This is a genomic window from Sinorhizobium americanum (assembly GCF_001651855.1).
Lineage (GTDB): Bacteria > Pseudomonadota > Alphaproteobacteria > Rhizobiales > Rhizobiaceae > Sinorhizobium > Sinorhizobium americanum.
This window is the reverse complement of sequence record NZ_LNQC01000071.1, coordinates 113,353-170,269: the sequence shown is the minus strand read 5'-3', so window position 1 is coordinate 170,269 and position 56,917 is coordinate 113,353. Positions and strand designations below refer to the sequence as shown.

General features: G+C 63.0%; 48 protein-coding genes (2 of these 48 running past the window's edge). 14 read left to right on the top strand and 34 right to left on the bottom strand.

Translation table 11 applies throughout. The annotated features are described in order from the left end of the window. The 6 genes from ATC00_RS21385 to pobA all read right to left on the bottom strand — a co-directional run. On the bottom strand, positions 1–330 hold the start of the coding sequence (locus ATC00_RS21385) for a branched-chain amino acid ABC transporter ATP-binding protein (protein ID WP_064254307.1). It extends 387 nt beyond the left edge of the window; only the first 330 of its 717 coding nucleotides appear in the window; the start codon lies at positions 328–330; its stop codon lies off the left edge, out of view. Then, a complete protein-coding gene (locus ATC00_RS21380) occupies positions 311–1,075 on the bottom strand; it encodes an ABC transporter ATP-binding protein (protein ID WP_064254306.1) in 765 nt (254 codons plus the stop codon). Before ATC00_RS21380 ends, ATC00_RS21385 begins: the two co-directional genes overlap by 20 nt. Further along, positions 1,072–2,073 carry a branched-chain amino acid ABC transporter permease gene (locus tag ATC00_RS21375; protein WP_064254374.1) on the bottom strand — a complete coding sequence of 334 codons (1,002 nt, stop codon included), beginning with the start codon at positions 2,071–2,073 and terminating at the stop codon, positions 1,072–1,074. Before ATC00_RS21375 ends, ATC00_RS21380 begins: the two co-directional genes overlap by 4 nt. A gap of 5 nt (positions 2,074–2,078) precedes the next feature. Continuing rightward, entirely contained in the window at positions 2,079–2,942 is an 864-nt protein-coding gene (locus tag ATC00_RS21370; protein ID WP_064254373.1) for a branched-chain amino acid ABC transporter permease, read from the bottom strand. Between the two features lie 61 nt (positions 2,943–3,003). Then, positions 3,004–4,176 (bottom strand): ABC transporter substrate-binding protein, encoded by a 1,173-nt coding sequence (locus tag ATC00_RS21365; RefSeq protein ID WP_064254305.1) that lies wholly within the window; start codon positions 4,174–4,176, stop codon positions 3,004–3,006. 183 nt (positions 4,177–4,359) lie between these two features. Beyond that, positions 4,360–5,532 carry a 4-hydroxybenzoate 3-monooxygenase gene (gene pobA, locus ATC00_RS21360; protein ID WP_064254304.1) on the bottom strand — a complete coding sequence of 391 codons (1,173 nt, stop codon included), beginning with the start codon at positions 5,530–5,532 and terminating at the stop codon, positions 4,360–4,362. 153 nt (positions 5,533–5,685) lie between these two features. Here pobA and ATC00_RS21355 point away from each other — a divergent pair, with 153 nt between their 5' ends. After that, positions 5,686–6,573, top strand: a complete 888-nt coding sequence (locus ATC00_RS21355) for a helix-turn-helix domain-containing protein (protein ID WP_064254303.1) — start codon at positions 5,686–5,688, stop codon at positions 6,571–6,573. Positions 6,574–6,629: 56 nt separating this feature from the next. On the opposite strand, the gene katG is transcribed toward ATC00_RS21355, so the two are convergent. After that, the gene (gene katG / locus ATC00_RS21350) at positions 6,630–8,828 is read right to left on the bottom strand and encodes a catalase/peroxidase HPI (protein ID WP_064254302.1); all 2,199 of its coding nucleotides are present in this window, start codon (positions 8,826–8,828) and stop codon (positions 6,630–6,632) included. Between the two features lie 1,007 nt (positions 8,829–9,835). Then, positions 9,836–11,305, bottom strand: coding sequence for an FAD-dependent oxidoreductase (locus tag ATC00_RS21340; protein WP_082912478.1), 1,470 nt, complete (start codon positions 11,303–11,305; stop codon positions 9,836–9,838). A 280-nt stretch (positions 11,306–11,585) separates the two neighbouring features. Between ATC00_RS21340 and ATC00_RS21335 the strand changes: the two genes are divergently transcribed. Together ATC00_RS21335 and ATC00_RS21330 are read left to right on the top strand one after the other, a co-directional pair. Further along, positions 11,586–12,266 carry a redoxin family protein gene (locus ATC00_RS21335; protein WP_064254300.1) on the top strand — a complete coding sequence of 227 codons (681 nt, stop codon included), beginning with the start codon at positions 11,586–11,588 and terminating at the stop codon, positions 12,264–12,266. A gap of 172 nt (positions 12,267–12,438) precedes the next feature. Next, positions 12,439–13,323, top strand: coding sequence for a LysR family transcriptional regulator (locus ATC00_RS21330; RefSeq protein WP_064254299.1), 885 nt, complete (start codon positions 12,439–12,441; stop codon positions 13,321–13,323). Between the two features lie 15 nt (positions 13,324–13,338). On the opposite strand, the gene panD is transcribed toward ATC00_RS21330, so the two are convergent. After that, a complete protein-coding gene (panD, locus tag ATC00_RS21325; protein WP_064254298.1) occupies positions 13,339–13,791 on the bottom strand; it encodes an aspartate 1-decarboxylase in 453 nt (150 codons plus the stop codon). Positions 13,792–13,934: 143 nt separating this feature from the next. On the opposite strand from panD, the gene ATC00_RS21320 reads away from it, so the two are divergent. Further along, positions 13,935–14,381, top strand: a complete 447-nt coding sequence (locus ATC00_RS21320) for a thiol-disulfide oxidoreductase DCC family protein (RefSeq protein ID WP_064254297.1) — start codon at positions 13,935–13,937, stop codon at positions 14,379–14,381. Between the two features lie 24 nt (positions 14,382–14,405). On the opposite strand, the gene ATC00_RS21315 is transcribed toward ATC00_RS21320, so the two are convergent. Genes ATC00_RS21315 through kdpB form a run of 4 tightly spaced genes read right to left on the bottom strand, consistent with a single transcriptional unit; the run spans position 14,406 to position 20,529 of the window. Then, positions 14,406–15,104, bottom strand: coding sequence for a response regulator transcription factor (locus ATC00_RS21315; RefSeq protein WP_064254296.1), 699 nt, complete (start codon positions 15,102–15,104; stop codon positions 14,406–14,408). Continuing rightward, a complete protein-coding gene (locus ATC00_RS21310; RefSeq protein ID WP_064254295.1) occupies positions 15,101–17,806 on the bottom strand; it encodes a sensor histidine kinase in 2,706 nt (901 codons plus the stop codon). Before ATC00_RS21310 ends, ATC00_RS21315 begins: the two co-directional genes overlap by 4 nt. A gap of 54 nt (positions 17,807–17,860) precedes the next feature. Continuing rightward, positions 17,861–18,430 carry a potassium-transporting ATPase subunit KdpC gene (gene kdpC / locus ATC00_RS21305; RefSeq protein ID WP_064254294.1) on the bottom strand — a complete coding sequence of 190 codons (570 nt, stop codon included), beginning with the start codon at positions 18,428–18,430 and terminating at the stop codon, positions 17,861–17,863. 11 nt (positions 18,431–18,441) lie between these two features. After that, positions 18,442–20,529 carry a potassium-transporting ATPase subunit KdpB gene (kdpB, locus tag ATC00_RS21300; protein WP_064254293.1) on the bottom strand — a complete coding sequence of 696 codons (2,088 nt, stop codon included), beginning with the start codon at positions 20,527–20,529 and terminating at the stop codon, positions 18,442–18,444. Here kdpB and ATC00_RS32650 point away from each other — a divergent pair. Next, positions 20,528–20,719 carry a hypothetical protein gene (locus ATC00_RS32650; protein ID WP_156911514.1) on the top strand — a complete coding sequence of 64 codons (192 nt, stop codon included), beginning with the start codon at positions 20,528–20,530 and terminating at the stop codon, positions 20,717–20,719. The two genes, kdpB and ATC00_RS32650, sit on opposite strands and share 2 nt — an antisense overlap. 27 nt (positions 20,720–20,746) lie before the next feature. On the opposite strand, the gene kdpA is transcribed toward ATC00_RS32650, so the two are convergent. The 3 genes from kdpA to ATC00_RS21280 all read right to left on the bottom strand — a co-directional run bounded on the left by kdpA (position 20,747) and on the right by ATC00_RS21280 (position 23,450). Next, positions 20,747–22,450 (bottom strand): potassium-transporting ATPase subunit KdpA, encoded by a 1,704-nt coding sequence (gene kdpA / locus ATC00_RS21290; protein ID WP_064254291.1) that lies wholly within the window; start codon positions 22,448–22,450, stop codon positions 20,747–20,749. Between the two features lie 31 nt (positions 22,451–22,481). Next, a complete protein-coding gene (locus tag ATC00_RS21285) occupies positions 22,482–22,571 on the bottom strand; it encodes a K(+)-transporting ATPase subunit F (protein WP_064254290.1) in 90 nt (29 codons plus the stop codon). 411 nt (positions 22,572–22,982) lie between these two features. After that, a complete protein-coding gene (locus ATC00_RS21280) occupies positions 22,983–23,450 on the bottom strand; it encodes an SRPBCC family protein (RefSeq protein ID WP_064254289.1) in 468 nt (155 codons plus the stop codon). Positions 23,451–23,941: 491 nt separating this feature from the next. Between ATC00_RS21280 and ATC00_RS21275 the strand changes: the two genes are divergently transcribed. The 4 genes from ATC00_RS21275 to ATC00_RS21260 all read left to right on the top strand — a co-directional run bounded on the left by ATC00_RS21275 (position 23,942) and on the right by ATC00_RS21260 (position 27,288). Further along, positions 23,942–25,234 (top strand): CmpA/NrtA family ABC transporter substrate-binding protein, encoded by a 1,293-nt coding sequence (locus ATC00_RS21275; protein WP_064254288.1) that lies wholly within the window; start codon positions 23,942–23,944, stop codon positions 25,232–25,234. 62 nt (positions 25,235–25,296) lie between these two features. Further along, on the top strand, positions 25,297–26,190 hold the full coding sequence (gene ntrB, locus ATC00_RS21270) for a nitrate ABC transporter permease (protein WP_064254287.1): 894 nt from the start codon (positions 25,297–25,299) through the stop codon (positions 26,188–26,190). A 17-nt stretch (positions 26,191–26,207) separates the two neighbouring features. After that, positions 26,208–27,008 (top strand): ABC transporter ATP-binding protein, encoded by an 801-nt coding sequence (locus tag ATC00_RS21265; RefSeq protein WP_064254286.1) that lies wholly within the window; start codon positions 26,208–26,210, stop codon positions 27,006–27,008. A gap of 82 nt (positions 27,009–27,090) precedes the next feature. Further along, complete coding sequence (locus ATC00_RS21260) at positions 27,091–27,288, top strand: heavy-metal-associated domain-containing protein (protein WP_064254285.1); 198 nt, start codon at positions 27,091–27,093, stop codon at positions 27,286–27,288. A gap of 285 nt (positions 27,289–27,573) precedes the next feature. Here the strand turns inward: ATC00_RS21260 and ATC00_RS21255 are convergent, their stop codons facing one another. Both ATC00_RS21255 and ATC00_RS21250 read right to left on the bottom strand, forming a co-directional pair. Then, positions 27,574–28,317 (bottom strand): SDR family oxidoreductase, encoded by a 744-nt coding sequence (locus ATC00_RS21255; RefSeq protein WP_064254284.1) that lies wholly within the window; start codon positions 28,315–28,317, stop codon positions 27,574–27,576. Next, positions 28,310–29,059, bottom strand: coding sequence for an SDR family NAD(P)-dependent oxidoreductase (locus tag ATC00_RS21250; RefSeq protein WP_064254283.1), 750 nt, complete (start codon positions 29,057–29,059; stop codon positions 28,310–28,312). The genes ATC00_RS21255 and ATC00_RS21250 overlap by 8 nt, the downstream gene beginning before the upstream one ends. A gap of 212 nt (positions 29,060–29,271) precedes the next feature. On the opposite strand from ATC00_RS21250, the gene ATC00_RS21245 reads away from it, so the two are divergent. After that, a complete protein-coding gene (locus tag ATC00_RS21245; protein ID WP_064254282.1) occupies positions 29,272–30,003 on the top strand; it encodes a FadR/GntR family transcriptional regulator in 732 nt (243 codons plus the stop codon). A 138-nt stretch (positions 30,004–30,141) separates the two neighbouring features. Here the strand turns inward: ATC00_RS21245 and ATC00_RS21240 are convergent, their stop codons facing one another. Genes ATC00_RS21240 through ATC00_RS21215 form a run of 6 tightly spaced genes read right to left on the bottom strand, consistent with a single transcriptional unit; the run spans position 30,142 to position 38,827 of the window. Further along, complete coding sequence (locus tag ATC00_RS21240; RefSeq protein ID WP_064254281.1) at positions 30,142–31,827, bottom strand: thiamine pyrophosphate-binding protein; 1,686 nt, start codon at positions 31,825–31,827, stop codon at positions 30,142–30,144. A gap of 19 nt (positions 31,828–31,846) precedes the next feature. Then, positions 31,847–33,040 (bottom strand): NAD(P)/FAD-dependent oxidoreductase, encoded by a 1,194-nt coding sequence (locus ATC00_RS21235; protein WP_064254280.1) that lies wholly within the window; start codon positions 33,038–33,040, stop codon positions 31,847–31,849. Next, complete coding sequence (locus ATC00_RS21230) at positions 33,040–33,852, bottom strand: NAD-dependent epimerase/dehydratase family protein (protein WP_064254279.1); 813 nt, start codon at positions 33,850–33,852, stop codon at positions 33,040–33,042. The genes ATC00_RS21235 and ATC00_RS21230 overlap by 1 nt, the downstream gene beginning before the upstream one ends. A gap of 15 nt (positions 33,853–33,867) precedes the next feature. Next, entirely contained in the window at positions 33,868–35,079 is a 1,212-nt protein-coding gene (locus tag ATC00_RS21225) for a pyridoxal phosphate-dependent aminotransferase (RefSeq protein WP_064254278.1), read from the bottom strand. After that, positions 35,076–36,734, bottom strand: a complete 1,659-nt coding sequence (locus tag ATC00_RS21220; RefSeq protein WP_064254277.1) for a hydantoinase B/oxoprolinase family protein — start codon at positions 36,732–36,734, stop codon at positions 35,076–35,078. The genes ATC00_RS21225 and ATC00_RS21220 overlap by 4 nt, the downstream gene beginning before the upstream one ends. An 11-nt stretch (positions 36,735–36,745) precedes the next feature. Beyond that, positions 36,746–38,827, bottom strand: a complete 2,082-nt coding sequence (locus ATC00_RS21215; RefSeq protein WP_064254276.1) for a hydantoinase/oxoprolinase family protein — start codon at positions 38,825–38,827, stop codon at positions 36,746–36,748. Between the two features lie 456 nt (positions 38,828–39,283). On the opposite strand from ATC00_RS21215, the gene ATC00_RS21210 reads away from it, so the two are divergent. The 3 genes from ATC00_RS21210 to ATC00_RS21200 all read left to right on the top strand — a co-directional run bounded on the left by ATC00_RS21210 (position 39,284) and on the right by ATC00_RS21200 (position 42,892). Further along, the gene (locus ATC00_RS21210) at positions 39,284–41,782 is read left to right on the top strand and encodes a heavy metal translocating P-type ATPase (RefSeq protein ID WP_064254275.1); all 2,499 of its coding nucleotides are present in this window, start codon (positions 39,284–39,286) and stop codon (positions 41,780–41,782) included. Between the two features lie 81 nt (positions 41,783–41,863). Next, positions 41,864–42,346 carry a Cu(I)-responsive transcriptional regulator gene (gene cueR, locus ATC00_RS21205; protein ID WP_064254274.1) on the top strand — a complete coding sequence of 161 codons (483 nt, stop codon included), beginning with the start codon at positions 41,864–41,866 and terminating at the stop codon, positions 42,344–42,346. A 72-nt stretch (positions 42,347–42,418) separates the two neighbouring features. Beyond that, positions 42,419–42,892, top strand: coding sequence for a DUF411 domain-containing protein (locus ATC00_RS21200; protein ID WP_082912475.1), 474 nt, complete (start codon positions 42,419–42,421; stop codon positions 42,890–42,892). Between the two features lie 15 nt (positions 42,893–42,907). On the opposite strand, the gene ATC00_RS21195 is transcribed toward ATC00_RS21200, so the two are convergent. The 3 genes from ATC00_RS21195 to ATC00_RS21185 all read right to left on the bottom strand — a co-directional run bounded on the left by ATC00_RS21195 (position 42,908) and on the right by ATC00_RS21185 (position 47,025). Then, positions 42,908–43,657 (bottom strand): FkbM family methyltransferase, encoded by a 750-nt coding sequence (locus ATC00_RS21195; RefSeq protein ID WP_064254273.1) that lies wholly within the window; start codon positions 43,655–43,657, stop codon positions 42,908–42,910. A gap of 99 nt (positions 43,658–43,756) precedes the next feature. After that, positions 43,757–44,221, bottom strand: a complete 465-nt coding sequence (locus ATC00_RS21190; RefSeq protein ID WP_037384613.1) for a cyclic nucleotide-binding domain-containing protein — start codon at positions 44,219–44,221, stop codon at positions 43,757–43,759. Positions 44,222–44,313: 92 nt separating this feature from the next. Next, the gene (locus ATC00_RS21185; protein ID WP_064254272.1) at positions 44,314–47,025 is read right to left on the bottom strand and encodes an ABC transporter ATP-binding protein; all 2,712 of its coding nucleotides are present in this window, start codon (positions 47,023–47,025) and stop codon (positions 44,314–44,316) included. Between the two features lie 306 nt (positions 47,026–47,331). Between ATC00_RS21185 and ATC00_RS21180 the strand changes: the two genes are divergently transcribed. After that, positions 47,332–48,006, top strand: a complete 675-nt coding sequence (locus tag ATC00_RS21180; protein WP_064254271.1) for a hypothetical protein — start codon at positions 47,332–47,334, stop codon at positions 48,004–48,006. Here ATC00_RS21180 and ATC00_RS21175 read toward each other — a convergent pair. From ATC00_RS21175 to ATC00_RS21145, 7 genes are all read right to left on the bottom strand, one after another. Then, entirely contained in the window at positions 47,984–49,165 is a 1,182-nt protein-coding gene (locus ATC00_RS21175) for a glycosyltransferase family protein (RefSeq protein WP_064254270.1), read from the bottom strand. The two genes, ATC00_RS21180 and ATC00_RS21175, sit on opposite strands and share 23 nt — an antisense overlap. Next, on the bottom strand, positions 49,147–50,394 hold the full coding sequence (locus ATC00_RS21170) for a glycosyltransferase family 4 protein (RefSeq protein WP_064254269.1): 1,248 nt from the start codon (positions 50,392–50,394) through the stop codon (positions 49,147–49,149). The genes ATC00_RS21175 and ATC00_RS21170 overlap by 19 nt, the downstream gene beginning before the upstream one ends. Positions 50,395–50,401: 7 nt before the next feature. Continuing rightward, positions 50,402–51,616 carry a glycosyltransferase family protein gene (locus tag ATC00_RS21165; RefSeq protein WP_064254268.1) on the bottom strand — a complete coding sequence of 405 codons (1,215 nt, stop codon included), beginning with the start codon at positions 51,614–51,616 and terminating at the stop codon, positions 50,402–50,404. Positions 51,617–51,695: 79 nt separating this feature from the next. Continuing rightward, positions 51,696–52,871 (bottom strand): ABC transporter permease, encoded by a 1,176-nt coding sequence (locus ATC00_RS21160; protein WP_064254267.1) that lies wholly within the window; start codon positions 52,869–52,871, stop codon positions 51,696–51,698. Then, positions 52,868–53,866: an ABC transporter permease gene (locus ATC00_RS21155; RefSeq protein WP_037384592.1), complete on the bottom strand. Its 999-nt coding sequence runs from the start codon at positions 53,864–53,866 to the stop codon at positions 52,868–52,870. The genes ATC00_RS21160 and ATC00_RS21155 overlap by 4 nt, the downstream gene beginning before the upstream one ends. Before the next feature lies 1 nt (position 53,867). Further along, entirely contained in the window at positions 53,868–55,769 is a 1,902-nt protein-coding gene (locus tag ATC00_RS21150; protein WP_064254266.1) for an ABC transporter substrate-binding protein, read from the bottom strand. Beyond that, on the bottom strand, positions 55,766–56,917 hold the 3' portion of the coding sequence (locus ATC00_RS21145) for an ABC transporter ATP-binding protein (protein WP_064254265.1). Its footprint extends 741 nt past the window's final position; only the last 1,152 of its 1,893 coding nucleotides appear in the window; the start codon falls outside the window, past its right edge — the gene reads right to left on this strand; its stop codon occupies positions 55,766–55,768. The genes ATC00_RS21150 and ATC00_RS21145 overlap by 4 nt, the downstream gene beginning before the upstream one ends.

The window sequence follows — 56,917 nt, the reverse complement described above, 5'->3', positions numbered from 1 at the left end:
TTTGGGGCGTCCCTTGAGGCCGACGAAGAGGTTTTCTTCAACCGTTAGCGTCGGAAAGACACAGCGTGCCTGCGGCACGAAACCGAGGCCCTTCAACGCGCGTGAGGCGCTCGGCAGCGCCGTGACGTCCGTATCGCCGATGCGGATGCGTCCGCCGTAACGGCGCGTCTGGCCGGCGAGAGTGGCAAGCAGCGTCGTCTTGCCCATTCCGTTGCGGCCGAGCACGGCAAGCCGCGCCCCGGCGGGCACCGAAAAGGAGATCTCCTCCAGCACCCGCGTCGGCCCGTAACCGGCCGACAAGTTCTCGACGTCAAGCGGCGTGGCCGGCATTGGCATAGCTCCCAAGATAGGCTTCGCGCACGCGCGGGTTCTTGGTGACCTCCGACGGCGAACCGTCGAAGATGATCGTGCCGGCGGCAAGCACGATGACGCGCCTCGCAAAGCGGAAGACGAGGTCCATGTCGTGTTCGATCATCAGCACGGCGAGATCGGCCGGAAGGTCTGCGAGCGCCTGCTCGATGCGGCCGGTGTCGCTCTGCGGCACCCCGGCCGCCGGCTCGTCGAGGAGCAGCACCTTCGGCTTCAGCGCCAGCGCCACGGCGATTTCCAGCAGCCGCTGCTGGCCATAGGCGATTTCGCTGACACGCCGGTGCATCAACTCGCGCAAGCCAAGCTTGCCGAGCAATTCGGCGACCTCCGCCATGACTTCCGGCATCGCGAGGAAATGGCCGAACAGGCGGCCCGACCGCCCGTCGCGCTGCAACACCGCCAGGGCCACGTGCTCGGCAGGCGTCATCTCCTGAAAGAGGCGCGTCACCTGGAACGAACGCACCAGACCGCGCCGCACCCGACCGATCGCATCGATGCGCGTGACGCTGTCGCCGCCGATCAGGACATCGCCGGAATCGGGCGCCAGATTGCCGGTTACGAGATTGACGAAGGTCGTCTTGCCGGCGCCGTTCGGGCCGATCAGCGCGACGCGGTCGCCCGGCGCCATGGCAAGACTGATGTCGTTGGTGACGGCAAGGCCGCCGAAGGAGCGCTTCAAGTTCCTGACTTCGAATATCGCGCTCATCGGAACGTTCCCCACCATCTGGACACCAGACCGGCAACCGTGCCGTAAAGACCCTTCGGCGCGAAGAGCACGACGGCGATCAGCAACGCCCCCACCATCGTCAGCCAGTGAAACGGGTTGGCGGCGGAGACGAGGTCCTCGAAGAACATAAAGACGATCGTGCCGGTGAGCGCGCCGAAAAGCGAGCCGGTGCCGCCAAGGACGAGCATGACGAGGCTCTCGGCCGAGAGCGTGAAGGACAGGCTGTCGAGACCGACGACCTGCGTCGAAATGGCATTGAGCGCGCCGCCCGTGCCGGCAACGGCGCCGGAAATCACATACATCTTCATCAAGGCAAGCTTCGGCGAGGCGCCCATGGCGCGGATGCGGATCGGGTCTTCCTTGATGCCTCGGCAAAGCATGCCGAAGGGCGATCGGACAATGAGCCGCAAGATCGTAAAGACGACTGCAAGGAGGACGATGCCGAAGACATAGGCGGTGCGGCCCCAGAGATCGAATTCGAAGTGACCGAGGAGCGGATCGGGCGCGATACCCGCCAGGCCGTCGCTGCCGCCTGTCCAGGAAGAGGCCTTGTTGGCAAACTCATGGAACAGATGGATGAGCGCGATCGACAGGACGAGCTGCGGTAGACCATGAGCCCGGAGAATGACGACGCCGCAGACAAGGCCCGCTAGAGAGCCGCCGAGAATGCCGCAGGCGAGCATCAGCAGCGGATCGGTGATGCCGAAGTGCACCGCCGCAATGCCGGCCGCATAGGCGCCGCTGCCGAAGAGCGCGGCATGGCCGAGCGTCGCCACGCCGCAATAGCCCGTGACGAGGTCGAGCGACAGGACCAGGAGCGCGATCGCGGTGATGCGCGTCAGCAGCGCCAGATTGTTCGGAAACAGGAAATAGCCGAGCACGGCCAAGGCCAGAATTGCCGCAAGGCCGGCAAGGTCGCGGCCGAGCTTGCGCCCTTTACCGGGTGCACTCGTCATCGCATCGTTCATCGCTGCCATGGTCACTATCTTGTCCTTCCGGCAAGGCCGCGGGGAAAGACGCAGACGATGGCTATGACCGCAAGGTAGAAGAAGAATTCGCCGAACTCCGGCATCAGATAGCGGCCGGCCGTGTCGATGCCGCCAAGCAACAGGCACGCGACGAGCGCGCCCGGTATCGACCCCGCCCCGCCGACGGACACGACGACGAGGAAGGTCACCATGTAGCGTAGCGCGTAGTAGGGTTCGACCGGCAGCAGTTCGGCACCGACGACGCCTCCGAGCGCGGCAAGCCCGACGGCCACGGCGAAGCTCACTGCATAGACGATCTCGGTGCGGACGCCGAGCGCCGCGGCCATCGCCGCATTGTCGACGGCCGCCCGAAGCTTCACTCCAAAGGCGGTCTTCTCGATCAGGTACCAAAGGGCGACGGCAACGGAGAGGCCGCAAAGGATGGCGAAAATCCTGTGCGTGGCAATCGAGCGGAAGCCGAGATCGACCGACCCCTGAAGGGCCGCAGGCAGGGGAACCGTCTTCAGCGTCGGGCCGAAGACGTAATTGGCGATGCCGATGATGCAGAAGGTGATGCCGATCGTCATCAGCACTTGCGTGAGTTCCGGAGCCCCGTAGATGCGCCGGTAAAGCAGGCGCTCGATCGGAACGGCGATAGCGATCGTTCCGAATACGGCAAAGAGCACCGCGAAACCGAAGCCGAGCCCCAGATCACGAGCGGCATAGGAGGCGATGTATCCGCCGATCATGGCGAAGGCGCCGTGGGCGAGGTTGACCACACGCATCAGGCCCATGGTGACGGAAAGTCCGATCGAGATCACGAACAGCACCATGCCGTAAGCGAGCGCGTCGACCGCTATGCTGAAGACGGTTTGCATGAACCCCATCCTGTTTCGGTAGAGCGGGACCCGCGGCCCCGCATCCCTTTCCCGGAACGGCCTACTTCAGCGCCGCCAGACCGGGATCGCCCTGCTTCTCGAAGGTCGCGATCTCCTTGTTGTAATAGGTGCCGTCTTCGGCCTTGGCGACCTCGCGCAGGTAGATGTTCTGGGTGATGTGGCGCGACTCCGGATCGATCGACACCGGTCCGCGCGGGCTCGTCCAGGAAAGCCCCTTGACGGCATCGACCCCCTTCTGCGCGTCCTGCTCGCCGCCCGTCGCCTCGATCATCTTGTAGATGACGTGCATGCCGTCATAGGCACCGACCGAGGGGAAGGAGAGCTCGGCCGGATTGCCGATCGCCTTGCCGGCCGCCTCGACGAACGCCTTGTTTTCCGGTGAATCGTGCGAGACCGCGTAGTGGAAGGTGGTCTGAATACCGAGTGCAGCTTCACCAAGTGCCGGCAGGTCCGATTCCTGCGTCAGGTCGCCCGGTGCGAAGAACTTGATGCCGGCCCCCTTCAGGCCGTTTTCGTTGAAGGACTTGACGAAACCCAGCGTCGTCGGGCCGGAGGGCAGGAAGGCAAAGACCCCTTCGGCCCCCGAATCCTTGATCCGCTGCATGATCGGCGAGAAGTCATTCGTGGCGAGCGGCATGCGGATCGCCTCGACGATCTGCCCGCCGACCGCCTCGAACCCCTTCTTGAAGGCGTTCTCGGCGTCGACGCCCGGACCGTAGTCGCTGACCACCGAGATGATTTTCGAGACGCCGGCGTCCTTCGCCACCTTGGCGATCGGCGTCGAGGTCTGCCAGAGCGAGAACGAGGTACGCACGACCAGCGGGCTTTTGGTGACGATCGCCGATGTGGCGGCATTCATGATGACGAGCGGCACGTTGCCCTGCTCGAGCAGCGGCGTTACCGCCATCGCGTCGGGCGTGAAGTAGAAGCCGGCGAGATACTGCACGCCTTCCTTGACGACGAGCTCCTGCGCCAGCGCCTTGGATTGGGCGGGATCGGGCTGCGGCACGTCCCGGTAGATGATTTCGATGTTGTCGTCGCCGACCTTGCTGCCGTTCAGCGCCATATAGGCGTCGATGCCGGCCTTGAAATTCTTGCCCTGCAGCGCGAACGGGCCGGAAAACGGCCCGATGACACCGATCTTGATCGTGTCGGCATGCGCTGCACCCGCAATCGTAAGTGCCGTCAGTGCGGCGAGAATAGTGCGTTTCATTTTTCCTCCCCACGACACCCGGCTCACTCCCGTCCGGTGCCATCCAAGATCAATTGCGAATTGATCGCCGTCAGTTTGCCACTTGGGACGGCGGTGAATAATGAAAGATAGGCCGCCCCAGATAACTGCACAGTTATGAATACTCCTTATCAAACCCTCCCTCCGGTATGCGTCCGCACGGGATCAAAACGGCAACCCGACATAATTTTCGGCGAGCGCCGTCGCCGCGGCCCGCGAATGGGTGAGATAGTCGAGCTCGGCCTCCTGGATCTTCTGGTCGAATTCGCCGGTGTCGGGAAAGCGGTGCATCATCGTCGTCATCCACCAGGAAAAGCGAACCGCCTTCCATACACGCGCGAGCGCCCGGGCCGAATAGGCGTCGATGGCTGCATTGGAGCGGTCCTGATAGTGCTCGAGCAGGCCTTCGAACAGGTAGTGCACGTCGCTCGCCGCAAGGTTCAGCCCCTTGGCACCGGTCGGCGGCACGATATGGGCGGCATCGCCCACCAGGAATAGCCGATTGAACCGCATCGGCTCGGCGACGAAGGATCGAAGCGGAGCAATCGATTTCTCGAAGGAAGGACCGGTCACCACCCGCTCAGCATGATGGGCCGGCAGTCGCCGTCGCAACTCATCCCAGAAACGCTCGTCGTCCCATTCCTCGAGCTTCTCGTCGAGCGGGCATTGGATGTAGTAACGACTGCGGCGCAAGGACCGCATCGAACAAAGCGCGAAGCCGCGCGGGTGATTGGCATAGACCAGTTCGTGATCGACCGGCGGCACGTCGGCGAGGATGCCGAGCCAGCCGAAGGGATAAACCTTCTCATAGGCGCGGATCGCGAGCTCCGGCACGGACCTTCGGCTCACCCCGTGGAAGCCGTCGCAGCCGGCAATGAACTCGCAGTCAATCCGATGCGTGACGCCGCCCTTTTCGTAGGAGACGTAAGGCGCATGGCTCTCAAAGTCATACGGCTTCACATTTACCGCCTCGTAGATCGACGGCGCGCCCGACTGCTCGCGATGATCCATCAGGTCGCGGGTGAGCTCCGTCTGGCCATAGATCAGCACGCGTTTGCCGCCTGTCAGACCGTGGAGGTCGATGCGATGATCACGGCCGTCGAAGGCCAGCGAAAAACCATCATGCGGAAGGCCCTCGGCACGCATCCGGGCCCCCGATTGCGCCTCGTCCATAAGCCGGACGGTACCTTCCTCCAAGACGCCGGCGCGCACCCGGCCGAGGATATGTTCCTTGCCGGCGCGGTCGAGAACAAGATTGTCGATCCCCGCCAGCGTCAGCAATTGCCCCAGCAGCAGACCGGACGGCCCGGAACCGATAAGGACGACTTGGGTTCGCATGTACCTCCTCACCTCGCGCTGCGGGCGAAGCCGCTTTCATGGCCGCTCAAAAATTGGCTTTCGTCAGGAAGTTTGCGCGCCGAGAGACCTTGCCTCAATGGACATTTGTGCCAAGTTATTGGACTTTTCGAACATCGGTGCCGCGTGAGCCAAATGAAGCGACCCGTCCCTACCTATGAGCTCTACGGCGAAGAATCCAGCGACCGGCCGGACTTCTGGCTGCATTGCGAGACAATCCCTTCGCGCAGCCGCCTGCACCATTGGGAAATCGGCCTTCATCGCCACGAGAGCTTCTTTCAGATCCTCTACATCGCCAAGGGCTCGGGCGATGCCCTGCTCGACGGCACGCCGCGGCCGATTTCGCCGCCGGCGGTGATCACCATCCCGCCCGCCGTCAGCCACGGCTTCCGCTTTTCGCCAGATATCGATGGTTTCGTCTTCACGGTGCTCGCATCGCATCTGCCGGTCGCGCCGGGTGGCCGCAACAGGCTCGGCAGCTGGCTGGCGACACCTCGCCTGACGCCGCTCGGCGAGAGCGACGACGGCCGCTACGTCGCCGAGACATTGCAGCGCCTGGCCGAGGAATGGGAGGCATGCCGCAGTCACCGCACCGGGCTGCTCGATGCCTACCTGACGACGGTTCTGGGATTGACGGCGCGGCTGGCGGAAGAGCCCGGCGCCAGCGAACCAGCCGGGGAGAGCGAAAACGAGCGGCGCATGGAGCGCTTCGATGCCCTGCTCCGACAGCACTATCTGGACCACCGTCCGACCGCTTTCTATGCGCGCGAGCTCGGGCTGTCGCCGACCCATCTCAATCGCGTGGTCCGCGCCGTCGCCGGGCAGAGCGTGCACGAGATGATCGCCAGACGGCTGCTGGACGCCGCGCGGCGCCAGCTCGTCTTCACCCGGGCGAGCGTACAGGAGATCAGCTTCCGCCTCGGCTTCTCGGACGCAGCCTATTTCTCACGCTTCTTCGTGCGCCACATCGGCCGGACACCGCGCGCCTGGCGGATCGCCGAGCGGCTAAGGCTGGGTGTTTGAGACCGCATGCGGGCGCAGCCACGACGGCCGCGCCCGCATGACTTTCGGTTTCCCGATCAGAGGAGATCGAAGCGGTCGGCGTTCATCACCTTCGTCCAGGCCGCCACGAAGTCGCGGACGAACTTTTCCTGCGAGTCGCTCTGGCCATAGACCTCGGCAATAGCCCTCAGTTGCGAGTTCGAACCGAAGACGAGATCGACGCGGGTGCCGGTCCACTTGATTTCGTCTGTCTTGCGGTCGCGTCCCTCGAAGACGTATTTCGAGTCCGCAGAGACCTTCCACGCCGTGCCCATGTCGAGCAGGTTGACGAAGAAATCATTGGTGAGCGTCTCGGGCCGCGTCGTGAACACGCCGTGCTGGGATTGCCCGGTGTTGGCATTCAGGACGCGCATGCCGCCGACGAGAACCGTCATTTCCGGCGCGGTCAGCGTCAGAAGTTGTGCCCTGTCGATCAGCAGTTCCTCGGGCGAAATCAGATAATCGCCCTTCTGATAGTTGCGGAAGCCGTCGGAGATCGGCTCCAAAACACCGAAGGAGTCGACATCCGTCTGCTCCTCCGTCGCATCCGTGCGGCCGGGCGCGAAGGGAACCTCGATGTCGTGACCGGCGTTCTTCGCCGCCTTCTCGACGGCCGCCGCGCCGCCGAGCACGATCAGGTCTGCGAGCGACACCTTCTTGCCGCCGGACTGGGCGTTGTTGAACGCCTTGCGGATGCCTTCGAGCGTTTCGAGCACGGTCGCGAGCTGGGCCGGCTGGTTGACTTCCCAATCCTTCTGCGGTGCGAGGCGGATGCGTGCACCGTTCGCCCCGCCACGCTTGTCGGAACCGCGGAAGGTCGATGCCGACGCCCAGGCGGTCGATACCAGTTGGGAGACCGACAGGCCGGATGCAAGAATCCGCTCCTTGAGATCGGCGATGTCCTGTGCGTCGACGAGCGCGTGGTCGACGGCAGGAAGCGGATCCTGCCAGATCAGTTCCTCTGCCGGAACTTCCGGGCCGAGATAGCGCACGCGCGGACCCATGTCGCGGTGCGTCAGCTTGAACCAGGCACGGGCAAACGCATCCGCGAACTGGTCCGGGTTCTCGAAGAAGCGCCGCGCGATCTTCTCGTAGACGGGGTCGAAGCGCAGGGCAAGGTCGGTCGTCAGCATGGCCGGCGCGTGGCGCTTTGCCGGGTCATGCGCATCCGGGACGGTTGCGGCGCCGGCGCCATGCTTCGGCTTCCACTGATGTGCGCCGGCCGGGCTCTTCGTCAGCTCCCATTCGTAGCCGAACAGGTTCCAAAAGAAGTTGTTGCTCCACTTCGTCGGCGTCGTCGTCCAGGTGACTTCGAGGCCGCTGCCGATCGTGTCGCCGCCCTTGCCGGTTCCGAAGCTGCTGGTCCAGCCGAAGCCCTGTTCGGCGATGTCCGCGCCTTCGGGCTCGACGCCGACATGGGAAGCGTCGCCGGCGCCGTGCGTCTTGCCGAAAGTGTGGCCGCCGGCGATGAGCGCTACGGTTTCCTCGTCGTTCATCGCCATGCGCGCGAAGGTCTCGCGGATGTCCTTTGCGGCGGCAAGCGGATCCGGATTGCCGTTCGGCCCTTCCGGATTCACGTAGATCAAGCCCATCTGCACGGCGGCCAGCGGCTTTTCAAGCTCCCGCTCTTCCGTATAGCGCTTATCGGCAAGCCAGGTATCCTCGGCACCCCAATAGACGTCTTCCTCGGGCTCCCAGACATCCGGGCGGCCGCCGGCAAAGCCGAAGGTCTTGAAGCCCATCGATTCGAGCGCGACGTTGCCGGTGAGGATCATCAGGTCGGCCCAGGAGATGCTGTTGCCGTATTTCTGCTTGATTGGCCAAAGCAGCCGGCGCGCCTTGTCGAGATTGACATTGTCCGGCCAGCTGTTGAGCGGCGCAAAACGCTGCTGACCCGCACCCGCACCACCACGGCCGTCGCCGGTGCGGTAGGTGCCGGCGCTATGCCATGCCATGCGGATGAAGAGTGGCCCGTAGTGGCCGAAGTCGGCCGGCCACCAGTCCTGCGAATCCGTCATCAGCGCGTGGAGGTCCTTCTTCAAGCCCTCCAAGTCGAGCTTCTTGAATTCCTCGGCATAATCGAAGGCCTGACCCATCGGATCGGACAGGGACGAGTGCTGGTGAAGGATTCTTACATTCAGCTGGTTCGGCCACCAGTCCCGGTTCGACCTCCCGCCATGGGCCGTGTGGGTGTGTGCCACCGGACACTTGCCCGCACTCTCGACCTTGGAATCCATAATTCTCTCCATTGTGTTTGCTTCACTTGGCCATCCAGAGGACATCGGTCTTCAACGTCGGTCATCTGCTTGGCGACGTCAGAGCTGACCGCTGCACCGAAGGGGTGCAGCAGCTGCATCTCGTTTGCACCATACCGAAGAGGTTCCATTTGTTTAAGTTGGATTTTCCGATTGCGGCGATAGGATCAACTTATTGTCCGATCGCCCGCGCAACTTCCATCTCACTTGTACCGAATCTCGCCGGATGCGTGCATCGGCACTCGCTTTCAGGCATGCAGGCGCGCCTAGGACCTTAGTCCGGGGTAGCGGGTCCAAAGGTCTTAGGCCCGTTGCCGAGTGCTGCTCGGCAATACATACTCGTTAGTGAGCACCTGCGGAACAACGGCCAGCCCCCCGCCGCCGCGGCCGTGCGATGATCCTGGAGCGGTGTGCAGATGCCCTTCCGCGCCGCTCCAGGACCTCAACTACAGCGCGCGTCTTGTTTGGCGCACCTGTCGCTTCGCCTTTGAATCTCTGCATGGTCTAATTCCTACTCGCCAGGGATTTTGGGAACATGCAGTAGCGAGCGTTCCTATTGAGGTGTCCGATGAACTCCGAAAAAATGAGAAAGCTCATAGAGGACTGCCAAAGGGACCTATGGGAATATCTATCTTCCGACTGTGGCATCAGCGACAGGGAGATCATTATCGCGCTGCTCAATCGGTTGAATGGACCACAAGCCAAGGATGCACTGGGGGAGGATTGCGATTGGCGACCGCGACTTGAGGAGCAACGGGTCGGGGAGCGGACTGGAACCGACCAGAATGAAGCAAGACTCAGAATAATTTTTAATCGTCTTGCAAATGGATCAACGCGCGCCTGACAGCCATGGACGAAGGCGTACGACAGGCCCATCCTCCCGTCCCGGGCGCGTTATCGATGATGATGCCGGTTATCCGGCAACGACGGCTGGGCCCTGTTGCGGGGATCTTCACGCGTCAGCCGCTGTGACCTGCCCGCAGCCTTCGCTACAGCTGCGCCGGAGCAAGCGGCTTGCGGGCCGGACCGTGGATTACCGATCCGTCAGCTGCGAAGATCGAGCCGTGGCAGGGACAATCCCAGGTGCGATCGGCATTGTTCCAGGTGACCGTGCAGCCCTTGTGGGTGCAGGAGGCGGAAACGGCACGGAGGGTTCCGTCATCGTCCCGGCAGACGGCGAGCTTCTCGTCGCCGCGCAGAACGACGCCGCCTTCACCCGGTCGGATATCCCGCGTGCTGCCGACGATCGACTGGCTGTCGCCATTTTTGTGAAAGTCCTCGGGGTAAGGCCGGGTCGGGTCATAAAGGCTTCGCCAGGGGCTGACGCGGCCCAGAATCGTGTCGGCGATCATCATGCCGGCCGCGGTGCCGTTGCTGATGCCCCAGGCGTTGAAGCCGGTGGCGATATGGAAGCCTGGCGCCTTTTCGGGACCGGGCTCGCCAACATAGGGCACACGGTCCGCGGTGTCGTAATCCTCGTTGCACCAGTGCCAGGCCACCTCCCCAACGGCCAAATTTCGCCGCGCCCACTCCTCCAGTTCGATGAAGCGCGCGGCGACGTTCCCATCTTGGCCGGTATTAAACTTCGGACCGAGCACGACAAGCAGAGGACCCGTGTCATCCCTTCCGGTTCTGATCGAGTGCGTCGGATCGTCGATGCCGATGAACATGCCGTTAACGGCAAGCGGATCGTCGACACGGAACGCCATTGCGGTATGGCTTCGTGGCTGTGTGCGGTTCGCCATGCCGACCGGGCTCTTGACCGTCATATTGGTCGCGACGACGACGTGTTCCGCATGAACCGTCCCGCCAGCGGTGACCACGCGCCACCGGCTCGCCTCGCCTATCAAAATCGCTCGGCTCTGTTCGAACAGGCGGGCGCCTTGGTCCGCCGCGGCGTGCGCCAAACCGACGAGATACTTTGCCGGATTGAATTGCGCCTGATCGGGAAAACAAAGCGCAGCGGTGGTCTCAAAAGGCAGCGGTGCGCGACCGAGCACCTGTGCCTCAAGCCCGACCTGACGCGCCGCCTCCGCCTCGGCAACGATCGCTTCGCGGGCCTCGGCGTTGGTGGCATAGGTGTAGGCATGCTTGCGTTCCAGATCGCAGGCGATCGCATAGTCGCGAATCCAGTCCTTGATCAGCGCGGCTCCAGCCGAATTCGCCTCCGCATAGCTGCGCGCTTTCGCTAAATCGAGGCTGTCGATGAGATGGCGATAGATCAACGCGTGCTGGGTGGTGATTTTCGCCGTCGAGCGTCCGGTCACCTGCCCGCCGATCTCGAGCGCTTCCAGCAGGATCACCGATCGGCCGGCCTCGGAAAGCCGAAGCGCCGCGGTGAGCCCGACGATCCCGCCACCGACCACGACCGTCTCGGCATGGATCGAGCCCTCAAGTGGAGAATAGCCCGTCGACCCGGCGCCAGCCACCCAGCAGCTTCCGCGTTTTCCGACCATCATGGCATGTCCTCGTTCAGGTGGTGTCGATAACCACGCCCGTTCGGGAATGTTCCCGCTCAGCCGTTCCTTCGCATGGCGATTGGACCTCAGGAAAACGAGCCTCGGATCATAGGACACGTAACCGGCGCTTCGTTTAGCGCTTGCTCATGGACCAATGTGGGGCCATTCTGAATTCGGATCTTGGCTGTGCGGCAGGGCGAGAGGTCAGGTCTCTTCAGCGACCTCGAAGCCCTGCCCTACTGCCTTTCTCGGCCGTTTCTTGAGGCGAGGAGTTTGTCCGATGTCTGCGCATCCTGCCAACAATCCATTGCAACCTGGCGATCAAGCGCCGAACGTCGTGTTCGACGCGATCTCGCGCGAGGGAAAGATCGCACTCGACGATTTTCGCGGCCGCAGTCCGCTGCTGGTCGGCCTGTTTCGCGGCCTGCATTGCCCCTTCTGCCGCCGCCATGTGGCGGCCTTGGCACAGCTCAACCCGGCTTTGCGCGAAAAGGGCGTTCAGACCTTGGCAGTGGTAAACACACCCGTCGAGCGTGCCCGTCTCTACTTCCGTTTCCATCCGATCGCCGGTCTTCTTGCCGCATCCGATCCGGCCCGCGCATCGCACCGCGCTTTCGGCTTGCCCATCATCGAGTTCACCGAGAACGAGACCGACTGGCCGACCAAGGTCGGAATGGACGCCGTCATGGAGATGCGCGTCGACCTGCCCGGCGAATTGCCTGAACCGATGAACCCGCCCGCGGCAGGCGACCTCCTTGCCGAAAAGGACCCGTACGAAATTAAGGATGCCGATAAACAGGTGAGCCTGGCCAACCATTTGCAGCTCCTCGGCCATTTCCTGCTCGACCGGGAAGGCGTCGTGCGCTGGAGCTTCACCGAAGTCGAGGAGAACGGCCGGAATCTCTGCCGGGCGCTGAACCCCGAAGAACTGATGTCGGCCGCTTCGCACGTCGCCCATTGAGCCGGCTCCTCTCCGCGCCCCGGGCCACTATTCAAGTGGCCCGGGCCCCCGACGCTCGCGGCGCCGATTAGAAGCCATGCAACGGAAGCGTCGCTCCATGCAGATAATGATTGTTCTTCCGAAGAAATAGCCATATTTTGCGCCGTCTTCATGCATGGAATACATAGCTCAGATGCGCCCACGCCGGTTTCTTCCCTCCATCAGCCTCCTGTCGGCCTTCGAGGCTGTGTTGCGTACCGGCTCGATCTCGGCGGCGGCGCGAGAAGTCAATCTGACGCAAAGCACCGTGAGCCGCCTTGTCCAGAGCCTCGAGGAGCAGTTGGGCCGGGCGCTTTTCGAACGCCACAGGCAGAGGCTCATTCCGACCGAAGCCGCCCAGGCCTATGGGCGGGACGTCACCCGGGCGCTCGACCTCATTCAGCGCGGCAGCATGGAGTTTTCAGCCAATCCGGGCGGCGGCGCCCTGTCGCTCGCCATCCTGCCGGCCTTCGGCACGCGCTGGCTGGCCCCGCGGCTCGGCACGTTCCTGACCAGGAATCCGGGCGTCACGATCAACCTCGCGACACGTCTCAAGCGGTTCAATTTTGCCGCCGAGGGCTTCGATGCAGCCATTCATTTCGGAGCGGACGATTGGCGCGACGCAGGGCACATGAAACTCTTCGAGGAGCGCTTGACCGCGTGCATCGCTCCGTCCCTTCTCTCCGAACACCCGGTGCGCACGGTTCATGACATGGCGGGTCTACCGCTCCTGCAGTTGGAGACACGCGGGAATGCCTGGGAGATTTGGTTTGCCGCGCAAGGCGCCGCCGCGCCGTGCGTGACGGGAATGTTGCTCGACCAGTTCGCCACGATGACGCAAGCCGCCATTTCGGGCTTGGGTGTGGCCCTGCTTCCCGACTATCTCGCCGATGTCGAGATCGAGGAAGAGCGCCTTGTGCCGCTTCTCAAACGTTCGGTTCCGGGCACCGGCGCCTATTGGCTAGTCTGGCCCCAGTCGCGCGCCAACCACCCGCCGCTCGAGGCTTTCCGCAACTGGCTTGCGGCCGAGGTCTCCTGAGCGCCGGGCCCTTGGCTATGTTCCTGCCGCTGGCAGTGGGATCGGCTGCCTCCTGTCCTCTTCATCGAGAATGCTGAACGTGTATTTGCCCTGCTGATCGACTTTGACCAAGTAGGTCAAGCGATCGCGGATATGGTTGTTCTCGTCGAAGGTCAGCACCCTCGGCTTCAGTTCCGTGATCCGGCTCTCGTCAAGATAGACAGAGTTGCAAATGATGACCTGGTCGCCTGGCTGGCAGGTGCGGGCGGCCGCGCCGTTGAGGACGCAGCACCGCGAACCGCGCTCGCCGAGAATGACATAGGTGGAGATGCGTGCGCCGGAGTTCTTGTTCCAGATCTCGACGAACTCCATCGGCAGGATGCCCGCCGCCTCGCAGTGGTCCGGATCCAAGGTGATCGAGCCGTGATAGTTGAGGTTGGCCTCGGTCACATGGATGCCGTGAAGTTTGCCAGCAACCAGTTTTCTCATTGTTCCTCCCCTCGCTTCCGTGGGATCGTCATAGAGCAACAGCCGCTACAGCGAAAGCCGCGGTGCGACGCCTTGAATGGGAGTGGCAAGTCGCCGCAGCTATGATACAGGCTGGAGGATCGGCAACGAACGGCTGTCGCGCAATGGACCCCTACAGCTACAGGAAGGACCCGGCGGTCCCGCCCTTTCCGGATGACCGGCCCGTCTTTGTTTTCGACGCCGAGTGCGTGTTCTGTTCCGGCTGGGTGAAGTTCGCGCTGAAGCACGAAAGAGCCGCGAGATACCGTTTCGCCGCCGCGCAGTCGGACGTCGGCAGAGCGCTCTATCGGCACTATGGACTCGACGAGCACGACTACGAGACGAACCTGTTTCTCGAGAACGGTCGGGCCTATTTTCGGTCGGCAGCCACCCTTCGGGTCATTGCCGGCATGGGTTTTCTCTGGTCGACCTGCCGCTTGTTCCTCGTCCTCCCGCAAAAATGGGCGGATGCGCTCTACGGCGTCGTCGCCCGCAACCGGTACCGTCTCGGCGGGCGAGCCGCGACCTGTTTCGTCCCGAATCCGGAGATTCTACACCGCTTCATCCTGTAGAGCCGCGGGAGCGAACGGTTTCCCTCAACTCTGTTCCGCTTCGCGGAGCCGATAGCCGACGCCGGTTTCGGTGGTGATATATTGGGGTTGGTCGGGGATGCGCTCGATTTTCTGGCGAAGCTGGCGCACATAGACCCGCAAATACTGCACGTCGGTTGATCCTCCCCAGATCTGGTTCAGAAGATGCTGGTGGGTGATGACCTTGCCCGCATATTGAACGAGGATGCGCAAGATGTCGTATTCCTTTGGCGACAGCTTGACTTCGTTATCCGCCACTTTGACGATCCGCTTGACGAGGTCGACGGAGAGCTCGCCGGTTTTGAAGATGGGCCGTTCGCCCTGCTGCTGCAGCCTGTGGCGAATCGCCACGCGAATGCGCGCGGCGAGTTCCTTCATCCCGAACGGCTTGGTCACGTAGTCGTCGGCGCCGGTTTCCAGCGCCCTGACGATGCCGGTTTCGTCGGTCCGGCTGGAAAGCACGACGATCGGCAGTTCCAATGCGTCGCTGCGCCACTTCGCCAGCAGATCGTGGCCGGCCATGTCCGGCAGGCCGAGATCGAGCAGGATCAGGTCTGGTGGCCCTTCGGCGACCTGGCTTATCGCGTCCCTGGCATTAATTGCTTCGAGCACCGCATAGCCCTCGCTCGTCAGGCCGACTCTGAGCAGCTTGCGGATCGCCGGTTCGTCGTCGACGACCAGTATTTTCACGTTCGAGACTGTCATGTCAGATCTTTCACATTTGGCGCCCCGGGCGGGATCGGCATCGTGACGGTCAGGACCGCACCGGACCGATCCGTTCTGTTTCCCGCAGAGATCGTCCCGCCCATCGCCTCGACAAAGCCCCTGCAGATCGAAAGCCCGAGACCCGTACCCGCGCGGACATGGTCGCCCTTGCTGACGCGGTAGAAGCTGTCGAACACGCGCTCGAGATCGCCGCTGGGGATCCCCGGGCCTTCGTCCAGGACCTGAAGAATAACGGCGCTCTCGTCGGCCCAGGCCCGAATTCTGATGGTCGAACCCGGCGGAGCATATTTGGCCGCATTGTCGAGCAGGTTGAACAGCACCTGCTCGAAGAGCACGGGGTCGAGCTTCAGCATCGGCAGGTCGGCCGGCATATCGATCGCCGTCCTGTGCCGCGCCAGCATCTTGTCGGCCCGGCGGAGTGCGGCGCCGACCACGTCTCCGACGTCATGGAAGGAGGCGTTCGGCTCGGTCGCGCCGGACTCGATCCTCGTCATGTCGAGCAGGTTCGCGATGAAGCGGTTCAGCCGCTCCGACTCGTCCACCACGGTCGACAGCAGGTCCGAGCGGTCGTCTTCCGGCATCGCGCCGGAATAGTCGCGCAATGTGCCGGCGGCCCCCATGATGGCGGCGAGCGGCGTCTTCAAGTCATGGGAAATCGAGGTGAGGAGAGCGGAACGGAGCCGGTCGGCTTCGGCGGCGAGGCGCGCCCGATCCACGTCGGCGACGAGTTGCACCCGCTCGATCGCCAGCGCCGCCTGGTCTGCAAGCGCATCGAACAGCCGCTGTTGTTCCGGCGTCAGAAGCGGCCCCTGCTTGTCATTGTCGAGACCGACGACGCCGATTGCGGTTCGGCCTGTCCGCAGCGGCAGGTAAAGACGTTTGGCTCCAGGCAGCGTATCGGCGCCGCGGCCCGCCGGCCGGTCGTTTTCCCATGCCCAGCGCGCCGCGGCGATATCCGCGTCGACCAGCGTATCGTCGGGCGGATATCCGGCCTTGACCGTAATCGAGTCGTCTTCGGGCATAAGGATCACGACCCGTACCTTCAGCATCGAGGCGATCTGGTAGGCCGTTGCCCACAGCACGTCGTCGAGCGTGCCGGTGCTGGCAAGCTTCTTCGAGAACAGGTAAAGGTCCTCGGCCGTCCGGGCGCGCTGCCGCGCCGCAGCCGCCTGGCGCTGAACGCGGGCCGTCAGGTTGCTCGCGGTAACGGCGACCACCAGGAAGAAGATGAGCGCCAGGACGCTTTCCGGATCGCGGATCGTTAGCGTGTATCGCGGCTCGAGAAAGAAGAAGTTGAAGGCCAGCGCGCTGGCGACGCAGGCATAAAGCGCCGGCCCCAGGCCCGCCGTCACGGCTGAGGTAAGAACGGCAATCAGGAAGACGAGCGCCAGATTGCGGACGTCGAGGACCTGGTCGAGAAGCGCGCCGAAGGCGAGCGCGATCGAAATGTAGAGCGTGCTGAGAAAATAGGGCTGGAGCTTGAACTGTCTTGACGGCGGCGCGGTCTTCACGCCCCTTGCCACCGGCGCCGCGCGCTCCATGCCGGATGCCACATGCACGCTGATATCGCCGGCGTGACGGATCAGGTCATGCGACACGGATCCCTCGATCCATTCCCGCCAGCGCGGCTTGTTCGGTTTGCCCGTCACCACATGGGTGAAATTGTTCGCGGCGGCGTGCCGAAGAATGTCCCGCGCCACGCTCTGCCCCGGAATGATCATGGCATCGCCGCCCAGTTGCTCGGCAAGCCGCAAATGCGAGGCCAGCCGGTCCTTGTCGGCGTCGGGCAGGTTGATGGATCGGGGCGTCTCGACATGGATCGCTGTCCAGGGCGCCCGCAACCGGTGCGCCTGCCGTTTCGCGTAACGAACAAGGGCCGCGCCGCGCGGGTCGTGGTCGATACAGACGAGCACGCGGTCTCCCGCCGCCCAGGGACCCGGAATCGCATGCGCCTGCATATGGCTCAGGAGTTGGTCGTCGACGCGCTCGGCGGTGCGCCGCAGCGCCAGTTCGCGCAGCGCGGTCAGATTGCCGGGAGAGAAGTAATTGGCGATCGCCCGCTTTGCCGTCGTCGGCAGATAGACCTTCCCGTCGTGCAGGCGCTTGATCAGATCGTCGGGCGTGAGATCGATGATCTCGACGTCGTCGGCACGGTCGATGATCGAGTCGGGCACCGTCTCCCGCACCCGGATACGGGTGATCTTGGCGACGATGTCATTGAGGCTTTCGATATGCTGGACATTCAGCGTCGAATAGACGTCAATCCCCTGGGCGAGGATTTCCTCCACGTCCAAATAGCGCTTCGAGTGGCGGCTGCCCTCGGCGTTGGTGTGCGCCAGCTCGTCGACCAAGACCAGTTTCGGACGCCGCGCGAGGATGCCGTCGAGGTCCATTGCATCAAGCAGGTGACCCCTATACTCGACCTTGCGGCGGGCGATGACCTCGAAGCCGTCGACGAGCGCCTGGGTCTCCTGGCGGCCATGGGTCTCGACGACGCCGATGACGACGTCGAGACCCTCGGATTTCCGCGCCCGGCCGGAGACCAGCATCTCATAGGTCTTGCCGACACCCGGCGCGGCACCCAGGAAGATCTTCAGACGCCCGCGCGCCTCGCGTTCGGCATTCTCGAGGAGAGCGTCGGGCGAAGGCCTTGTGTCGACGTCAGGTCTGTCGTCGGGCATTGATCGGCATTCCTTGCAGTCAATGGCTGGGTGCGTCGCGCCCCAGCCATTTCCTTATTGAGCAGCAGGCCCGTCAAGCGCAAGGTTCAATGCCAGAACATTGACGGTGGGCTCACCCATGAAGCCCAGTTCCCGCTCCTTGACATAGCCGTCGACCAGCGCCTTGACGGAGGCTTCGTCGAGACCGCGCGCCTTGGCGACGCGGGGCACCTGGAAATAGGCGGCTTCCGGCGAGATGTGCGGATCGAGACCGCTGCCCGATGTCGTGACTAGGTCCATCGGGACGGAGGCCGCGGGGTTCGACGCCTTCAGCGCCTCGGCGTCGGCCTTGATGCGGTCGATCAGCTTCTGATTGGTCGGGCCGAGGTTGGAGCCGCCGGAGCCGGCGGCATTGTAGCCGTTGCCGGCAGCGGACGGCCGGCCGTGAAAATACCGGCCGCTGGCAAAGGCCTGACCGATCAGTTCGGAACCGATCACCTTTCCGTCCTTCTCGATGAGGCTGCCGTTCGCCTGATACGGAAAGAGGGCTTGGGCGATACCGGTCATTGCGAGCGGGTAGATCAGTCCGGTCAGGACGGTGAGCGCGATGATCATGATAAAGGCGGGTCTTACTTGCTTCCACATCGGAGCGATCCTTATGCGAGGCCGAGTGTCGTGAGGACGACGTCGATCAATTTGATGCCGATGAAGGGAACGATGATGCCGCCGAGGCCGTAGACCAGCAGGTTGCGCGAAAGCAGCGCGCCCGCGCCGATTGGCCGGTATTTCACGCCCTTGAGCGAAAGCGGTATCAACGCCACGATGATCAGTGCGTTGAAGATGATCGCCGAGAGAATTGCGCTCTCGGGCGTCTGCAGGCCCATGATGTTCAGGGCGCCGAGCTGCGGGTAGAACGCCAGGAACATCGCCGGGATGATGGCGAAATACTTGGCGACATCGTTGGCAATCGAGAAGGTCGTCAGGGCGCCGCGCGTCATCAGCAACTGCTTGCCGATCTCGACGATCTCGATGAGCTTCGTCGGGTCGGAATCGAGGTCGACCATGTTGCCGGCTTCGCGCGCCGCCACCGTCCCGGTGTTCATCGCCACGCCGACATCCGCCTGGGCGAGCGCGGGCGCGTCGTTCGTTCCGTCGCCGCACATCGCGACGAGCTTGCCCTTGGCCTGCTCTTCGCGGATGAGGCTGAGCTTGTTTTCCGGCGTCGCCTGAGCGAGGAAATCGTCGACGCCCGCTTCCGCCGCGATCGCCGCCGCCGTCATCGGATTGTCGCCGGTGATCATCACGGTGCGGATGCCCATGCGCCGCAATTCGGCGAAGCGCTCCTTGATGCCGCCCTTGACGATGTCCTTGAGGTGGACGACGCCGAGGAGGCGACCGTCCTTGACCACGGCAAGCGGCGTGCCGCCCGCCTTGGCGATCTCGTCGGCGATGGCCTGGACCTCGCGGGCGACCTGCGGCTCACGCACGATCACGCTTGCCGTACCGTTGGCGGTGGCGACGGCGGCGCGATCGATGTGCTGAAGAACGGCGTCGACCGCGCCCTTGCGGATGCTCGACCCATCGAAATCGACGCCGCTCATGCGGCTTTGCGCCGTGAACGGCACGAAGTTGGCGTGCAAGCTTGCCATGTCTCGGGCGCGGATGCCGTATTTCTCCTTGGCGAGCACGACAATCGAGCGGCCTTCCGGCGTTTCGTCGGCAAGCGAGGCAAGTTGGGCCGCATCCGCCAGTTCCTGCTCGGTGACGCCGCGCACCGGCTTGAACTCGGTCGCCTGACGGTTGCCGAGCGTGATCGTTCCGGTCTTGTCGAGAAGCAGTGTGTCGACGTCACCGGCGGCCTCGACGGCGCGACCGGACATCGCGAGCACGTTGAAGCGCACCAGGCGGTCCATGCCGGCGATGCCGATCGCCGACAGAAGCGCGCCGATCGTCGTCGGGATCAGCGTGACGAAGAGCGCGACGAGAATAAGCACCGGAATGTAACCGCCGGCGTAGGTGGCGAAGCTCGGGATCGTCGCCGTCGCCAGAACGAAGATCAGCGTCATGCCCGCCAGCAGAATGTTGAGAGCGATCTCGTTGGGCGTCTTCTGGCGCTCGGCGCCTTCGACGAGCGCGATCATGCGGTCGATGAAGGTCGAGCCCGAGGCCGCGGTGATCCGCACGCGGATCCAGTCGGAGAGAACCTGCGTGCCGCCGGTGACGGCCGAGCGGTCGCCGCCGGATTCACGGATGACCGGCGCGGATTCGCCGGTAATCGCCGCCTCGTTGACCGAGGCGACGCCTTCGATGACCTCGCCGTCCGAGGGGATGATGTCGCCTGCCTCGACCAGCACGACGTCGCCGACCTTCAGACTCGTGCCGGGGACGATCTTGACGTTCCTGATGTCGTCGCCCTTCAGGAGCTTCGCCTGGGTTTCCGTGCGCGTCCGGCGCAGCGATTCCGCCTGCGCCTTGCCGCGACCCTCGGCCACGGCCTCAGCGAAATTGGCGAAGAGCACGGTCAACCAGAGCCAGACTACGATCTGGAAGGAGAAGCCGATGTTTCCCCCGCCGGCGATCAGGTCGCGGACAAGCAGGAAGGTGGTCAAGGCGGAGACGACGGCGACGACGAACATCACCGGATTTCGGGCGAGCGTCTTCGGATTGAGTTTCCGGAAGGCATCGCCGATGGCGGGTATGAGAATGCGAGCGTCCAGGATGCTCGTGGTTTTGGACTGGCTCATGAAGAGACTCCAGCTGAATGTTCGTGCCCGCGATCAGCTCGCGGCAAACAGCGAGGTGAACGCCTTGCCGATGAAGACGAGCAGCGTCATCCCGGCCAAGATCAGGCAGAGGATTGTCGAAACCCGGGGCGGCGGCGGTTCTCCCCGCGCCGGATATGCGGCGCGGGTGTGGATCGGTTTGCGTGAATGACGGACGAGCTGAGCCATGACGCCACCCTCAGAAGGTTTGGCCGAGGAGCATGGCGAGATGCTCGACGATCGGGCCGACCGCAAGCACTGGGAAGAACGTCAGGCCGCCGACGATCAGGATGACGCCGCTGAGCAGGCCGACAAACAGCGCCCCGTCGGTCGGAAACGTGCCTGCCGAGGCGGGCACGGTCTTCTTGGCCACAAGCGAGCCGGCAACGGCCAAGGCCGGGATGATGACCAGGAAGCGGCCCATCAGTATGGCGATGCCGAGCGTGATATTGTACCAGGCCGTGTTGCCCGTCAGACCGCCGAGGGCAGAGCCGTTGTTGGCCGCCGCCGACGTATAGGCGTAGAGGATTTCCGAGAAGCCGTGCGGACCGGGATTGGCGATCGACGCCACCGCGTCCGGCAGCACGACGGCGATCGCGGTCAGAACCAGCATCGCGAGCGGCAGGCACAGTATGGCAAGCACCGCCATCTTGACCTCCTTCGCCTCGATCTTCTTGCCGAGATATTCCGGCGTGCGGCCGACCATCAGGCCGGCGACGAAAATCGCCAGCACGACGAACAGCAGGATGCCGTAGAAGCCCGCACCGACGCCGCCGACGATGATCTCGCCGAGCTGCATGTTGATCAGCGGGATGAGACCACCGAGCGCCGTGAAGCTGTCATGCATCGCGTTGACGGCGCCGCAGGAGGCGGCCGTCGTGATCACCGCGAAGAGCGCCGACAAGGAAATGCCGAAGCGGACTTCCTTGCCTTCCATGTTGCCGCCTTCGAGACCGAGGGCGTGGACGAGCGGGTTACCGGCAGCCTCCGCCCAATAGCAGACGACGACGCCGGCCAGGAACAGGACGGCCATGGTCGCGAAGATCGCCCAGCCCTGGCGCTCATTGCCGACCATGCGGCCGAAGACGTTGGTGAGCGCCGCGCCGATTGCGAAGATCGACACCATCTGGATGAGATTGGAAATCGCGTCCGGATTCTCGAAGGGATGGGCGGCATTGGCGTTGAAGAAGCCTCCGCCGTTGGTGCCAAGCATCTTGATGGCGATCTGGGAGGCAACCGGGCCGAGGGCGATCGTCTGTTGTGCACCCTCGAGCGTCGTGGCCTCGACGTAGGCGCCGAGTGTCTGGGGCACGCCGAGATAGACATAGACGAGCGTCAGCACCACGCAGAGCGGCAGCAGAATGTAGAGCGTCACCCTGGTCAGGTCGATCCAGAAGTTGCCGATCGACTTCACCGACGCCCTGGAGAACCCGCGGATCAGGGCGATCGCGATGGCGATGCCGGTTGCCGCCGAGACGAAGTTCTGTACGGTGAGGCCGGCCATTTGCACGAGATAGGACATCGTGCTCTCGCCGCCGTAGTTCTGCCAGTTCGTGTTGGTCATGAAACTGGCGGCGGTGTTGAAGGCGAGTTCCGGGGGCACGGCCGTCATGCCGGCCGGGTTGAACGGCAACGCCCCTTGGAAGCGCTGCAGCAGATAGAGCAGCAGGAATCCCGCCAGATTGAAGAACAGCAGGGCGGCCGCGTAGGTCGTCCAATGCTGCTCCTCGCGCTCGCTTGTGCCGGCAAGCGCGTAGAGACCGCGCTCGACCGGAGCGAAGATCCAGGAAAGAAGCGTCCGCTCGCCGCCAAAGACGCGGGTCATATAGCCGCCGAGCGGCTTTACCAGCAAGGCGACGATCCCGCAGAAAACGAGGATCTGTATCCATCCGTTGATAGTCATAAATATGGTTCCGAACTCTATGCCTTGGCGGTCAGAACCGCTCCGGTCGAATGAGGGCGTAGGTCACGTAGACGAGGAGAAAAACGGTCACTGCGCCACCGAGAGCGTATTCAACAAGCATCTTTCCGCTCCGCCGCTAGAGGTTGCTGCACGCCCGGACGTAGGCAAAGGATAAGGCAAAGAACACGATGCCTATTGCGAGTACGACAAGGTCCATGTCGATCATTCCTGTCTGTTGTTTCTACTTACTGCGCGTCACGTGGAGGCGGCGACCGCCGCCCTGCAGGTGATTGCGATGGCGTGCATATCCGTCGCCGCAGCGATTGAGGCGATGCGGCGCGCGGATCAGTCTTGACGAGAATATGGCTCCGAACCGCATAAAGGTTCGAGAGAGCCTCAAGAGGAAAGAAATAGGATTCCTATAGGAATTCGGCCGCTTGAGCGGTCCATTCGCCGCTCCTGTGCGCCAACGCGCTTCGACGCGGGCAGGCGAGGCGCCGATCAGCGCGAACGAAACGCTGCCGCCAGCTCCTCAGGCATTTCGGGCCAGGCGACGGACGAGGCCCTGCCGACCGCGTTCCATGACGACGGCGTGGTTCCAGCGGAAGACGGGCTTCAGGATGAAAGCAAGCCTGACCATCCAGGGTTTCGTCACCTTGACGATCCAGTCGTAGCGGACATTGCAGACCGCTCCGTCGGGCCGCAGCGTCCATCGACCGGTCCCATCGAGCTCGCCCGAAGCTTTGCCCTCGATAAGCGACAGCGGATCAATCCTGGTCGTTTCCATGTCGAAGGCCAAGTCATAGGGCAAAGCGGTGGACCATTTCATCCGACGCACGGCGCCGATGCCGGACTCGTCGCCTGGGCGCAGAAGCGTGACCTCTTTGACCGAGGGCCACCAGTCCGGCCAGCTCTCGGGGGTGGTCAGCTCCCGCCAGACATCCTCGATAGAGGCGTCGACGGCCCAGGTCGTGACAAGATGAAACTCGGTCGATGCCATTGCAGTCCGCCGCGCGGAGGCCGATGAATAGTCCTCGCCAATATAGGCGATCCGGTCCCGCGTCCGAAACAGCGCCGCCGGCTGTCGGGTAGCCGCAAGGCAGCGATTGCGAGCGCTGCTACTGCCAGTAGGAAATGGGGCGGCGCCCATAGTTTGCGCGTCCTGCAAAAAAGCCGGTTAGTGCAGCGCACAATAATTCATCCTCCGCCGGACATGCTGTATTTTTAGGCATATCGTAATCCGCTAATTTTCCCTCGTTAATTCAACCACATACGAGGTCCAGATGCGCTTGGCACGGCGCTTGCTTTGATCTGCTTGCTTCGGTCAACGGGGATTGAAGCAAGCTCAGGCGGGATGCGCCTGCGAAGGACAGCGACGTCGCAACGGTCTTTGCCTCCGAAAGGGATACCTCCCAATCCCCGGAGCGCGATTTCCGAGCGGCGTTTTTTTCGTCGGTTTTCGACCGGCCAACAAGTTGAGGGAACGTGCGCATGACCAAGACATCGATCGGCGGCCTGACTCGCCGCAGCCTGCTGAAGACCACCGCGATGGCCGCCATGGTCGGCGCGGCGAAAACGCTATTGCCCTCCGGGGCCTTTGCCCAGGGGGCTGGTCCGGAGACGGCGAAAGCCATCCTCGGCTTTATCGCGCTGACCGATTCCGCACCGCTGATCATTGCCAAGGAGAAGGGCTTCTTCGACAAATACGGAATGACCGAAGTCGAGGTGGTGAAGCAGGCCTCCTGGGGAACGACGCGCGACAATCTGGTGCTCGGCTCTGCCGGCGCCGGCATCGATGGGGCCCATATCCTGACGCCGATGCCCTATCTCATCTCGACCGGCAAGGTGACGCAGAACAACCAGCCGCTGCCGATGGCGATTCTCACCCGCCTCAACCTCGATGCCCAAGGCATTTCAGTTGGCGCGGCCTATGCGGATCTCAAGGTCGGTCTCGATGCCTCGGTGCTGAAGGACGCCTTCGCCAAGAAGAAGGCGGCAGGTGCGGCTGCGAAGGTCGCGATGACCTTCCCCGGCGGTACGCACGACCTCTGGATCCGCTATTGGCTCGCCGCCGGCGGCATCGATCCGGACAAGGACGTCGAGACGATCGTCGTACCGCCGCCGCAGATGGTCGCCAACATGAAGGTCGGCACCATGGACTGTTTCTGCGTCGGCGAGCCCTGGAACGAGCAGCTCGTCAACCAGAAGATCGGCTACACCGCCGTAAATACCGCCGAGCTCTGGGCCAAGCACCCGGAAAAGTCCTTCGCCATGCGCGCCGATTGGGTCGAGAAGAATCCGCGTGCCGCCAAGGCGCTGGTCATGGCCGTCGAGGACGCCGCGCAATGGTGCGACGACATGGCGAACAAGGACGAGCTTGCCAAGATCGTCGGCAAGCGCAGCTGGTTCAACGTGCCGCCGAAGGACATCGTCGACCGGCTGAAGGGCGAATACGACTACGGCAACGGCAAGGTCGTGGAGAACAGCCCGCACTTCATGAAGTTCTGGCGCGACCACGCCTCCTACCCCTTCCAGAGTCACGACGCCTGGTTCCTCACCGAGAACATCCGCTGGGGCAAGCTTGCACCGGATACGGATATCAAGGGGCTGATCGCCAAGGTAAACCGCGAGGACATCTGGCGCGAAGCGGCGAGGGATCTCGGCGTCGCCGACATTCCGGCCTCCACCTCGCGCGGACCGGAAACCTTCTTCGACGGCAAGGTCTTCGATCCCGCCAATCCCGAAGCCTATCTGAAGAGCCTGGCAATCAGCCGCATCGCCTGATGCCGCAATCGCAGCCGGGCCGGTCCCGGCTGCCGTCGACCGAGAACCCGTAGGAGAAGGGCATGTCCGCCACCAATCTCAAGCTCAAGCCGCAGGCGCCGCCGCAGTCCCCGCCGCAGGTGATCGCTCTCGAGCCTGCTGCAAGGCCGCGCCTCGACAGCCGCCTGCCGCGCTTTGCCACCCAAACCGTCACGAATCTCTTGCCGCTGCTGGTGACGCTGACTTTTTTCACCCTCGCCTGGCAGCTCATCTGTGCATCGCCCGATTCGAGCCTGCCGGCGCCGACGCGCGTGCTCGAGGAGAGCTGGGAACTGATCGCGCATCCCTTCTATATCGGTCAGGGTGTCGACCAGGGGCTCTTCTGGCACGTCTTCGCCAGCCTGCAGCGCGTCGCCCTCGGCTATGCCATGGCCGCCGCCGTCGGCGTGGCGCTCGGCACTCTGGTCGGCCAGAGCGAGCTCGCCATGCGCGGCCTCGACCCCATCTTTCAGGTGCTGCGCACCGTGCCGCCGCTCGCCTGGCTGCCGCTTTCGCTGGCCGCCTTCCAGGACGGCAACCCGTCGGCGATCTTCGTCATCTTCATCACAGCGATCTGGCCGATCATCATCAACACCGCGGTCGGGATCCGCAACATTCCGCAGGACTACCAGAACGTCGCCAGGGTGCTGCGGCTGAACGGCTTCGAGTATTTCGCCAAGATCATGCTGCCGGCCGCCGCCCCGTATATTTTCACTGGCTTGAGGATCGGCATTGGTCTCTCATGGCTGGCGATCGTCGCCGCCGAGATGCTGATCGGCGGCGTCGGCATCGGCTTCTTCATCTGGGATGCGTGGAACTCGTCGCTGATCAGCGACATCATCGTGGCGCTGATCTATGTCGGCATCGTCGGCTTCCTCCTCGACCGCATCATCGCGCTCATCGGCCGCGCAGTCGCCCGCGGCACGGCAAACGCCTGAAGAAAAGGGGGCCTTTAATGCCCAAGAGCTATCTCTCGCTGGAACTCATCGACAAGACCTTCGAACGTGGCGGCACCCGCAGCGAGGTTCTGAAACAGGTGTCGCTCGCAGTCGACAAGGGCGAGTTCATCTCGATTATCGGCCATTCCGGCTGCGGTAAGTCGACCCTGCTCAACATCGTCGCCGGATTGACGCAGGCGACGAGCGGCGTCGTGCTGCTGGACGGCCAGGTGGTCGACGAGCCGGGACCGGACCGCGCCGTGGTCTTCCAGAACCATTCGCTGCTGCCGTGGCTGACCGTCTATGAAAACGTCCGGCTCGCGGTCGACAAGGTGTTCTCGGCGACGCGCACCAGGGGGGAACGGCATGAATGGACCATGCGCAACCTCGAACTGGTGCAGATGGCGCATGCCGCGGACAAGCGCCCCTCGGAAGTCTCCGGCGGCATGAAGCAGCGCGTCGGCATCGCCCGGTCGCTGGCGATGGAACCGAAGGTGCTGCTGCTCGACGAACCGTTCGGGGCGCTCGACGCGCTGACACGTGCCCATCTGCAGGACCAGGTTATGCAGATCCACGCGACGCTCGGGAACACGGTTTTGATGATCACCCATGACGTTGACGAAGCGGTCATGCTTTCCGACCGCATCGTGATGATGACCAACGGACCCTCCGCCCGGATTGGCGAAATCCTCGCCGTGCCGCTCGCCCGTCCGCGCCGGCGCATCGAGCTCGCCTCCGATCGCACCTATCTGAAATGCCGCGAAGCGGTGCTCAAGTTCCTCTACGCGCGCCATCGCTTCGTCGAAGCTGCGGAGTGAATGAGGGCGCGCGCGAACGCCCTTGACCGTGCAACGGTGGGAAGCCCTATCTTCGGTTTCTAAGGAAGATCGGAGACAGGAAATGCAGCGCTACAAGATCGAAGACATGACCTGCGGCCATTGCGCAAGGGTGGTGGAAGGAGCGATTCGCGGCGTCGATTCCGCCGCGGCAATCAAGGTGGACCTCGGCAAGAAGGAGGTCAGCATCGAGACCGCGGCCAACAAGACTGCGATCTCCGACGCGATCAGAGCGGCCGGCTACGAAAGCCGGCCGCTCTGATCCACTCTGCCGCCCAGGTCCTCAGCGACCTGGTTGACGATAGGCGAGCTATCGCAATCTCACCGGGATACTGAAATCCTGGAGGAAGCTGCAGGCAGGCGGCATAGGCCGGCTCAGACGCGGCGGCCTGCGCACGTTCCCGCGGTTTCATTGAATGGGCCGCGACGACGGAACGGATCGCCAATGGGGAGATAGCGTTGGAGGAGATCCGGATTCTCCTCTTCCTTCGCTGCGTCGTCGTTGCGGTCTGACTTTGCTGGCCCCCTGGGCCAGAGAACGGACGGCTCAAGCGGTCACGTGCTTTACCATGGTGCCGCCGCCGCTTGCCTGGTCGGTCGGGAAGACTTCGACACGGGCGACATCGACAAATACCGGCAAATCGATGACATCGCTGATGATGCGGGCGATATTTTCCGGCTGAATCGAGCGGTATCCGTCGTACATCATGGCCTTTGCCTGACCATCCGGGATCGAGGTCCGATAGAGAGACGTCTCCACGCGGCCCGGAACGATTTCGCTGACGCGGACGGAAGTCCCTAAAAGGTCGCAACGCAGGTTGTCGCAGAAGAGACTTAGCCCCGCCTTCGACGGCCCGTACGCCCCCATGTTCGGATAGGCCGCCCGCCCGCCGCTGGAGCCGATGTAAATCAGATGCCCGCGCTTGCGCGCGACCATGCCGGGCAGGAAGACGCGCGTTAGGTGCATCGGCGCCTTGAGATTGACGTCGATCATCGCATCGATCTCGGAAGGCTCGATCTCGTGGAACGCGGAGCGGCTGGAAAGAATGCCGGCGTTGTTGACGAGGATATCGACCTCCACATCCCTTAGCGCCTCGGCGATCGCGGCCGTGTCGCGCACGTCGGCCTGTACCGGAACAGCGCCGCGCCCTTCTGCCAGTTCCGCAAGCAGGCTTTCGTTGCGGCCGACCGCGTAAACCGTCAAGCCGCGCTGCCGCAGAGCTGAAACCGTCGATTTCCCAATGCCGCTCGTCGCCCCGGTGACGACTGCCACGCGATAGGTGTCAAACATAGATGTATCCCCCGCTGACGACGACATTCTCACCGGTCGCATAGGTGTTGCGGCTGGACGCCATCATGACGATCCATTCGGCCATCTCGACGGGCTCGGCAGCGCGGCCAAGGGCGCTCGCCTTGGCCAATTCCGGCAGGAAGCCGAGTTCTTTCGCGCGGTCGGTCGCAAAGCCCGCCGGCGCCACCGAATTCACAAGGATCTGGTCCTTGGCGCATTCCTGGGCGAAGGACTTCGTGAGGCTGACAACCGCCGCCTTGGTCGCGGCATAATGGGCATTCTGCGGATGGGCCTTGAAGGCATCGACGGAGGTGACGTTGACGATGCGTCCTGTCACTTCCGGCGCGTTCACGAACTGGCGCATGTGCAGCACCGCCGCCACCATCATATGGTAGGTGCCCTTTACGTTGATGGCGTTCTCCAGGTCCCAGTCGTCATCGGTGATTTCCAGGATCGGCTTGCGCGGATAGATCGCTGCGCTGTTGACGAGAGCATGGATACGGCCGAGCTTGCCGGCAACCGTCTCGAAGCCTCTGTGAGCCGTTTCAGCGCGAGAAATATCAGCAACCGCTATCGCCACGTCCGCGCCGAGTGCTTCCAGCTCCGCCGCCGCGGAGGCGAGCAGGGCCTCGTTCCGGTCGATAAGCCCGATCTTCGCCGCTCCATGCGCGATCATCAGTTTCGCAGTGGTGAGACCGAGGCCCGAAGCTCCCCCCACAATGACAATGGACTGGGCTTTCACGACGAGTCTCCCAAGTTGCGCGATTGTATGTTATCACTTATATGCTAAGAAGGCATGAGATCAAGCGGATTTTGTCGTCCCATGACCATCCATCCAAGTTGAGGATTTCTCATCCGTTGCGGGCAATTGATGCATAGAACACGCGTAATTTCGCAGGTTTGGTGGCACGATATGTGATATGTGCCATTTGGGTTCTCAGTCGGAGCGATCAGGTGTCGATTATCACGCAACGCGGCAATTTGGCGGAAATCGTCGTTACAAAGCTCACTGAGCGCATCGACTCCGGGCTCTATGCTCCCGGCGCGAAAATTCCCTCCAGCGCCCAGCTATGTGAGGAATTCGGTGTTTCCCGAACCGTCATTCGCGAGGCCTTGACTTCTCTGAAGGTGGCAGGACGCGTAACCGCCCGGCAAGGCGCCGGCGTTTATGTAACCGACAAGGACGCCAAGACGCTCAACTATGAAATCAGCCGCGTCGAGGACATTCGCTCGGCCATGCAGATCCTCGAATTGCGGCTTGGCGTCGAGTTGCAATCCGTCGCTCTGGCGGCAGCCAGACGCACCCCGGAAGCTCTCGCGGAGATTGCCCGCGCCTTTGATAAATTGGAAACTCTTGAAACGGACGATGTGGAAGTCGAAGCGCGCGCGGATTTCGACTTTCATTTGGCTATCGCCCGCGCCACGCGCAATCCGCATTTTCCGAGCTTCCTCGAAGCCGTGATGGAAAGCATCAACTTCGAATTGGTGCTGAAACATCGCCAGTCGTCGCGCGCCTACAGTGGCTATTTGAAGAAAATCAACAAGGAACATGCTGCCATTCTCGCAGCGATTACGCAGGGCGACGTGAAAGCCGCAAAGCAGGCGCTCGCCGTCCATCTCGAGGAGAGCCTCAACAGGTACCGGCTAATGCTGGATGAGCCCGAAACTGTGGCGATGGCGAACTGATCCAGTTCCAAAGCTCTCGTCGCGCAGCTGCGAGCAACTCACGGCAACTGGTCAACACTGCCGCAGACGGCAATCGCCTGCCACGCCGCGCTGGTGGATGCCCCCGTTGCCCATCCGCCCGGCGGCAACGGTATCTTGTTATCTTCCCTGCGCGATCGCCTGTTCACGGATCTGCGTCAGGCTCATCTTCGGGGTCAACGCTTCCGGATCAACGCGGATTTCGATCAGCGCCGGCTTACCGGCGGCTTCGCAGCGCTGGAAGGCCGGTGCGAACTCCTCGGTCCTCTCCACCGTTTCGCCATGCAACCCGTAGGAGCGGGCGAGTGCGGCGAAATCCGGGTTCGTCAGGCGCGTGCCGGAGACGCGTCCGGGGTAATTGCGCTCTTGATGCATGCGGATCGTGCCGTACATGCCGTTGTTGATGACCAGGAAGATGACGCGGGCATCATACTGCATGGCGGTCGCCAGTTCCTGGCCGTTCATCAGAAAGCAGCCGTCACCGGCGAGGGCCACCACGGTCCGGTCCGGCGCCGTGATCTTGGCGGCGATCGCCGCCGGCACGCCATAGCCCATCGAGCCGTTGGTCGGGCCGAGCTGGGTGCGGAACGTCCGATACTGATAGAAACGATGCGCCCAGGCGGAATAGTTGCCGGCGCCGGTCGTCAGGATCGCGTCGGCCGGTAGATGGCCGCGCAGCCATTCCATGACGTCGCCCATCTGCACCGGACCGGGGATTTGCGGGTGCTCGAGATTGGCGAGGTAGTCGGCATGCGCGCAACGTGTCCATTGCGTCCAGGCGGGCGAAGCGGCAGGTCTCAGCTTCGCCGCCTGCGACAGGAAGCCCGCGACGCTGGCATTGATCGGCAGGGTCGCATGGTAAACGCGACCGAGCTCCTCGGCGCCCGGATGGATGTGGACCAGCATCTGCTTCGGAACCGGAATGTCGATGAGCGTATAGGCACCGGTCGTCATTTCGCCGAGACGCGCGCCGATGGAGATCAAGAGATCACAGTCCTTGATGTGCTGGATCAGCTTCGGGCCCGCGGCCAGGCCAAGGTCGCCGGCATAGTTCGGATGCCTGTTGTCGAAGAGGTCCTGGCACCGGAAGGAGGCTGCAACGGGGAGATCAAAATTTTCGGAAAACGCCTTCAGGTCCGCGACCGCCTGCTGCGTCCAGCCGCCACCACCGGCGACGACGATCGGGCGCTTCGCTTCCGCAAGCAGGCTGATGAGCTCGTTGAGCTGCGGCTCGCCCGCATACATTTCCACCCGCTTGTTGGGCGGCGTATCGGCAACCGCCACCTCGTCGGTCAGCATGTCTTCCGGTAGAGCAATGACGACCGGGCCCGGCCGGCCGTTGACGGCGCGATGGAAGGCCTGGCTGACGAGTTCAGGGATACGAGCCGCATCCTCGATTTCCACGACCCATTTCGCCATCTGGCCAAACATGCGGCGATAGTCGATCTCCTGAAAGGCCTCGCGCTCCATCTGGTCGCGCGCCACCTGGCCGATGAACAGGATCATCGGCGTCGAATCCTGGAAGGCGGTGTGCACGCCGACCGAGGCATTGGTGGCGCCCGGCCCGCGGGTGACGAAGCAGATGCCCGGCTTGCCTGTCAGCTTGCCATAGGCTTCCGCCATATAGGCCGCCCCACCTTCCTGCCGGCAGATGACGAATTCGATCGCGTCTTCCGCATCGTGGAAGGCGTCGAGCACCGCGAGATAGCTTTCGCCCGGCACGCCGAACGCACGTTCGACGCCATGGATCCGCAGCGCGTCGACCAGCACCTGGCCGCCGCTGCGCGTCTTGATTTCGTTTTTCATGAAGTTTCCTGCCTTTCGGTCAGATGACGGCGTCTTCGAGGAACGGACGGTTCGCCGCCACGCGCTCATAGCCGAAGGGCGAAAGATCCACCGTCCGGAAGCCGCCATAGGTGATCAGTTCCGAAAGGCCGCGCCCCATCGCCGGCGACTGCTGCAGCCCGTGGCCGGAAAAGCCGTTGGCGAAAAGGAAGTTCTTTACCTCGGTATGCGGACCGAGGATCACGTTGTGGTCGAGCGTGCAGTAATCATAATGACCGGCCCAGCTATTGACGACCTTGATCGCCTCGAAGGCGGGCACGCGGTTTGCCAGCGTCGGCCAGATCTCCTCCTCGAACTCCTCATGCATCACCTCGAAATCGTTCGGATCCACTTCCGGGTCGTGCTTGGGATAGGTCCCCATCAGATAGAACTTGCCTTCCGGGCGGAAGAAGACCCCGGTGGGGTCAATGGTGAGCCCCACCCTGCCTTCGAGCGGCGTGCGGCAATCGACGACGAAGAGCGAGCGCCGGCGCGGCTCGACGGGAATGTCGAGACCGGCCATGCGGGCGACGTGTCTGCCATTGGTGCCGGAGGTGTTGACCATCGTCCCGCAGCCGATCGTCTGGCCGCCCTTTGTCGTCACGGAGACGACTTGGTCGCCCCGGCGGTTGACCGCGACGAGCTCGTCTTCGATGTATTCGACGCCGAGCGAACGGGCCTTCTTGCGGAAACCCTGCATCAGGCCAACGCTGTCGAACCAGCCTTCGCCGCGCTCGCCCGTGCTGCCCAGCGTCAACCCATCGACGTTCAGCCAGGGGAAGCGTTTGGCCAGCTTCTCCGGATCAAGCAGCGACACGTCCGCTCCACAGGCGACCTGCGTTTCATGATTGCGGCGCAGAACCTCGGCGCCGCGCTCGTCGCCCGCGAGGAAGAGATAGCCGTTCTCGTGAAAGCCGATCTCCGGCGTATCCTCGTCGACGGCGACGTTTTCCTTAAAATTGCGGATGAATTCTGTGCCGAACTGGGAGACCTTGACGTTGATGGCATTCGAGAACTGATGCCGGATCGAACTGGACGAGAGCGCCGTCGCGCATCGTTGATAGGTCCAATCCTTTTCGATCACCAGGACGGAACCGGTGAAGTCCGGATTGGTCGCCAGAAAATAGGCGGTCGAACTGCCGACGACGGCACCCCCGACGATGACGACGTCATAGGAGGTCCTGGAAGCCTGCATCACTTGTTCTCGTCTTCGAAGTGGCCGGCCGCGCAGAAACTGCCGCCCTGGAAGCGTACGGCCGGATCGTTCGGATCACCTTGCTTGGTCTTGGCGAAGACCTTCTCCGCATAGTCATCAGCACTGTCCTCCGGCTTGTAGCCGAGAGAAGCGGCGGTGCGGTTGTCCCAAAAGGCGCGGCTGTTGTTGGACATGCCATAGGCGATCATGAAGCCGACGCGTTCGGCCGACAGGCTCTTTTCAACGAGCTGGCGGCAATCGCGGTAGGATAGCCAGGTGATCAGGTGCCGGCGGTCGGTCGGCTCCGGAAAGGACGAGCCGATGCGCAGGCTCACCGTTTCGATACCGAATTTGTCGAAATAATAGCGGGCGAGGTTCTCGACGAAGGTCTTCGACACGCCGTAGAGACTGTCGGGCCGGGTCGGCACGTTGCCGTCGATCGTCTCGGTGCGCTCGTAGAAGCCGATGGCATGAACGGAGCTCGCATAGACGATGCGCTTGACGCCATGCTGGCGGGCCGCCTCGTAAATGTTGTAGCTGCCGACGATATTGGCGTCGAGGATGGTCTTCCACGGCGCCTCGAGCCCCTGTCCGCCCATATGGACGATGGCGTCGCAGCCTTCCACCGCGTTGGAAACGGCGTCGAAGTCCGACAGGTCGGCGGGAAAGTCCTCTTCATGCGGTTCCAGGTTCTGGCAGGCCTGTCGGGCCGAGAGCCGAACGATCTTGCCAAGCCTGGTACCGGATTTGCGAAGCTGCGTTCCAAGAGCGCCGGCGGCGCCGGTGAGAAGCGTGCGCTGATAATCGGTCACGAGATTTGATCCTGATTAGCGGAGTTTGGCCAGCGCATCGGCGGTCCGCTCGATGGCCATGGCGAGGTTCTCGCGCGAGGTTGCGAAGGAAAGGCGGATATAGGGCTCGACACCGAAAGCAGCACCCGGAACCGTCGCAATCTTGCCTTCTGTCAGCAGGTAGGAGGCGAGTGCCGTGTCATTCTCGATCTTTCTCCCATCCGGCGCGGTCTTGCCGATATAGGCGGCGCATTTCGGGAACAGATAGAACGCGCCTTCGGGGGCGCGCACCTCGAGGCCGGGAATTGCGCTGAAGCCTTGCGTCACCAGTTCACCGCGCGCCTTGTATTCCGCGACCGCCTTGGCAACGAAATCCTGCGGGCCGTTAAGGGCAGCCGCGGCAGCGGCCTGCGTGATCGACGACGGACAGGTGGTGCTCTGCGACTGGAGCTTGTTCAAGACCTTCGTCAGCCCCTTCGGCCCTGCCGCATAGCCGAGCCGCCAGCCGGTCATCGCATAGGCCTTGGAAACGCCGTTGATGCTCAGCGTCCTGTCCTTAAGCTCAGGGCAGGCATTGGCAAACGACGTGAAGGGCACATCGCCGCAGACAATATGCTCGTAGATCTCGTCCGACATGATCGCAACGTGAGGATGCCGGGCCAGCACCTCGCCGAGCGCTTTGAGCTCGTCCGCGGTGTAGATCGCGCCCGTGGGATTGGACGGAGAATTGAACAGGAACCAGCGGGTCTTGGGCGTGATCGCGGCTTCCAGCCGTTCCGGGGTGATCTTGAAGGCGTCCTCGACGCCGCAAGCGACGATCTTGGGCGTTCCGCCATGGAGAATGACGATATCCGTATAGGACACCCAGTAGGGCGCCGGCACGATCACCTCGTCGCCCGGTTCAAGGGTGCCGAGAAAGGCGTTGAAGAGTATCTGCTTGGCGCCGTTGCCGATCGAGATCTCGTCCATGGCATAGTCGAGGCCGTTCTCGCGCTTGAACTTGGCGACGATCGCCTCGCGCAGTTCCGGCAGGCCGTCCGGCGCCGTGTAGCGGGTGAACCCGCGCTTCATCGCATCGACCGCCGCCTCGACGACATGTGCCGGCGTGTCGAAATCCGGCTCGCCGAGAGAGAGGTCGACCACATGCTCGCCCCTGGCCCGCATCGCCTTAGCGGCAAGAGATACGGCCATGGACGGCGAGGACTTGATGGTCGCGGCCCGGCTGCTTTCGAATGTCATCACATTCATGCCTTCTCTCCTGCCTTGCTGTAGAGCGTCGCCTGGTCTTCGGTGATGTAGCCGTGCCTGACGTCATGGGCGACCGCCTCGGCCGGACGCTCGGCCGGATCGCCGTAGCCGCCTCCGCCGGGCAGCGCGAGCACCAGCCGCCTTCCCTTGGGGACGAATTGCAGGCCCTTGCCCTTCAGCACCGTTCCATCGTCGAGCGTCACGGAACCGGCAGCCCCGTCCCTGCCCCCGTCGCGGCCGCGCGCCGGATGACCGAGACGATCGAACATGGCGGAGAAGCGGAAAGAATAGCCCTCTGCCGCCTCGATCTCGATCATCTGGCCGAGGCCGCCGCGCTGTGCACCGGCACCGCCGGACCCCTCGCGCAACTCCTTGCGCCAGACGGTGACCGGACCGACATTCTCCGTCGCCTCGATCGGCATCGTGTGGACGCCGCTCGGGAAAGCCGTTGCGTTCAGCCCGTCGAGTGACGCGCGCGCCCCCGACCCGCCGGAGTTGAACATCAGTATCTCCGCCCCCTTGCCGCCGATCTCATCGGAGATGGGCCGCACGCTCATATGCAGATTCCAGAGCGCGCTCGCACCTTCGGCCGGCACCTGACCCGGCAGCGCCTGATGAAGCGCGCCCAGCACGAGATCCGGCACGAAATGGCCGAGCACGTGGCGCACGGCAACCGGGGCCGGGCGCTTGGCGTTGAGGATGCAGCCTTCCGGCGCAACGACGTCGAAGGGCGCAAGCGAGGCGGCGTTGTTCGGGATTTCCGGGGCAACAACGCATTTGATGCCGTAGCAGGCATAGGCCTTCGCATAGACAAGCGGCACGTTGATGCCGAACTTGCTCATCCCGGACGTGCCGTCGAAATCGACCAGGACGCCCTCGGGACCGATCGTCAGTTTGGCGGCAAGGTGCACCGGTTCGTCGTAGCCATCGAGATCGAGGCTGTACTCCCAGGAGCCGTGCGGCAGCTCCTTCAACCGATCGAGCGTGGCTTCTCGGCTGTTCTTCAGGATGAAGCCGCCGATCATCGACAGGTCCTCGAGATTGAACTCCGTCAGCATGTCGATGAGGCGGCGGTGGCCGGTCTCGTTGCAGGCGGCGAGCGCGTGAAAGTCGCCGACCACCTTGTCGCTTTCGCGCACATTGTTGCGCACGATCTCGATCAGGGTGCGATTGAGTTCACCCCGCTCGAAGAACTTCATGATCGGGATGAAGATGCCTTCCTCGTAGACCTCGCGCGCATCCGGCCCGAAGCCACGCCCGCCGACATCGACGACATGGGCGGTCGAGGCGAAATAGCCGACCAGCTTGCCGTGATGGAAGGAAGGCGTGACGACGGTGATGTCGTGCAGGTGGCCGGTGCCCTTCCATGGATCGTTGGTAATGTAGACGTCGCCTTCGAAGATGCTTTCCGGGCCGATGTCGCGAATGAAGTGCGCGACGGACTCCGCCATGGCGTTGACGTGGCCCGGCGTGCCGGTGACGGCCTGCGCCAGCATGTGGCCCTCAAGGTCGAACACGCCGGCCGAAAGGTCGCCTGCCTCTCGGACGGATGTCGAGAAGGCTGTGCGGATCAGCGTCTGCGCCTGCTCCTCGACGACGGAAATCAGGCGGTTCCACATGACCTGCATATGGATATCGATCATCGACTGGTTCATGGGTTCGATCCTCAAAGCCGGGTGACGAGGAGGCAGCCGTCGTTCTGGACGACGGCCTTGAAGGAAGAAGTGATGACCGTGGAGGTCTCGCGCTCGACAATGACGGCCGGACCTCTGACGACGTCGCCGGGCTTCAGGCTCGTCCGTTCATGAATGCCGGCCTCGAGATAGGTCCCTTGAGCCGCCTCAAACAGCCTGCGCGTCTTGGTCGGCGCAATCACCTCGCCTTCGGCAACGGCGGCAACGCGAGCAACCGGCGGCAGCGGCGAACTTGCCTTGACCGACCAGCTGACGATCTCGATCTCGAGGCCCTCGATGGCGCGGCCGAAGAAGCGTTCGTATTCGGCCTCGAACAGCGCCGCGATCGTCTTGGCGCTGTCGCCGTCGAAGGGGGCGGACTGCAGCGGAACGGGAATGTCCCAGCCCTGGCCGGCGTAACGCATGAACAGCGTGCGTTCGACTATGGGCGCGCCCGCGTCGAGGCCGCCGTCGACGAAGCCGCCGGCCTCGGCCAGCATCGCTTCCAGGAGCCGGTTCGCCGCCGCGTGATCGAAGTTCGACAGGTTGAAGACGGCGCTGCGCACGGATTCGTAGCCGAACGGCGCCTTGAGGAAACCGATCGCCGAGCCGACGCCGGCACCGGGCGGGACGAGGAATGTGGAAATCCCCATCTTCTCGCAAAGACGCGCCGCATGCAGCGGTCCGGCGCCGCCGAAGGTGATCATCGTGAAGTCGGCGATGTTCTTGCCGTTCTCGACCGTATGGACGCGGCCGGCATTGGCCATGTTCTCGTCCACCATCTCGCAGGTGCCGTAGGCGGCAGCTTCCGGATCGAGCGCGAGAACCGAGCCGATATCGTCGCTCATCGCCTTGCGGCTCGCATCGATGGAGAGCGGGATGGCGCCGCCCGCAAAGTTCTCCGGATCGAGCTTGCCGAGGATCAGGTCGGCATCCGTCACGGTCGGGTTCTTGCCGCCGCGCTGGTAGCAGGCCGGGCCCGGCTCTGAAGCGGCGGAGTGCGGTCCGACACGGATCTGACGCATGCCGTCGACGCTGGCGATCGAACCGCCGCCCGCACCGATCTCGACCATCTCGACCACCGGAATCGAGATCGGCATGCCGGAACCCTTGCGGAAGCGGTAGGTGCGGGCGACCTCGAAGGTTTTGGCCGTCTTCGGCACCTGGTTCTCGATCAGGCAGATCTTGGCGGTGGTGCCGCCCATGTCGAAGGAGAGCACTGTGTCGAGACCATGACGCCGGGCAATGTCTGCCGCGAAGATCGCCCCGCCCGCGGGACCGGATTCCACCAACCGCACCGGGAACTCCGACGCGCTTTCCACCGAGACGATGCCGCCGCCCGAATGGATCATGAAGACCGGGCAGCCGACGCCGATCTCCTGCAGCGACACCACGAGCCGGTCGAGATAGGACTTGATCGCCGGCTTCACATAGGCATTGGCGCAGACCGTGTTGAAGCGCTCGAACTCGCGCATCTGCGGGGAAACTTCGGAGGAAATCGAGACGGAGACATGCGGCAGACGCCTGAGGATTGCGTCGCGCACCGCAACCTCATGCGCGCCGTTGGCATAGGCATGGATGAAGCCAATGGCGACACTTTCATAACCGCCGTCCGAGATCTTCTCGATGACTGCCGCGACGGATGCATCGTTCAGCGACAGAAGAACTTTGCCGGCCGCATTCATCCTCTCGCGCACGACGAAACGATCTGCGCGGGCAATCAGCGCGGGCGGCAGCGAGATGTTCAGATCGTATTGCTCGAAGCGGTTCTCCGTGCGCATTTCCAGCACATCGCGAAACCCTTCCGTCGTCACCAGTGCCGTCTTGGCTCCGCGCCGCTCGATCAGCGCATTTGTGGCGAGCGTGGTGCCGTGAATGAGAATGCCGATCTCCGACAGAGCAATCCCTGCCATTTCAGCAACGGCCTTTACACCCTTCAAGATCGCCCGCTCGGGCGCCGTGTAGTCGGTCAGCACCTTGGTGGAGTGAAGAATCCCGTCCAGATCGAGGGCGATGTCCGTAAACGTGCCGCCAATATCGACGCCAACCCGGCAATTTGAAGGGCTGTTTTTCACCGCTTATTCCCCCGGTTTCTTCACCCGTCCGCATAGGCAAAACGGCAAGATTAACTTGATGCCTTTAGTATGCACTTATCATATAAGTGTCAACCTCGGTGGCATTGACGATTTGATCCTGAGAGCTCGCGCAGGCGTGTTCGGGCAGCGCTTGAGATCGGAGATATGGCACTGGGAGACCGGGTGGCTGCCTATGAACAAACCTTGATCGAAGACGCGTTGACGCGCTGCGGCGCCACGCGAAAAGCAGCGGATCTCCTTCAGACTCCGCAGCGGACACTGAACGAAAAAATCAACCGGCTGGGGCTAAGGGCGCACTTGAAGCTCACACGGCCCTTTGATCACCGGCAGCGATCGATGATCCCCGAATTTTTTCCGAAACGTGCATGTCGGCCTTGACCTTCCCATCGTTGGAAGGCCCATCCTCAGGGACAGATATGATCAAGGAACATAAGCATGGGATCCCTGAACGCCGCCGGAACGAGGCATGTGGAAAGCACGCAAAACGTCAGCCTTTCCGTGGAGGGCATGAACTGCGTCTCCTGCGTCGCGCGCGTCGAGAAGGCGATTAGGACCGTGCCGGGGGTGGTTTCCGCCTCCGTCAACCTGGCAACGGAGCGCGCCGACATTCGCTTCGATGAGACGGCGAAACCATCCGAGATTATCAAGGCGATCGAGAATCTCGGTTACGAAGCGGTTGAAGATGCGCTTGAGCTCGACATCGAGGGGATGAGTTGCGCCTCCTGCGTGGGGCGCGTCGAGAAGGCGCTGAGGGCCGTCCCCGGCGTCGTCGAGGCGAATGTCAATCTTGCCAGCGAGAGGGCCTCGATCCGGCTGGTCAGGGGGCTCGCCTCCACCGAACTGCTGGTGGAGGCGGTTCGCGGCGTCGGTTACGAGGCACGTCAACGCGGCAGTGATCAGGATATCGACCGCGAGGGAGAAAAGCGCAACCAGGAACTGAGACGGCTGCAGTGGGACTTCGTGGCGGCCGCGCTTCTGACGCTTCCGGTCTTCGTCCTCGAAATGGGGTCGCACTTCGTTCAGCCGATCCATGATTTGGTGATGAGCCGCATCGGCATGGCGGAGAGCCGATACCTGCAGTTCGCTCTGGCGACGATCGTTCTCTTCGGCCCCGGCCTCCGCTTCTTCGCGAAGGGAGTGCCTGCGCTGTTGCGCGCCGCACCCGACATGAACTCGCTGGTGGCGATCGGAACGGCAGCCGCCTGGGGCTATTCGCTCGTCGCCACCTTTGCGCCCGGGCTTCTGCCGGCTGGTACCGCCAATGTCTACTACGAAGCGGCAGCTGTCATCGTCACGCTGATCCTGCTCGGACGGCTGCTCGAAGCGCGCGCCAAAGGCCGCACATCGGAGGCGATCAAGCACCTGATGAGCCTGCAGCCGAAGACGGCGCGCGTCCGGCGCGACGGCGAGTCGCTGGAAATCCCGGTTGCCGAATTGCGCGCCGGCGACATGGTGATGGTGCGGCCCGGCGAGAAGGTGGCCGTCGACGGCGTGGTCGTCGACGGCCAATCCTATATCGACGAATCGATGATCACCGGCGAGCCCGTGCCGGTGGAAAAGACGAAGGGGTCGGATGTCGTCGGTGGCACGATCAACAAGACCGGTGCCTTCACCTTCCGTGCCACCAAGGTCGGTGCCGAAACCGTTCTTGCGCAGATCATCCGGATGGTCGAGCAGGCGCAAGGCGCGAAATTGCCGATCCAGACGCTCGTCGATCGCGTCACCGGCTGGTTCGTGCCGGCCGTAATGGCGGTCGCCGTGGTGACTTTCCTCACCTGGCTCGTTTTCGTACCAAACCCGGCCCTCACCTTCGCTCTGGTCAACGGTGTTGCGGTGCTGATCATCGCCTGCCCCTGTGCCATGGGTCTCGCGACGCCGACTTCGATCATGGTCGGCACCGGCCGGGCCGCCGAGATGGGCGTGCTTTTTCGCAAGGGTGAAGCATTGCAGAGCTTGCGCAATGCCGCGGTCATCGCCATCGACAAGACCGGCACCCTGACCGAGGGGCGGCCGCGGCTGACCGATCTCGAGACCACACCCGGCTTCGAGCGCAACGCCGTCCTGGTTTTGATCGCCGCCGCCGAAGCACGCTCCGAACACCCGATCGCCGAAGCGATCGTTGCCGCGGCCCGGGCCACCGGCCTTGAATTGGCCGAGCCTGAAAAGTTCGAAGCCATTCCCGGTTTCGGCACCCGAGCCGAGGTTGCCGGAAAGGACGTCCACATTGGCGCCGACAGGCTGATGGCGCGGCTCGGCCTCGACGTCTCGCCGTTTGCCTCGGAGGCCGCCCGGCTCGCGGACGAAGGCAAGAGTCCGCTCTATGCGGCAATCGACGGCAGGCTCGCCGCCATCGTCGCGGTTGCCGATCCGCTGAAGGAGACGACGCCGCAGGCGATTCGGGCGCTGCATGACCTCGGCCTGAAGATCGCAATGGTCACCGGCGACAATCGCCGGACGGCCGAGGCGATCGCCCGTCGACTCGGCATCGACGAGGTGCTCGCCGAGGTGTTGCCGGACGGCAAGGCCGCGGCGGTCAAGCGCCTGCAGGCGGAAGGCCGCAAAGTCGCCTTCGTCGGCGACGGGATCAACGACGCGCCGGCGCTTGCCGCCGCCGATGTCGGGATCGCGATCGGCACCGGTACCGATGTCGCAATCGAGAGCGCAGACGTGGTGCTGATGTCCGGCGATCTCGTCGGCGTGCCGAATGCGATCGCCCTTTCGAAGGCGACGATCCGCAACATCAAGCAGAACCTGTTCTGGGCCTTCGCCTATAACGTGGTGCTCATTCCGGTGGCCGCCGGGGCGCTCTATCCCGGCTATGGCGTCCTGCTCTCGCCGGTCTTTGCCGCCGGAGCAATGGCACTTTCCAGCGTCTTCGTGGTCGGCAATGCCCTGCGCCTCAAGGGATTCCGGACTCCGGAGCGGCAGGCGTGAACGGCAGCGGTCCTCATTGGCGTTCGCGCCGGCGAATTCCTATATTTCGGCTTACCTGCCGAATGTCGAAAGGGTGACGATATGAACATCGGCGATCTCGCACGCGCCTCGGGCGTTTCGGCGAAGATGGTCCGCTACTATGAGAAGATCGGCCTCATTCCGCCGGCCGACAGGACTCTTTCCGGCTATCGCAACTACGGCGACAACGACGTCCACACGCTGCGGTTCATCCGGCGGGCCCGCGACCTCGGCTTCACCGTCGAGCAGATGGCGGATCTTCTGGCACTTTGGCGCGATCGCTCGCGCGCCAGCAGCGAGGTGAAAAAGATTGCGCTCGATCAAGTCGCGCTACTGGAGCGCAAGGCGGAGGAACTGAAGGCGATGAGCCTGACGTTGAAACACCTTGCGGCCCATTGCCACGGCGACGCGCGACCGGACTGCCCGATTATCGACGATCTTGCCGATGCGGATAGCGGACCGGGGAAGCTGCTTGAGCCGGCGCGTTTCGGTCGTGGCGGCGTTGAGCCAGTGCGCGTGCGGCGATCTGGTGAATCGACACGCTGACCGCCTCGGCGTCTAATTTCATGGTCGGCGGCGGCGCGCCGGAACGAACAGCGCCAGGGAAGGAGTGATCCCATGACAATCCGACGCAGAGAATTCCTGGCCGGCACACTGGCGGGCGCGTTTCTCTTTTTGCTCCGGTCCCCGATCGCGCTTGCAAGCCCCGGGCGCATGGTGATCTACAAGGACCCGCTCTGCGGCTGCTGCGAAAGCTGGACTGCCGCCATGAGGGCAGCGGGCCTCGTGGTCGAAGTCCACAATGAAAGCGACATGACCGCGATCAAGCGGCGCTTTGCCGTTCCGCCGGACATGGAGGCTTGTCACACGGCCGTGCTCGACGGCTATTTGATCGAGGGGCACGTGCCACTCGAGGCGCTCAGAAAATTGCTCGCGGAGCGCCCGGACATTGCGGGTCTCGCAGTGCCCGGCATGCCCGCGGGGTCGCTCGGCATGGGCGACGATCCGCAAGCCGCCTATGAAGTCTATGCCTTCAGCAGGATACCAGGCGCGGCGCCGACCATCTTCCATAGCGTCCGACCGGCAATCTGACACGCCGTCCCTTACTCACTTGGGAAGGAAGAGCAGGTCGAAGCCTTTGAGTTCGCGCCGCGCGATCGACTTGCGTAATGCCGTAAAGATTGCCGACCTGTTCTCCAGGCGAAATCCGCGAAAGCTGCGAACCAAACGCACCGTCGCGGCCATGGTCCGGATGGCTCGCAACACCGCAGGACCGGAGAGCGAGGCAGCCAGGATCTGCGGATGCACCGCCAGAAGCACCCCCGCCGTTCGCTCGCGGTCAATCGCCCGGAATTGGTCGGGCGCCTTGTATTCGTAACCTTCGATGTCGATCTTGAAGCAGAGGCGCTCGGTCTTCGCCATCGCCTGGAGCTTCTCGATCGTGATCGTTTCGGCAGTGATCGCCATGCCGGTCTCGTCGGCGATCAGCGCCGACGTCTCCGAACTGCCGAAGCCGCCGCCGACGGAATTGAGCACCAGGCGCTCGTCTTGCGAGAGCGCGGCGTTGACGAGTTCCACCTCGCCGGCATTGCCGGCCTTCATCTCAGTCAGGATGCCGAAGCACACCGGATCGGGCTCGACGACGATGACATTGTTGGCGATCTGCGCCGCCCAATAGGGGGTGACGCCGATCCAGCCGCCGATGTCGATGAAGGTGGTTTTTTCGTCGACCAGGCGCGCGATGTTCTGGAAGGTGCCAGGTTCCCATTGACCAGCCTGGAGGCGGGCGAAAAAGCGTTTCTTTTCCGGCTTGTCGGGGAAGTGAACGGTCTTTTCGAAATAGGTTATGGCGCGCATGGCGCCTCTCTACTGCATGATTCCGGAAATCGGAACCGGAATAAATCCGCAAGGCCGCACAACCTGTCGGCGGACCAACTTCGGAAATACCTGGGAAACCTATGCCTCGGCCCGTTGAGCGCGGCTACGGGCTTCGGTGAGCTCGGAAGTGGTCTGGCTGAGGCGGTCGGCGAGCACACGCATGATCTCCACCGCCATTTCCGGAAAATCGGCCAGCAGCTTCAGGAAATCGTCCTTGCGAATGCGCAGGGCTTCGAGCGGGGTGGTCGTCTGGATAGTAGCGGTACGCGGCGTGTTGCAGAGGATGGCGATCTCGCCGACGATCGAATTCTGCTCCACCTCGGCGACCTTCAACTGCCCCGTCTGCGTCGAAACCAAGACGTCGGCCTTGCCGGAGAGAATGACATAGGCCGCGTCGCCGATATCTCCTTGGTGGAACAGGTTTTCGCCGGCGCTGTACATCACCCGATCGGAGGTGAAAGCGAGAAGCTTGAGTTTCGCAGGTGGCAGGCCGGAAAAAAGCGTAATCCGGCGCAACATTTCCACTTCGTCTTTCAGGAGCATATCAGTCCGCTTCTCCTAATGTGTCGCGGGCGCGAGGCGTCCGTTCCCGACCGGCCGGGAAATTACGCCTGCCACCCTATGCTAATATTACATCAAGACGCCAGTTCCTTATAGTCGCTGTCTTTTGACGGCGCTTCCACAGTTTCCTCGTGCACCAACCGGCCATTTTCGAAATGCACGACGCGATCGAAGAGTTCCGATAGGGCCGGATTGGAAAGCACCCACACGATCGCCGGGTCGCGCTTCTCGTCGTGCAGGAAGGCGAACACGTTGCGGGTGATCTGGTCCTGGGTGCGCTGGTCGAGCGCCAGCAGCGGCTGGTTGATGATATAGAAATCCGAAAGCCGGATCAGGCTGCGTGCCAGATTGAGCTTCTGCCGCTGGCCGGCGGTCAGCCGCTTGCCGCCGGCGCCGACATCGAAATCGAGACCGAAGGCCAGCACCTTGTTGTAGAGGCCGAGCGCTTCGAAGAGATCGCGGACGATCGCCCTGATCTTGTCCGACCCGTCCGTGTGCTTATGGCCGATACGGCCGAAAAGCACGTTGTCGAGAATGGTGGCCGAGGCCATGTATCGGTTCGGCTGATAGTGCTCGATAATACCGACGAGATCGGCAGGCAGACCGTCGCTGAATTCCCGCCGTGACTCGACGATCTTTTGCATCAGCTCCTCGGTCAAAAGGCCGAAGCGATGCCGCGGCTCGATATAGCCGAAGCATAGCCGGATGATCCGGATCGCGTCCTCCTCCGAGACCTCCTCGAGCGGACGGCCTCTCACCTTCTGCAGAAGTGCTTCATAGCCCGGGATTTCGTCGCTGGTCATGAAGGTCAGTTGCTGGAAGAACGGATGATCCGGCGGCAGGTCGCGGAACAGTTCGACGACGTTCTCGGCGATTTCCAGCCCCATCTCGTAGAAGGTCTCGTGCAGACCCGCCCGCTTCAGCACCGTCTTGAAGAACGGATGGTTCTCGAGCGCCTCCTCCCACCGAGCTCGGTCCGTCACCGTGCCGAAGAGCAGGTTCTCGCCGACGGTCGCCTCGATATTGTAGGAGCCCGGCTCGAAGAAGACGACGAGATCGCTGAGCTTCTCGGCCTCGAGACGCCGGCGGAGTGCTGCGCGCATCTCGACGATTTCTTGCGTAAATGCCTCGTGTTCGACGGAATTGATCGTCGAGCGGACGGCAAGCGCGGAAATGTCATTCGTCAGTAGCACCACGTCCAGCACGGCTCTGATCTTGCCGAAAAGATCCTCCGGCCCCGTGGCTCCGGCCGCTCCGTAGTCGATCCAGTCGCTGTTGAGGTCGAGCGAGGGATTTCCGGCGAGCTTCGCTTCGAGCAGTTCCCACCGGCGATGGGCCGCCTTGTCGCCCTCGTAGACAACCTCGGTCAGCGGGGCGTGCTTGAGGCCGTAGAGCAGATTGTCGCCGAGACTGCCCTGGAACGCATAGACCTCGGAGGAAGCATAGGAAATCCGCCGTCCGATCACCGCTTCCGGCAACTCGTGGATATCATCCTCGCCGACGACGATTCTGCCGCTTGCGGGCCAGGCCAGGCGGCCAAGCGCCTCGGCCAGAGCCTCTCCGCCGCCGCCGGTGCCGCCTGTTACGGCCACCGTCTCGCCCGGGCGCACCTGAAAGGAGACATGCTCGATCAGCTTGGCGCCGCCGTCATCGGCAAGAGTGAGATTGACGGCAGCAAGCGCGCCGGAGAGCACCGGAGGCGATGCAACGGAAACCTCCTGCACCTTCGGGTCGATCAAAGGTTCGACGCTGAACTGTTCGACGACCTGGGTGTATTTGACCTGCACGTCCTGGCGCGCCTGGTCCCAATCGATCAGTTCCTTCAGCGGTCCCGGCAGGTCCTTGTAGGCACCGATCACCGCGACCAGCTGGCCGATGTCGAGGCGCCCCTGCAGGGCGAAGTAGCCGCCGATCGAATAGAACAGAAACGGCGTGACCTGGGCGAGGAAGTTGTTCAGGAACTTCACCAGGAACTTCCACTGGTAAAGGTCGTAGCGGATCTTGAAAATCCGGCCGAGGCGAGCGGCAATGTCGGCTCGCTCGTAGTTGGACGTATCATGGCCGCGGATCGTGCCGATGCCATCGACGATTTCGCTGACCCGTCCGGAGAGCTCGCGTGCCGTCAGCTGCCGCTCGCGGCCGAGCACCAGCAGGCGCCGGCGCATGCGCGGAATGATTATCGCCTGGATCGCGACGATGACAAAGGCGATGATGCCGAGCCAGAAGCTCTGGATCAGGATGAAGATCAGCGCCGTCAGCGCCTGGCCGCCGAGCAGCGCAGGCTGCACGAAAGCGTCGCCGGTGAAGCCGCCCATCGGCTCCACTTCATCCTTGATCATCGTCGAGATTTCTGCGGGCTTCACGCGCTTCAGGTGATGCGGCGGGAAGCGCAGCACGCGATCGACGAGCTCGAAACGGATGCGTCTGAGGAGCCGTTCGCCGAGCCGGCCCTTGTAAGTGTTGATGTAGAACTTGAATAGCCCGTTGATGATCACCAGCAGGAGAAAGACGAGACTGAGTGCCAGCAGCGTCCCCTGCCGCCCAAGTTCGATTCCCGAAAACAGATTGACCTCGCCAAAATACGGCAGGCTGAAGGAAATCGGCAGGAAGAGCTGGGTCGCTCCGGGCGTCTCGAAGCCCTGTCCCTGGATCGGCCCGTTGACGATCTGCTTCGGCAGGTCGAAAGACATGAAATAGGGGATCATCGACAGCGCCACGATCAGGAGGATCCAGAGCTGCGACTTTCGGGTATGGGTCCAGATGTAGCGGGAAAGACGGGGTTCCATGGGAGGATAATGAGACCTAATCTGAAATTCGGGATCGCAGGGCCGCTCCGGAGGCGGACGCTAGGCGCAAATGGTTTCTCTCCACCAGATCTTCAATGGTTCGTCTCTTCCACGAACTCGGTGACTGCCTGCCATGAGAGCAGAGGCATGCTCCATGTCAAGTGCCCGGAGATCCGAGCAAACTTCTTCTGCCGGATATCGATCTGTCCTGTCGTTCCGGCGCGACTCCGCTCTTTCGGCAAACCCATCAGTCGCGGTGTTCTTGCGCGCCTTGCGCTTGCCGCACCCTGAGCTTACAACAGCCGCATGACGCATGCCAGCCACTCCCCCCGCACATCCGACGATTGGCACGAAAACGGTTATGACCTCGCGCGGGGCCTCGCCGCATACTCCGGCAGCACGCTGGTCGCCGGCATAGCGAAGGTCATTGCGAAGCATCCCGAAGCGAATATCGCCAATGCCTTCAACCACAAGCAGGTTCTCTGCAAGCTCTGGGCACGCGATGAGCTCTTGACGAGTGCCGGTTCCGACTATGGCAGGATCGTTGTTCTCGGCGGCTGGTACGGTATTCTGCCGGCCATGCTGCTGGAGGATCGGCGCTTCACGATCGCTGCGATCGACAGCTTCGACATTGATCCGGCGGTCGAGCAGGTGGCGCTGACGCTGAATGCCGGTTTCGGCGACCGGTTTCGCGCCGTCACGGCGGACATGTATCAGATCGACTATCGCGGCCTGGATGCCGATCTCGTCATCAACACGAGTTGCGAGCACATCGCCGATCTTGGCGCATGGCTCGGCCTCCTCCCCTCCGGCACCCGTGTGCTGCTGCAGTCGAACGACTATTTCAGCGAGCCGACCCACATCAACTGCGTTTCCTCGCTCGAGGAATTTCAGGCCAAGGCCGGCCTTTCCCGGGTCGATTTCGCCGGCGCGTTGCCGATGAAGAAATATACCCGCTTCATGCTGATCGGGACGGTGTGACGCCTTCCGGCCGCTTCAGACGCTCCTCGATAATTGTCGCCGTATTGTCGGCCCCGTCGAGATCGATCGGCGGGATATCGGGTTTCGAGCGCGCAAGCGATGTTTGCACCCGGCGGGCGAGTTCCTGAGCCGTGATTCCTTCCTCGGGCAAAACGGTGGCGAGACCGAGCCTCTCCAACCTCGTTGCCCGCGTGCTCTGCTCGGTTTCGCCGCCGGCGGTAAAGGGAATGAGCAGCGAGTTGCATCCGGCCCGCAATATGTCACAGACGGTGTTGTAACCGGCCTGTGAGACCGAAAGGCGCGCGCCGCCGAGGAGGCTTGCGAAATCCTGCCGGAAACGAAATAGGCTGGCGTTTTCCGGTGCCGCGGCGGCGAGTTCGTCGAAGTCCGGCTGCGGCAGATTTGGGCCGGTTACCAGGCACCAGCGGAGCTCTTGCGGCAAGAGCCCAGCCGCCCCGAGTGCAGCACCGATCAGTTCCTTGCCGACGGCCCCGCCGCCCGCGGAAACCAGGATGTCGAAGATCTCGGCGGGCTCGTCCGGCGGTGGCGGAGCGACTAGGCCGGTATAGGCGACCCGCTCGGCGATCTCGCCTGCAAGCGGAAAGGTCTCCTCGAGCCGCGCGAAAGCCGGGTCGCCGTGGACGAGCACGAGGTCGAAATGCTTCTTCACCAGTTCGACCGTCTCTTCGGCCCGGCCTGGCTTCGTCCGCTCCTGCAGAATGTCGCGCAGCGAAGTCGCGACCAGCGGGCGGCGGTCCATCGCCTCGATCGCGTCGAGTAGCGGCAGGAGCTCGAAGCGCATCTGTCGTCGGCCGAACGGAAACGCCTCGATGATGACGATGTCCGGCTCCGCGCGGCGGAGTGCATCCAGGAGCAGCTCCTTGCGACGCTCCTGGAACGCGGCCGTAACCGGATTGCCCTCCTCGTCGATGAGGCCGGAAAAACCCTTGTCGCCCGCCGTCACCGGCGGCAGGACAACTGTTCTCATGTCCTCTCCGGGAAAGCCTGGAACGGGCAAGCCGCCGGTCACCATTGTCACGTCGAAGCCGCGCTTGAGCAGCGCCTTCGCAACGCGGCTCGCCCTTGCCATATGCCCGATACCGAGCAGGTGCTGCACATAGAAAAAAACGCGCCGCTTGCTCAAGGGGCCCTTCTCCATTCGCTTTCGAAAAGATCGCTCAACTGGCTGACGCTGGAGTGATGGTCGAACTCGGCCCGCACGCGCCTTTCCGCCGCAGCGCCAAGTCTTCGGCGCGAAACTGGATCGCGGATGAGCCGCTCGAGCGCGGCGGCGAGGGCGCGCGGATCCTCGGGCGGCACGACAAGGCCATTCTGGTCATCCTCAAGCAGTTCCGGAATGCCGGATACCCGCGTCGAAACGCAGGCAAGCCGCTGGCTCGACGCCTCGACCAGCACGTTCGGCAAGCCGTCGCGATCACCGTCGGCCGCAACCCGGCAGGCAAGTGCAAATATGTCGCTCTCGCGGTAGCGAGCGAGCACGTCCTTCTGATCGAGCGCGCCGTGCCACGCCACGCGAGGGGCAAGGCCGAGTTGGTCGGCGAGCCCCCGCAGATCCTTAGTCAGATCGCCTGCCCCTATATGGTCGAAACGCCAATTGAGATCGGCAGGCAACAGCGACAGCGCCTTGAGGAGAATGTCGTAGCCCTTCTTGGCCACGGCCCGCCCGACACTGACGATGCACACCGGATCGCCGGGATCGGATCCGTCGCGGCTGGAGTGATCGCCCTCGAAGCTTGGGAAGCGATCGAGGTCAAGGCCGTGATAGCTGAGATGCACCCGGGATCTCTCGACCGCCAGGCTCTTCAAGTGCTCGAAGCCGTTGCGCGTGCAAGTCACCGTCCAGCGGGCGCGCGCGAGCTTCTCCGACAGCTCCCAGTCCGAAGAGGTCCAGATGTCCTTGGCATGCGCCGAGCAGGTCCAGGGAACGCCGGCCATGATGCTGGCGTAGGCGGTCACGGAGGCGGGCGTATGGATAAAATGTGCATGCAGCCAACGCGCCCCGGCCGGCCATTCGGCGAAGAGCACCAGCGCCTGGCCGAAGCGGCGGAAGCGGTTGCGCGTCCAGTCCCGGCGGAGATCGCGTGTGAAGGGAGGGAGTGCCCGCCAGAAGCCGCCCTTCGGCAGCGACTTCAACAGCGCGCGAAACACCCGCCAGGGTTCCTCATGCAGATACTCCGGGAGATAGAACACCTTAGCCCGGATCTCGTCATGCACGGGATGGCGCTTCGCGTCCGTCGGCCGCCTGAGCGCGACGAGCACGAGATCGTGCCCCGCCCTTTCGAGGCCCAACAGTTCCTGGGCAATGAAGGTCTCTGAAAGGCGTGGGTAGCCCTTCAGGATAACGGCGATCTTACGAGTTTCGGGCACGGATATTTCAGCTTGTCTGCTTGACGACGCTCAGATGTTCTTTCGATCTGCGATCGAGCCAGTCTCCGACGATCCCGGAGATATGGACAAGGCCCTCGAGCCTCAGGTCGTTCCTGTTGCTGGAGGGAGCCGCACGCTGCGGCAGGGCCTTGAGCGCCGCGGCGAAGCGCAGCGGGTCCTCCGCCTCGTGGGGCAGCAACATCTCGACCAGGCCGAGTTCGGAGGCGCGCCGCGCCCGGATCAATTGCTCCTCTCGCGGCTGCAGGCGCGGCACGATCAACGCCGGCTTGTCGAAGGAGAGTATCTCGCAATAGGTGTTGTAGCCGCCCATCGAGACCACGGCTCGGGCGCCGGCGACCAGTTCCTCCATGCGGTTGTCGAACTCGATGATCTTGATGAAAGGGATACGACCGCCTTTCCGGATCAGCTTGTTGCGCTGCTTGGCGGGCATGTAGGGGCCGAGGACGACAAGCGCATTGTGCGTGAGGTTCGGATCCTGCTGGTAGGCGTGGATGACGTTGTGGATGAGCTCGGCGCCGTCGCCGCCACCCCCGGTGGTCACCAGAATATAGTCGCCCTCCGGCCGATGGTCGGGCAACCCGTCATGCGGAACGCTCCTCTGCAGGAAGCCTACGAAATTCATGCGGTCGCGCACCGCCGCCGGCACGTCGATTCCGACCAGCGGGTCATAGAAATCCGGCGGGCCGTAGACCCAGATCGAGTCGTAGAACTGCTCGATCTTGCGCATGGTGTCGCGGCGCTTCCACTCTTCCTCGAGCAGATGCGGCGCATCCATGATTTCGCGAAGGCCAAGAACCAAGCGGGTCCCATGCGTCTTCAGATAGGTCAAGGTGTCCTCGACCTCGCCGCGCAGCCCCATCGGCTCCTTGTCGACGATGAAGATGTCCGGCTTGAAGGTCTCGGCGGTCGAGCGAATGATCGACTGGCGCATTTTCAGCGTCTCGTGCAGGTCGATATGGCGGTCGAGCGACGTGTATTCGCCATTCCTCAGCTTGATGACGCTGGGGATCTTCACGAAGTCGACGCGGGCCCGATAGTCGAAGGCGCCGGCGATGGTTGCCCCGGAAATGATCAGCACCTGCAGGCCGCTGTAGTCCTCGACGAGCGCATGCGCGATCGCGCGACAGCGCCGGAGATGACCGAGGCCGAAGGTATCGTGGCTGTACATGAGAATCCGGGCATCTTCGAAGCGCCGTATCATACGAAGAACCTTTCTCTCACACGTGGAAACGCCAAGTCCGCTGCAGCACCTGTTGTTGGACCGAGCGGCGGTACCGGGGCTATTTGTAGGGATCTGCGGCGTCGCGCAACCCGTCTCCCAGGAAGTTGAACGCCAATATCACAAGAATGACTGGTATAGTCGGAAACAGCAGCCAAGGATAGAAGGCAATCACGCTGACACTCTTTGCTTCGGTCAGCAGAATGCCCCAGCTGGTGATCGGCGGGCGGAGCCCAAGGCCGAGGAAGCTGAGCGCCGTCTCGCCGAGGATCATGCCGGGAATGGAGATCGTCGCCGTCGCGATGAGATGCGACATGAAGCCCGGCACGAGATGCCGACCGATGATGCGGCTGCTTTTCGCCCCCATCAGCTGCGCGGCAAGCACATAGTCCTCTTCCCTCAGCGCCAGCAGCTTGGAGCGGACGGCACGCGCCAGCCCGGTCCAGTCGAGAAGCCCAAGAATGACGGTTATGCCGAGATAGATGAAGATCGGGCTCCAGGTCGCCGGCATGATCGCCGCCAGCGACAGCCACAGCGGAATGCTCGGTATCGACTGCAGAACTTCGATCAGCCGCTGCACGACGAGGTCGAAAACGCCGCCGTGATAGCCGGCAAAGCCGCCGATGACGATGCCCAGTACAAAGCTCACGGTAATGCCGAGGAGGCCGATCGTCAGCGAGATCCGCGCGCCGTAGATGATGCGCGACAGCACGTCCCGCCCGAGCCGGTCGCTGCCGAGCAGGAACATCTGGCCGTTTTCCGCCGGGCAGACGAGATGCAGGTTGCTTTCGAAAAGTCCCCAGAAGCGATAGCTGTCGCCGCGGCAGAAAAAGCGGATCGGCTGGACGTCCGCCCGGTTGTCCGTGTAGTTCCGCTTCAACGTATCCATGTCGAGCTGCATCGTCCGTCCGTAGACGAAGGGGCCGACGAAGTCTCCCTCATGGAAGAAATGCACGCGCTGCGGCGGCGCGTAGATGAAATCCATGTTGCGCGTGTGCAGGTTGTAGGGCGCCAGGAACTCACAGATGAGAATCATCCCGTAGAGCACCGCCAGGAAGATGCCGGACACCAGCGCAACCTTGTGCCGCTTGAACTTCCACCACATCAGCCGCAGCTGCGACGCCTGATTGACGCGCACCTGCTCCTCCGTCATCACCTCGACGGAATAGGGATCGAACGGGGCGGTCGACACGTAATGCGGTAGCGGTTCGCCCGGGGCAGGAATCGGTGACGTCACTTGGTGCTCCTGCCTTGCAGGCGAATTCTGGGGTCGAGGACGGCGAGCGCGAGGTCGGAAATCAGGACGCCGATGACGGTCAGGAACGCCAGGAACATTAGGAACGACCCGGCGAGATACATGTCCTGACTTTGCAGTGCCTTGATCAGCATCGGCCCGGTGGTCTCGAGCGACAGCACGATCGCGGTGATTTCAGCACCGGAAATGATCGCCGGCAGGATCGAGCCGATGTCTGAGATGAAAAAGTTGAGCGCCATCCGCAGCGGGTATTTGACGAGCGTCCGGGTCCGCGAGAGGCCTTTGGCCCGGGCGGTCACCACATATTGCTTCTGCAATTCGTCGAGCAGGTTCGCCCTCAAGCGCCGGATCATCCCGGCCGTGCCCGCGGCGCCGACGATGATCACCGGGATCCAGATGTGTTCGAGGATCGATTTCGCCTTCTCCCAGCTCATCGGCTCGGAAAGGTATTTCTGGTCCATCAGGTGGCCAATCGAGGTGCCGAACCAGATATTGGCGAAATACATGAGGATCAGCGCCAGCATGAAATTCGGGATGGCGATGCCGATGAGGCCGACGAGCGAGAGACCATAGTCGCCCCAGCTGTATTGATTGGTCGCGGCATAAATGCCGATCGGGAAGGCGATGATCCAGGTGAAAATGATCGTGAAGAACGACACCAGGATCGTCAGCCAAAGCCGGTCTCCGACAACCTCGCTCACCGGCAACTCATATTCGAAGGAATAGCCGAAATCGCCCTGCAGCATGCCGCCGACCCAATAGACGTAGCGCAGCAGCGGCGGCTGATCGAAGCCGTATTGTTGCCGCAGCGACTCGATCTGCTCCATGTCGACGCCTTCGCCCTGCGCCCTCAGCTCGGCGATATAGCTTTCGAAATAGTCACCCGGCGGCAGCTCGATGATGGTGAAGACCAGCGCCGAGATGATGAGCAAGGTCGGCACCATCACCGCGATGCGCCAGAGGATGTACCGCAGCATCTCAGCTATCCTGTTCCAGCCAGAAGGTATCGGCCTTGTAGACGCCGAAATAGCTCGTCGGATCGAAGCCCCACAGCGCCTCGTCCGGCATGTTGCGCAGCTTCGTCGAAACGAGGATCGGCTGCAGCGAAGCGTTGACGAGGCCGATCGAGAAGACCTGGTCCGTATAGATGGACAGCATCTGCCTCCAGATGTCGGCCCGCTCCGCGTCGTCGGCGGAATGCCGCCAGCGCTTGAGCAAGGCGAGCAGCTCGACCACCGGTTCCAGGTCGGGTGCCTCGCCCATTTCGCCGTGCGAAATATAGTTTAGGCCCCATACCGGCCATTGCAGCTGGTCGTCGGCGGTCGGAGCGAGCTGGCCCGGGTTCATGTCCGCCGTCGGCACGCCGTTGTCGATGCCGAACCACATAGACATGACGATCTCGCCGCCGACCGCCCGGCTGCGGAACGTGTCGCGCTGCGAGGTGCGGATGAAGAGCGAGATGCCGACCTTCTGCCAGTAGTCGGTGATGAGCTGCAGCACGTCCGTGTCGAGCGTGCTTTCGCCGGGCGTTTCCACGACGATCTGCGCACGCCGGCCGTCGGGAAGGATGCGGATGCCGTCGCTGTCGCGTTTCGCAAGGCCCGCCTCATCGAGCAGGGCGTTGGCCTGGTCGGGATCGTGGGCGATCCAGGCGCTCGCGAATTCGGGACGGAACAGCGGACTATCCGGCAGGACCGTATCGGCGCTCTCCTTGGTCAGCCCGTAGAAGGCCGCCATGTTGATCTCACGCCGGTCGATCGCCAGCGACAGGGCGCGGCGGACCCGCACGTCTCTCAAGAGCGGCCGCCACACCGGATCGGCGCAATTGAGGTTCGGAAGCAGCGCCAGGCGCGAGCCGGTGGTCTTCTTCCACAGTTTGACCTTCACGGGATAACGCTTTTCGGCATCCTTGAGGTAGGTATAGTCGACGAAGTCGATGCCCGCCGCCTGCAGGTCGCTTTCGCCCGTGCCGGTCTTCGCCGGGATGAGCGCCGACGAACTGACGCTCAGCACGAATTTGTCGATGTAGGGCAGTTGCAGGCCATTCTCGTCGACGCGATGGAAGAAGGGATTGCGCTCGAAGATGAATTGTTCGGCTGGCAGCGGCGTCGTGTTGCGCCAGGGGTCGAGGGTCGGCAGGTCCGGGTTTTCCGGCCTATAGGAGCGCGCCATGCGCTGGTGGAGCTGGTGCCATTTCTTGACCCGCTCCTCCTTCATCAGCGCCTTCAGCTTGTCCTCGTCCTGGTATTTCTTATGGAACTGCTTGAGATAGGCCGAGGGCATGGCAAGCACCAGCGGCTGCGGCGCCGCCAGCTTCTGCAGGAAATCCGGATTGGGCATCGCCCAGGAGTAGCGCAGCGTGCGCTCGTCGAGGACCTCGAACTTCGCCGCTTGGCCGTCCATGACCATGGCCGTCGGAAGGCCGGCCGGCGACAGGTCCTCGTTGAGCAGCACGTCCTCGAAACAGTAGCGGAAGTCCTCGGCGGTCAGCGGCGTGCCGTCCGACCACTTGTGTCCCTCGCGCAGGTGGAATGTGAAAATCCGGTCCTCGACCGTCTCGAAGCGTTCGAGGACGTCCGGGTGGAGGTTGAGCGCCTCGTCGTAGCCGACCAGCCGGGCATAGCCGTAGATCGTCATCAGGCGGATGTCCTTGGCGCTGCCGATCAGGCTGCGGATCGTTCCGCCGTGCCGGCCGGGCTGTCTCCCCAAGGCCGCGACGTTGATCACCCGCGGCGTCTTCGGCAGTCGTTCGTTGAGCGGCGGAAGCTTGCCCTCGGCGACGAGCGGCGCCAAGGCATCGACGCCGCCCGCGGCGGCGACGAGGACTTTCGGTAGCGCGGTGGAAGCGAGGATGGCGAGTGCTGTTCTGCGGGTAATCACGGGCGTAACTCCCTGGCATCTGCCGATTTCCTGGCGAGCACGTAATGACCTCCGCCAAGATCAGCCGGAAAGAGAGCGTTCTCCTCGCCGCCGTCCGAGAATTGCGCTCCCCACTGACGCTGGTCCGAACACCCGCTCGCCTGGAGCGCGTCGAAGTCGAGTTTGCGATCCAGATCGGGATAGGGCACGGCTGCCAGCAGTGATTTCGTATAGGGATGAACCGGATTGCGCATCAGCACCTCGCGCGGTGCGAGCTCGACGATCCGCCCCGAACACATCACGGCGATCCGATCGGCCATGTAGTCGACCACCGCCAGATTGTGCGAGATGAACAGCATAGTCAGGCCGAGTTCCTTCTGCAAATCCTTGAGAAGGTTGAGGATCTGGGCCTGAACAGAGACGTCGAGAGCCGAGACGGGCTCGTCGCAGATCAGGAGCTGCGGCACCAGCGCCAGCGCCCGGGCGATGCCGATGCGCTGCCTCTGACCGCCGGAGAAGCTGTGCGGATAGCGGTTGATGAAACGCTGGTCGAGCCCGACCGCCTGCAGCAGCGAACGGACGGTCTCGACCCGCGACTTCGGATCACCGCGCCCGTGGATCTCGAGCGGTTCGCTGAGGATGTTCTTGACCGTCATCCGCGGCGAAAGCGACGAGACCGGGTCCTGGAAGACCATCTGGATCTTGGAGCGTAGCGCCTTGAGCTCAGCGCCATCGAGCTTCAGGACGTCGACCGCCCCCTCCCCGTCGTCGAAGGTGACCGAACCCTGGTCCGGCGTCACCGCCCGCATCAGGATCTTGCTGACGGTCGTCTTGCCGCAGCCGCTTTCGCCGACCAGCCCCAGGCACTCGCCGCGACGGATGTCGAAGCTGACATCGTCGACGGCGCGGTGGCGCGACGTGGTGCCGCTGCCGAACCAACCGGACGAGCGCGTCGAAAACGTCTTGCACAGGTTGCGGACCGAGACGAGGACATCCGGTCCGGCCGCCTTCTTGACGTGCTGGGTTCCGAGGAGCGTCCCGGCCTTGACCGGCACTTCGCGAAGCGCCTTCAGCCTTTCGCCCGGCTTCATGTCGAAATGCGGCACAGCCGCCATCAGCCCCTTCAGATAGGGATGCTGCGGATTGCGGAAGATCGCGTCGACCGGTCC

What these genes read in the sequence shown, in the direction of transcription:
- kdpB (WP_064254293.1), bottom strand. Translation starts at nt 20,529, where the DNA reads ATGAGCCAGTCCAAAACCACGAGCATCCTGGACGCTCGCATTCTCATA.
- ATC00_RS21180 (WP_064254271.1), top strand. Translation starts at nt 47,332, where the DNA reads ATGACGCATGCCAGCCACTCCCCCCGCACATCCGACGATTGGCACGAA.
- panD (WP_064254298.1), bottom strand. Translation starts at nt 13,791, where the DNA reads ATGAGAAAACTGGTTGCTGGCAAACTTCACGGCATCCATGTGACCGAG.
- ATC00_RS21165 (WP_064254268.1), bottom strand. Translation starts at nt 51,616, where the DNA reads ATGATACGGCGCTTCGAAGATGCCCGGATTCTCATGTACAGCCACGAT.
- ATC00_RS21225 (WP_064254278.1), bottom strand. Translation starts at nt 35,079, where the DNA reads ATGAATGTGATGACATTCGAAAGCAGCCGGGCCGCGACCATCAAGTCC.
- ATC00_RS21370 (WP_064254373.1), bottom strand. Translation starts at nt 2,942, where the DNA reads ATGCAAACCGTCTTCAGCATAGCGGTCGACGCGCTCGCTTACGGCATG.
- ATC00_RS21315 (WP_064254296.1), bottom strand. Translation starts at nt 15,104, where the DNA reads ATGACAGTCTCGAACGTGAAAATACTGGTCGTCGACGACGAACCGGCG.
- ATC00_RS21380 (WP_064254306.1), bottom strand. Translation starts at nt 1,075, where the DNA reads ATGAGCGCGATATTCGAAGTCAGGAACTTGAAGCGCTCCTTCGGCGGC.
- ATC00_RS21220 (WP_064254277.1), bottom strand. Translation starts at nt 36,734, where the DNA reads ATGAACCAGTCGATGATCGATATCCATATGCAGGTCATGTGGAACCGC.
- ATC00_RS21255 (WP_064254284.1), bottom strand. Translation starts at nt 28,317, where the DNA reads ATGTTTGACACCTATCGCGTGGCAGTCGTCACCGGGGCGACGAGCGGC.
- cueR (WP_064254274.1), top strand. Translation starts at nt 41,864, where the DNA reads ATGAACATCGGCGATCTCGCACGCGCCTCGGGCGTTTCGGCGAAGATG.
- ATC00_RS21235 (WP_064254280.1), bottom strand. Translation starts at nt 33,040, where the DNA reads ATGCAGGCTTCCAGGACCTCCTATGACGTCGTCATCGTCGGGGGTGCC.
- ATC00_RS21330 (WP_064254299.1), top strand. Translation starts at nt 12,439, where the DNA reads ATGCGCCCACGCCGGTTTCTTCCCTCCATCAGCCTCCTGTCGGCCTTC.
- ATC00_RS21375 (WP_064254374.1), bottom strand. Translation starts at nt 2,073, where the DNA reads ATGGCAGCGATGAACGATGCGATGACGAGTGCACCCGGTAAAGGGCGC.
- ATC00_RS21335 (WP_064254300.1), top strand. Translation starts at nt 11,586, where the DNA reads ATGTCTGCGCATCCTGCCAACAATCCATTGCAACCTGGCGATCAAGCG.
- ntrB (WP_064254287.1), top strand. Translation starts at nt 25,297, where the DNA reads ATGTCCGCCACCAATCTCAAGCTCAAGCCGCAGGCGCCGCCGCAGTCC.
- ATC00_RS21275 (WP_064254288.1), top strand. Translation starts at nt 23,942, where the DNA reads ATGACCAAGACATCGATCGGCGGCCTGACTCGCCGCAGCCTGCTGAAG.
- ATC00_RS21280 (WP_064254289.1), bottom strand. Translation starts at nt 23,450, where the DNA reads ATGGCATCGACCGAGTTTCATCTTGTCACGACCTGGGCCGTCGACGCC.
- ATC00_RS21240 (WP_064254281.1), bottom strand. Translation starts at nt 31,827, where the DNA reads ATGAAAAACGAAATCAAGACGCGCAGCGGCGGCCAGGTGCTGGTCGAC.
- ATC00_RS32650 (WP_156911514.1), top strand. Translation starts at nt 20,528, where the DNA reads ATGAAGAGACTCCAGCTGAATGTTCGTGCCCGCGATCAGCTCGCGGCA.
- ATC00_RS21155 (WP_037384592.1), bottom strand. Translation starts at nt 53,866, where the DNA reads ATGCTGCGGTACATCCTCTGGCGCATCGCGGTGATGGTGCCGACCTTG.
- ATC00_RS21340 (WP_082912478.1), bottom strand. Translation starts at nt 11,305, where the DNA reads ATGATGGTCGGAAAACGCGGAAGCTGCTGGGTGGCTGGCGCCGGGTCG.
- ATC00_RS21190 (WP_037384613.1), bottom strand. Translation starts at nt 44,221, where the DNA reads ATGCTCCTGAAAGACGAAGTGGAAATGTTGCGCCGGATTACGCTTTTT.
- ATC00_RS21185 (WP_064254272.1), bottom strand. Translation starts at nt 47,025, where the DNA reads ATGGAACCCCGTCTTTCCCGCTACATCTGGACCCATACCCGAAAGTCG.
- ATC00_RS21285 (WP_064254290.1), bottom strand. Translation starts at nt 22,571, where the DNA reads ATGCTTGTTGAATACGCTCTCGGTGGCGCAGTGACCGTTTTTCTCCTC.
- kdpC (WP_064254294.1), bottom strand. Translation starts at nt 18,430, where the DNA reads ATGTGGAAGCAAGTAAGACCCGCCTTTATCATGATCATCGCGCTCACC.
- ATC00_RS21320 (WP_064254297.1), top strand. Translation starts at nt 13,935, where the DNA reads ATGGACCCCTACAGCTACAGGAAGGACCCGGCGGTCCCGCCCTTTCCG.
- ATC00_RS21260 (WP_064254285.1), top strand. Translation starts at nt 27,091, where the DNA reads ATGCAGCGCTACAAGATCGAAGACATGACCTGCGGCCATTGCGCAAGG.
- ATC00_RS21210 (WP_064254275.1), top strand. Translation starts at nt 39,284, where the DNA reads ATGGGATCCCTGAACGCCGCCGGAACGAGGCATGTGGAAAGCACGCAA.
- ATC00_RS21200 (WP_082912475.1), top strand. Translation starts at nt 42,419, where the DNA reads ATGACAATCCGACGCAGAGAATTCCTGGCCGGCACACTGGCGGGCGCG.
- ATC00_RS21175 (WP_064254270.1), bottom strand. Translation starts at nt 49,165, where the DNA reads ATGGAGAAGGGCCCCTTGAGCAAGCGGCGCGTTTTTTTCTATGTGCAG.
- pobA (WP_064254304.1), bottom strand. Translation starts at nt 5,532, where the DNA reads ATGCGAACCCAAGTCGTCCTTATCGGTTCCGGGCCGTCCGGTCTGCTG.
- ATC00_RS21310 (WP_064254295.1), bottom strand. Translation starts at nt 17,806, where the DNA reads ATGCCCGACGACAGACCTGACGTCGACACAAGGCCTTCGCCCGACGCT.
- kdpA (WP_064254291.1), bottom strand. Translation starts at nt 22,450, where the DNA reads ATGACTATCAACGGATGGATACAGATCCTCGTTTTCTGCGGGATCGTC.
- katG (WP_064254302.1), bottom strand. Translation starts at nt 8,828, where the DNA reads ATGGATTCCAAGGTCGAGAGTGCGGGCAAGTGTCCGGTGGCACACACC.
- ATC00_RS21365 (WP_064254305.1), bottom strand. Translation starts at nt 4,176, where the DNA reads ATGAAACGCACTATTCTCGCCGCACTGACGGCACTTACGATTGCGGGT.
- ATC00_RS21265 (WP_064254286.1), top strand. Translation starts at nt 26,208, where the DNA reads ATGCCCAAGAGCTATCTCTCGCTGGAACTCATCGACAAGACCTTCGAA.
- ATC00_RS21355 (WP_064254303.1), top strand. Translation starts at nt 5,686, where the DNA reads ATGAAGCGACCCGTCCCTACCTATGAGCTCTACGGCGAAGAATCCAGC.
- ATC00_RS21195 (WP_064254273.1), bottom strand. Translation starts at nt 43,657, where the DNA reads ATGCGCGCCATAACCTATTTCGAAAAGACCGTTCACTTCCCCGACAAG.